Origin of the sequence: Herbaspirillum sp. SJZ106, assembly GCF_006715495.1 — a bacterium.
In the GTDB taxonomy this organism is placed as follows: Bacteria; Pseudomonadota; Gammaproteobacteria; order Burkholderiales; family Burkholderiaceae_D; genus Herbaspirillum.
The window spans coordinates 345,492-402,744 of record NZ_VFNI01000001.1 but is presented as its reverse complement, the minus strand read 5'-3'; the positions used below and the strand labels follow the sequence as shown (position 1 = coordinate 402,744).

Genomic DNA, 57,253 nt, shown 5'->3' with positions numbered 1-57,253 from the left:
CATGGTGAAGCTGTCCTGCAGGAAAATGGTATGCGCGTCGACCTTGGTCTTCCAGTTTCGTGCCGCGTTGTAGGGTGTGCCGTCTGCATACTTCAGGTAGCCGCTGGTATTGCGCAGCCAGTAATCGGAACTGTTTCCGTTGCTGTCGATGGACACGAACGGACTATATTGCTTGGAGGTGCCGCTATCGAACCACAGGCCGGCAGACAGGTTGTGATTGGCCAACTGATAGTTGACCTTGGTGGTGACGCCCCAGCGATCGGTCTGGCTGATGTTGCTGCCATAGCCGAGGATAGTGTCGAGCGTGTCGCCGTCGCCGTTGATGTCGCCAATGCCGCCATGCAGCAGGCCCGCGCCGCGCGCTTCCGACACGCTTATCAACTGGTTGCCGCCGGTGCCGTAGCCGTAGATGTAATAGGGATTGAAATCAAGACTGGCCTTGGGCGACAGTTGCCAGTGGTTGACCATCGACACCTGGTAATTCTCGAACGGGTTGTTATTGAAACCCTGGAAGTTGTTGAGAATGGCAGCGTTGGCAGTGGCTTCATTCTGTGCCGTGCCGGCCACCGGCGTCAGATGCCTGGGCGGCGTGGTGCCGTATTCGTAGTTATAGCCAAAACGCGCCAGGTCGGCCTTGCTGGCGGCGCGGTAGTTGGCGTTGTCCATCCTGTTCCACAAGAAAGCCAGCTTCGAATAGCTGCCGCCGCCGAAGTCGAACACCAGCTTGGAATCGACGTGTTCGCGCCTGGCGCTGCCGCTTCCCTTGAACTTGTCGGCGGACGCCTTGGACATCGAGATAAAGAACTTGGCGCGCCCATCGGCGAACTTGCCCGTATCGATACGCACGAACTGCTTGTTGTAGTTGTTGGCGCCCACAGCGAAATTGAACTTGCCGCCCAGCGTATCGCGCGGATCACAGGTGTTGATGCCCAGATTGCCGCCGCTGGCGCCTACGTGCGGCGCTTCCATGTCGCCACTGCCCTGGGTCAGGAACACATCGCAGGTGTTCTCGGGATCGGCGAACTCCTGGATGCTGATCGAGTAGTTGAGCGAGTCGTTGAGCGGCGCGCCATCCAGCGTCAGCCCCATCTGGTTGGCGTTATAACCGCGCACCCGCAGCGTGCCGCCGAACAGCCCTGTGCCATCCTGGTCGAAGGTCGACACCCCTGGCAGGTTCTGGATCATCTGGAACGCGGTCGAGGTCGATCCCATCTTCTCGATCGCTTCGCGGGTGACCGAGCTGCGCGCCTTGGGCGCGTCGTCCTGCTGGATCAGGCCGGCGCCAGGCGCCTGGTTCTGCCCCTGCACGGTGATCTGGCCGAGATCGCTGGTTTCCTGGGCGATGGCCAATGTGGCATCCGCCAGAAACAGGCTCGACACCAGTAGCGCGAGCTTCTTGACTTTCAATTTCATGTTGTTACTCCCCGATAGGTTTGTTCTTGGTAACCGCGCCGGATACGCGGACGTGTGGATCCGGATGCCTAAGAACCACCAACAAAACGCCGCTGGCCGCGTTGCGCCTCCTTGCCGCACCTTCGTACTGCCTGCGTCGGCGCGCCTTGCCAGCAGCGTTTTTTAGCGGCTCTAGATTCCGGCAGGTGTGAACTGCAAATCGACGACAAAACGGTGTTGCGACTGCCCCGGCCGGAACTGCTCTGGAAAGGCCGGAAAACTTCCCATGCCCATGCTCTTGCGCGCGGCCTGGTCCAGCAGCATCGAATTGGATGACTCTTCGATCCCCATCTCCACCACCGATCCATCGCGCCTGAGGACGAACCACACCTTTACCGTGCCCTGCGGCCGCTGCAGGCTGGCTTCGCGTCCGGTCGGATAGCGCTTGACCGAATTGAGGTAAGCCCGCACGCGGCCGATGAATTCGGCATCGACATCAACCTTGGGGGCGGCCGGTGCTGGCGTCGTTACTGGCGTTGGTGCTGGCGTCGGTGCGGTCGACACCGGGGCCGCCGGCGTCGGGGCGACCGGCATCGGCTTGCTTGCCGGCTGCGTGGGCGCCGGGGTGGATGTGGCTGGCTCTGGCGCCGGCGCCGGCTTGGGTGGCGCCGGCGGGCGAGCCGGCTGCACCTGCGGCTTGGGCGGCACGGGTTCAGGAGGAGACGGCGGCGCCGGCTTGGGCGGCTCCAGCTGGGCCATGTCGATGATCTCCAGCTTGACCGGCGTTTCTTCCTTGGGGGTCAACGGCTTGAGCTCGCGCAGGCCGGCCGTGGCCAGAAACAGCACCAGCCCCGCCGCCGGCAACATGGCGATCCAGTCCCGCTGGCTGTAGAGGATCTGCATCGTCGTCACTTGCGCCTGGACACGAAAGAGATGGCATCGAAGCCATTGCCCTTGAGCGTATCCATCAGGTCGATCACGCGCTGGAATTCGACCTTCTGGTCGGCATTGACGATCAGCGTGAGCTTCTTGCCAGGTTCGCCGGCCTGCAACTGCTGCAAGCCCGGCACCAGTGCGCCTGCGGCGATGTCTCGCCCCTCCAGTTGCAATTCGCCATCCAGGCCCAGCGTGATGCGGGCGATGTGCAACGTCTGCAGGTCGCTGGTGCTGGAAGACGATGGCAGCGACGTCTTCACCCCCATCGCCGGAATCACGTTCAGGCTCAACAGCACGAAGAACACCAGCAGGAACATCATCACGTCGATCATCGGAATGATCTCGATACGCGCCCTGCGTTTTTCGGTTTCGCCCCAACTTCTCATCGCCACCCCTCCATTGATCAGCTCACCCGCACCGGCCTGCGATCCGGTTTTTCCGGCGGTGAAATTGGAGTGGATTATGCGATCGCACAAAACGCGTGTCAACAACTGGTACGTACCAGATTTTTATATTTTTTAAGTTTATGAATTTAATACGCTTGTCATAAAAATTCGCTATTTGCGAATAGAACTACCTTTCATATCGGTAATGCAACTATTCTTTTCACCATATTGGTACGTTCCAATATCTGGATTATTTTTCCTTTTTTTATTACCGGAGAATGACATTTTGATGACATCGGAACATCGACGCGCGCACGGTTACCCACGGGAGAATTTTTCTTTTGCGGCGCCACTTCCCGTGGCGGCGCGTGCCCTCCTACACCCTATCGATATTTCATCATGGCCCACATCAATACCTCCTCCCCGCCCATTCGCGATATGGCCGCACTCGGCATCGCCGCCCAAGAACCCGCCGAAACGCACGAGCTGCGCGACCTCCCCGCGCCCCCGCCCGGCGGCACGCCGGCCGCGCGCGTGCGCGACAGGCGTCCGCCGAACCTGCAAGCCGAGCCTGCCCACGAGCCGTCGCTGGCGTTGACGCATCTGCACCACGACGCCCCCGCAGACCCGCACATGGAAATCGCCCCCAGCCAGACTATGATGGCCGAGTTGAGTTCGCCGCATGCTGGCCGTTCGCCGGCGCTGCGCCAGTTGCACCAGGACATGCGCGAGATCGGCGTGGAGCGCGCCGAGCTCACTGCCATCATCAAGACCCTGGGTGGACGCGAAGTGGCCTCGGCCTCGGCCGGCGTATTGCTGGCTTCGCCCAACGACCACGTCGCCATCGTCAGCTTTCCCTTCAAGTTCCGCACCTCCACCGTCACCACCCACCTGCTGGTCGTCAAGGACAGCGTGGACGACGAACACGGCAAGACCGATTTGTATTTCCTGAAGGGATATGCGGATCGTGTCGTGGGCGCACGCGACCTGTTGGCATTCGATCAGCGCCGCGCCGAACTGGTACAGGCCGAACAGGACCAGGCCAGCGTCGCCCGCAAAGGAAAGGACAAGGGAAAAGGCAAGCAAAAGGCCGATGCGCACGATCAACCCACGATGATGGAAACCTACATCTGCACCTACCTGCTCGAACTATCGAAGAAATCCTCGCTGTCCGCCCGCCGCAGCCTTGATGAGAGCAACACCATCATCATGCCGGTGCCGCTCAATGCGACGCCGTTTCCACGACAGTTCGCGTGGGCCGCGGCAGAAAACTACATGGCCGAAGGCTTCGGCCCGCGCCCCGCCGTCAACCGTGGCGACGGCCGCGAGAAAAGCGATTTCAGGCTTGGCTACAGCGACCTCAACGGCCCCGAGAACCGCAACATCATCTTTATCACCGAGCAGAAATACCATGACCGCGCGCGGCCGATGCAACATCGCGCATACGGCGATTATCCGGCCAGCCTCAATGTGGGGGGCGGCGCCATCGCCGAGGTCACCGGCTTCGACGAGCACGGGGTGGAGATCATGGGGCCGGCGGGCAAGGTGGCCGGCGTCAAGCTGGCGACCATGCGCGAGGTCGTCGACAAGTTCATGCGCGACAAACCGCGCGACCGGACCTTGATCGTGCGCACCGAAGACCAGTACCGGCACCAGTTCGTCTACACGCCGCAGGGACTGCAGATGACGCTGCTGGACCAACATGGCGAACCGGTCAAGGCGCTCGCGCCGCTGCCCGGCTCCGACGTTTCGGCCTACGGCTGGCGCGGCGCCAATACCGGTCCTTTCGGCAGCCTGCCCGGCTACGCCAACTCGATGATCGTGGTCTCGACCGGCGAGGCGATTCCGGCCGGGCCATTCCTGAAGGATCGCCACAGCTTGAAGGGGATTGCCACGGCGGCCTCGCATGCGCTGGTCGACGTCATCCTCAACGACATGAATCCGGCCATCAAGGGCACCACTGCCAACTCCGCCCTGAACACCGCCATGCGCGCCGCGGTCACGGCCGCCACCGTGTACGGCATGACCTCGCTGATCAACACCTTCCGCGACGAGAAGACCCATGCGCTGTTCGAAGGCGCGCAACCATTCAGCGGTTCCGGCGCGGGCCTGGTGGACGCCAAGACACTGGCCGGCGCCATCGCCGTCACGGTGCTGGCGCAGGACGTGGTCAGCATGGCGTATCGTTTCGCCTATAAGAATTTCGTCAAGGACACCGCCAAGGGCCGTGAGAAATTCAGTGGACAGGTCTTCAACGAGGCGATGCTGCCTTTCCTGGGTGAGTTGGGACGCCTGTTGGTCAACTACGGCATCCAGAAGGAAATGGGACTGCCGCGCGGCAACGAAAAGGACATTGCCAGCCTGGTCGGCGTGGCGACCTTGTTGACGGCGGTGAATTTCCTGCGTGGCCGCTCGGGCGACCCGGACAACCATTTGCTCCTCAGTGCGACGTACAAGACCATGGATTTCTTCGCCGCCGACCTGGTGTTTCGCACCATCGGCGCGGTGTTTGGCGCGGACGTTCCGGCGCTCGACACTGGGAGCGGGGAACATGTCCATACCGATCTTGGCAAGAACTTGCTGGAAGCGTTCGTCACGCGCATGGGGGCGCGCGGTCCTGACAAGTGGCTGCTGCCCGTGGTCGGGCTGGTATTCTCGGCAGCCGGACTGGCCGGCGCCAATGCGCGCGCCGGCGAAGACCAATTGGCGCGCGAAAATGCGCCCAACAACCTGGTGGCGCGAATACGCGACGCAATCAACGTGCTTTCGGTCGATGGCGAGCGGCTCATCGAGACCGGTCGCGACAAGCTGGAAGACGTCGAAGGACTGCGTCGTACAGCCGTGCTGCTCAAGCGCGGCGTGGAGCATATGCGGCGCGCCATCAACCATCTCAACCTGGATGAACCCCAGACCCATGCCGGCGAGCTGGCCCAGGTGCGCGACGCGGCACGCTTCCATGACATGACCGCGCCGCAACAGGCGGCACACCTGGATGCAGTGGCCAGCCGCTATCAAGGCATGATCGCGGCTTCCGACGTGTTCGCCGAGCGCAATCTCCCCGCCTCATCTGCCGTGCCGGATGAAGCGCAGGGCTCCGAAGCCGCCCCGCCGGACCTGAGCCTGGCGGTGTCCAACAGCAGCGCCAACCTGCCCCAGCGCATCCGCGAGCAGGTCGAGTTGTTGATGAAGAGCTTTCCACAGGCCTATGCCGAAAACCGTGAAATCATCTATCCCACCGCGGTGGCGCCAGACTTCATCGCCGCCACCCTGCCCCACACCGCCAAGCCCGGCGCCCCATTCGCCAAGACCGAACGCATGCCGCGCGACCATACCACGTTCACCGACGCGCAGGTGCCCTATGTCAAGGAGATCCAGCGCGCCCTGGCCGAAGCGCCGGGCATGCCGCGCCGGGTGGAAGACAGCAATGCGCTGTACCTGCAACTGAGCAACCGCATGCTCGACGAAGGCGACCATTCGGTGCACTCCTACTCACTCGAATCGCAACTGTTCCACTATCTGTTGCGCTGGGCGCAGACGGGCCAGGAAAAGTACCTGCGACTGGCGTCGGGGGTATGGTTCAAGATCGCGGCGATGAACCATCGCGGCAACGTCACCGGGGAACGCGACAAGTTCGTCACCGCCATCTCGGTGCTGATGGTCAACCTGATGGCCTTGCATGGCAAGCCGGCGGCGCACGTGGTGCACCGAGGCGTCGTAACCGACGCCCATTACATCGAGCAGTCGCGCCAGGAAGAGGCGCGCGAACGCTATGGCGATGATGCCGTGTTCATCGGCGAGGGCGCGGTGGTCGCCATGAGCGAGATCATGTCGGTCACCAGCTCGACCCAGATGACGGCCACCTTCCTGCAGGGGCTGGGCCACGGCGCCGCGCCGATCGATCGCAGCCAGCATATGGTGATCCGCCAGGAAACCGCCTTGCCGGTGCCGCGCCAGACCGAGCATATACAGGTCGAAAGCCTGTTGATGCCTGGTACGGTGGCCACCATCGATCGCATCGACCATAACCCGCCACCGCAGAGCAACCGCGACATCAAGCAAAAACGCAAGACTGGCGAATTGATGAACTCCGCAGAGAGCCAGGAATTCAATCTGGGGCAGGTGCTCTATACCAGCGTGGTCGATACCTTCCTGGCTGAGGTGCGATACATGCAGTACCTGCAGGCGCAAGCCAGCGGCAAATCGCTTGAGCCGGATATCGAAGATGGCGCACTGTGCTGCCATCCCGAGACTTCGCAACTGTACCGGTATGACAGTGCACAGCGGAAGATGGTCTTCACCGGGGGGACGCTGAATTACTTCCATGGCGGTCCGCAAGAACCGAAGGAGCACGAGCAGGCACGCTGGCGCGAGCCCTACACCTCGCCGCTGAGCCCGGCGCAGATTCGCATCGGCATCCAGGGGGCGATCCTGATCGGCCACCCCGTCGTCCCCTATCTCAACGATATGGTGCGCAACGTGTCCCACGAGATCTATCGGCGGCTGGGCGGCTACTATGATCCGGCCAGCCCCAACTATCAATACAAACTGGCCGACGACGCGCGCCGGTCTGCCATGAAACAGGCGGCAAAGCGTCCTATCCAGGAGATCCAGGCCTGGACGCCGCAAACCCTGTTCACGCTGCCCGCGTCCGGGCGCGCATTCGTCCCGGGGCAGCCGTTTCCAGGCGAACTGATGGCACGGGTGTTGAGCTCGGCGCTGCACCGGGCCATGATGATCATGGAGGTCGACGCCAGCGGCGAGCTGGTCATGCAGCAACGCTCGCGCATCGACCATAACAACCGCGCGCGCACGGAGGAGGTGCCGCTGGTGCATCGTCACTTCCTCAAGACGCACGATCATTTCGACCTGACCTACGATAGCCAGCGCGCACCGATGCTGGGCGTCGGGCCCAATGGCTACTATCTGGTGGCGCTGCACCAGGGCCAGTACCGGGCGGTGCCGGTCAACATCGCCGGCCCCGGCCTGCGCGCGGGCAACCTGATGCATGCATTCCTGGCGCAGGCCTATCCCAATCCCAACCGCAGCCGCTACACGGTCAAGGGCAACGAGATCAAGAGCGCCACCGCCACGCCGCGTGGCTTGCGCCGCCTGCTGCCGGGCCAGAGCGACCATGTGGCCAATTCAGCCACGGACATGCTCAAGCGGCTGAAGAACTTTGCCAAGAGCGACTATGACCCTGTGGATAAATGGTTGGGCGAGATTTATACAGAACTGCACGGCGGCACCGGAAAATGAGGCCGGCAACTGCGCATGCTTAAGCAAGCTCGGCGCACGGTGGAACCATGACGCCGTGCGCCGCCACTCAAACCGGCCATCGAGCTTATCTCGCCAGGCATTCCGACATCACCTCACCGGAGTTCGCCATGATCAACAAGTTCATCGCCATCGTTTCGCCGCTGCTGTTAGTGACCGCCTGCGCCAACGCCCCCGTGGCCAGCCTGATGCCATTGGAAGATGGCAGTTACCGCAGCCTGGCCTACTCGGAAAGCGAGCAGCAGGCCCTGGGAAGTTCACTCAAGCTGGCTGAAACCACCTGCCGCGAGCGCAACCTGCGCCATGCCATCGTCAATGCCGACACGCGATACCGGGGCCTGCCGCTGCGCCGGACCGAGCCGCAGGAGACAGCCGCCGAACTGGCCGCCTACGTCAATTCCCCCCGCTTTCCGGCGCTCGATGCCAACGATGACTATGAGGTCAAGGTGCTATTCAAGTGTGTCTGATGAACGCGCCGATGGAACCGGCAATAGGCTGCGCGACACCCAAGCTCAATAGCGGATTAAACGGCGCCTGGCGCCACCCGATCCGCGCCGGGCGTATTTCGTGACGCCGGGCCGCGGTAACCTCATTGTCTTGGAACACATCATGCAAGTCTCATCGAACAACACTACCGTCCCCGTCGATGGCGCTCATCCCGACGCCATCACCCCCGCACCTGCGCGCAACAAGCCTACGCTGCCGCCGCCTTCAGAGGGAATTTCAGAGCAGGCCGTACGCAGCGGCAACATCATGGAACTGAGCTTGCGCTCTGAACATGGCCGCACCGCCGGCGCCGGCGCGCTGGCCAACGAAACGCCCGAAGCACGCCTGGAACGCTTCAATGACCTGGTCACGGTGGCGCGCAAGCACATGCTGGTCGGGCGCCACGAAGACGCCGAACAATTCGAGGTACGCGTGCAACAGCGCGCGCAACGCTTGCTGGAACGCGGCGAAAACCCGCGCCAGCTGGAAGCCCTGTTCACCTTCTCCAATTTCGGCATCGACCTGCCGGCTGACGCCGTCCAGGGCGCCCTGCTGGGTGCGCCGTTCGCCTTCGCCAACCTGATCGCCAAATTCCTGCCGGCCTTGACGCCGGCCAACAGCGGTGCGCTGTCGGGTGCGATCACCATCCTGCTGGTGCACGCCGGCTCCAACGCCATCAACCAGGGCGCCTCTAACGTGCCGCGCTGGGGCAATACCACCAAGTCGCTGGAAGATATCCTGCCCGAGCAAGACCCGCGTGGACCGCTCACGGCCGTCGACGTGTTCAAGAAGATCGGCTCCACCTTCCAGCTGTTCCCGGTATCATTTGCCGCCACCGGCGGCCTGGCCTCGGGCATTGCCCTCGCCGACCTACCCACCGCGGTCAACGCGACGTACGGTATCGGCCCCGCCACCGCCGTCGTCGGCAGCAGCGTCGTCAGCGCCGCCGGCCACGCGGTGGACCGCTATTACAACCGCATCGACAGCGGCCATATCCTGTCCGAGGATGACTGGGAAGGCTCGCTCGACGAGCTCAAGCGCGCCACCTTCAAGGACGCCGCGGCCAATGGCCTGAATCATGTATTCAACAAGGATACCCTGGGCCTGGTAGGCGAAGGATTGAAGCAGGCGGTCCTGACCCTGCCCAACCTGTCGACACTGGCGCAGGGCGCAGTATGGACCGGAGGCTTGTCGCTCTACAGCGTGGTGACGGCCGAGTTGAACAAAAATCCCAATCTGTCCGATACCGACAAATTCATCAGGCAGCAGATGATGTTTGCCGCGGCCTTAGTCCCGATCACCTTCTTGTGGACCGCTGCCATCGCGGTGGGCCCGTTGCTCGACAAGAAGGCCGGCGCGGTGCTGTCGGCCGTATGGGAGAGCCTGCCCCTGCGCAGACATGAAGCGGCGCAACTGGCGCAGCTGGCACAGTTGCCGCAGCAATAAAGCCTTACTGCCGGCGCCGCCAGCGGCGCCTGATTCGATCCAGTAGCACGCCCAGCAAGCCGCCCGACGCCCCCCGCCGGTGCGGCTTGCGGTCTTTTTGACAGTCCTGGACTGCGTCGGCGCAACGCAACAGCAACTCGCCTTCGGTCGATCCCTTCATGGTCGCGCTCCCGGTGCAGGTCAATCCTGCCGTTTGTAATATCCGCAGACAAAAAACAGCTTGTCCAACTTTTCGAAGTAAGCCGACTTGAGCTGCACCTTGCGCGTCAACGGATGGACCCATTTGTAATCGGTCCAGCCCGAGTTGGCCACTTGCAGCTTCTGCGTCATCTCTTTGTTGAAGAACTTGCCATCGGCGTCGGCGATACGAGTCCAGTCCGCCCCCCAGAGACGACGATTGGCGCCGTGGGCGACGATCTCGCCGTCGAACGAATACACGATGAGGTACAGGTCGCGGTCGATGAAACTGCCCTTGGCCAGCTTGCGCACCTCATCCACGGCCGCAGCCACGCCCTGCTTCCGGGCAAAATCAATGGCCCGCCGCACCATCGCACGGGCCTCGTCGGCGTTGCCGAGTTCGCGTTCACCCAGCACGAACGCCTGAACCGCATGCGACAGCGACAATGCCTGGTCCTTGAGGCTGTCTGCCACGCGCGTGGTCTCCAGCACCATCGCGGCGTTGCGCTGGGTAGCATCATCCAGCTGCGTCAGGGCCGCACTGACTTCGGCGATGCCGATGCTTTGCTGGCCGCCGGCGGTGGCGATCTGGCCGATCAATTGGGCTACCTGGCGCACTCCCAGTGCGATCTCTTGCATGGCGTGGCCGTTGCCGCCCACCAGCACGTTACCACGCTCGACCTTGTCCACCGAATCGGCAATGAGCGCCTTGATCTGGCGCGCCGCCGCCCCGGAATGGCGCGCCAGCTCCCGCACCTCGGCCGCCACCACGGCGAAACCACGGCCCTGCTCGCCGGCCCGCGCGGCTTCGACCGCCGCATTGAGTGCGAGGATATTGGTCTGGAAGGCAATGTCATCGATCACGCCCACGATCTCCTTGATCTGCTCCGAGCTGTCCCGGATCTCACCCATGATGCGCACCAGGTCGCCGGATACGCCCTGGCCCTGCGTGGCAAGGCGGTCGGCTTCCATGGCCAGGCGATTGGCCTGGCTCGTATTGTCGGCGTTATGGCGCACATTGGCGCTCAATTGCTCCAGTGACGCCGCGGTCTGCTGCAGCGAGCTGGCCTGCGCCTCGGTGCGCCCGGACAGCGCGGTGCTGTCGGCGACGATCATGTCGGAGGTCGCCGCCAACGTCATGGTGCCCAGGCGCACGTCGGCCACGACCTTGAACAGCATCTGGTTGATCGTGTCGAGGTGCCGCGCCAACTGGCCCATGTCACCTCGTGCCTGGATCACCAGGCGCTGGCTGACGTCACCTGTCGCCAGGCGCGCGGTATGCGCCGTGATCGCATCGAAAGGCCGCGCCAGGGCCCGCAGGTTCCACCAAGCAATAACCAGGCCAAACAGCAGCATCAGCGCCGCAGCGCCAGCCTGGATATCTGCGCCCGGGGCCTGCCAGGCCAGCAAGCCAGCCATTACCCCCATCAGGCACAACAGGACAGCCTGGCTGACCACCAGACGGGTACGGAGATCGAATGCGCGCACGGCGGGGACTCCAGGCCGAAGTGGCCGAATCAATCGGCGGCGCGGGTAACGGCCAGTTGCGGCCGCTCCTCGACCACCAGCTTGAACACATCGGGCCGCGCATAGTGACCGGCGACATCGAAGTCGAACTTGCCGCGCACCACATCGTCCATATCCAGCTCGGCGCACAGGATGGTCTCGCCGGTGAAGTCGGGGCCGGCCAGGATCTGGCCCAGCGGATTGATGATCACGCTGCCGCCGCGCATCAGCACCTGGCCATTGTCGTCGCTGATCAGGTTACGCATGTTCGACGGAAAATCGGCACGGGTCAGGTATTGGCAGGCCGATAGCACGAAACAGCGGCCCTCCAGCGCCACATGGCGCATGCTGGCCGCCCAGCTGTCTCGATCGTCGGCGGTCGGGGCGCAATACAGCGATACTCCCTTGTCGTACATCGCCATGCGCAGCAGCGGCATGTAGTTTTCCCAGCAGATGACGGCGCCCATCTTGCCCCAGGGGGTGTCGATTGCGGTCAGCGTGGAACCGTCCCCAAAGCCCCAACACAAGCGCTCGGCAGCAGTCGGCATGAGCTTGCGGTGCTTGCCCAGCAAACGGCCATCGGGACCGAAGAACAGCACCGTGCAATACAGGGTGCCGCCGGCGCGCTCGATGACGCCGATGGTCAGGAAGATCCCGGCTTCGCGTACCGCCTCGCCCAACGCCTTGGTCGCCGGGCCGGGGACATCGACCGCACACTTGTAGTACTGGGCAAACTCTTCACGTCCCTCGGGCGTACGCATGCCGATGCGAATGTCGAAACTGGCGCCCTTGGGATAACCGCCGATGAAGGCCTCCGGGAACACCGCCAGTTGCGCCCCCTTCCTGGCGCACTCGGCAATCAGGCCCGCGGCCTTGGCGATGGTGGCGATGGTGTCCCCCGCCACTGGCGAAGCCTGCACTACACATGCTGTCATTTTTGTCATTGCTGTTCTCCGTCAGATTCCAAGATAAGTCCTGCGTATATCGTCATTGCTGGCCAACTCGGCCGTGGTGCCGGCCACCGCGATGCGCCCTGCTTCCAATACGTAGCCGCGACTGACGATCTTCAGCGCGGCCGCCACGTTCTGCTCGACCAGCAACACGCTGATGCCGCGCTGGTTCACCTCCGAGATCGCTGCGTGCACCTCGGCCACCATCAGCGGCGCCAGGCCATGGCTGGGCTCATCCAACAGCAGCATCGCGGGGCGCGACATCAGCGCGCGGCCAATGGCCACCATCTGCTGCTCGCCGCCCGACAAGGTGCCGGCCTTCTGCAACTGGCGCTCCTGCAGGCGCGGGAACAGCCGAAAGCAATCCTCGATATCGCGCTGTTCGATCTGGCGGCGGCGGTGATACCCCCCCAGCAGCAGGTTGTCCTGCACCGTCATGTCGGCAAACACATGGCGGCCCTCGGGCACGCAGGCCAACCCGTGCTCGACCCGTCGGTGGGCCGGTACCGAAGAAATATCCTTGCTACCGAATTCGATGCGCCCGCTACAACGCGGCAACAACCCCAGGATGGCGCGCATCAGCGAGGTCTTGCCGGCGGTGTTGGCGCCCAGGATGGCGACTGTCTCGCCGGCGCGCACCTGCAGCGAGATATCGTCGAGCACAGTGCGTCGGCCGTAGCCGCCCGTCACGTTATGCAGGCTGAGCATGTTCACTCCCCAGATAGGCTTGGATCACTTTTTCGTTGCGCGAAACCTGTTGCGGCGAACCGTCGGCGATGAGCTTGCCGAAATTGAGCACCAGGATGCGTTCGGAAAGGTTCATGATGGCGCGCATGTGATGCTCCACCACGACCATGGTCAGGCCGGTGCGGTCGCGCAGCTCGCGCAAGGTATCCATGACGCGATCCATCTCCAGCGGCGTCAGTGCCGCCATCACCTCGTCGAGCAACAGGATGCGCGGACGCGTGGCCAGGGCCCGCGCCACCTCGCCCAGCGCCTTCTGCGGAAAGGTCAGGTCGTCCACCATCAGTTGTGCGGCCTGGGCCATGCCGACCCGCTCCAGGCAATCGTGTGCCAGCTCCTGGGCTGAAGCGACGGTATTGTTGAGCAAGGCCGCCGTCATCACGTTGTCGAGCAGGGTCATTCCCGGGAACAACGCCGTGTTCTGGAAGGTCTTGGTCACGCCGGCCCGCGCCACGACATGCGGGCGTCGACCATGCAATGGCTTTCCTTCGAGATGGATTTCTCCCGCGCTCAGTCGCTGCAGGCCCACCAGCGAACTGAACAGCGTGGTCTTGCCGGCGCCGTTGGGGCCGATCAGACCGACGATCTCGCCCCGGCGCAATGAAAAACTCACATCCGACACCGCAGTGAGGCCGCCGAAGCGCACCATCAGGCCCTGCGCCTTGAGTAATTCGCTCATTTGGCCGCTCCTGCTGTGCGTGACGGCCACAACGACAGCGAGGCCAGACCTTGTGGGCGCACCAACACCACCACGATCAGCACCACGCCGAAGATGAACGGCGCCACACCCGCAGCCTGGTTGGAGAATCCGGCATTGAGCAGTTCCTCCACCAGTACCACGAACACCGCGCCGATGACCGGCCCCCACAGGCTGCCGACACCGCCGACGATGGCAATGAGCGCCGCCCGAATCGAGATGCCGGCCACGCTGAAGACGCTGTCGGGATCGAAAAAGGCTGTGAACTGGGCAAACAGCGATCCTGCCAGTGCGGTCAGCGATGCCGACACCACACCACCGATCAGCTTGACTCGCAAGGTATTGACGCCGGACATCTCGGCGGCATCCTCGTTTTCCCGGATGGCGCGCAGGTAATACCCCATGCGTCCGCTGGCCATGAACTGGTAGACCGCACATACCAATACGAAGAATGCCGCCAGCACTGGCACATAACCCCCGGCTCCACGGAACTGCAACATGCTCCATGAATTGCCGATGAAGGGAATCGATACTCCTTGCGGACCGCCCGTCAATTGCGGAAACGATACGGCCACGATATGGCAGGCTTCACCGAAGGCCAGGGTAGCCAGCGCAAAATACGGCCCCTTCAAGCGCATCGTGGGCAGCGCAATCACCCAGGCCGCGACACTGGCCAGCAACATGCCCACCGGCATCCCGAACCAAGGGCTGATGCCCCAACGGATCTGCAACAGCGTGGAAGCATAGGCGCCAATACCGAAGAATGCCGCATGGCCTAGCGAAACCTGGTTGGCCAGGCCGCCGACGATATTCCAGCACTGGCCCAGGGAGGCCGCCATCAGCACCAGGCACAGCACCCGCACGGCATAGCCAGTTGGCTGCAGCAGCGCGCCTGCGGCGACACAGGCCACGCCGCACAGGACGATAAGCAACAGGGATTTCTTCATTTTTTCGCTCCTCCGAGCAGCCCTTCCGGCTTGAACGCCAGCAGCGCGATGAAAAACACGAACAACGTAAGGTTCTGCATCTGGATCGGCATGAACAGCGCCGAGAACGCCTGCACCACCCCCACCACCAACCCTCCTGCCAACGCCCCCATCACGCTGCCCAACCCGCCCAGTACCACCACCGTGAACATGAGGGTGACGAACTGCGAGCCCGAGGTCGGATTGACCGACGAATACGACAGGATGATGCCGCCGCCGAAGGCGGTCAGCCCGGTGCCCAGGCCAAATGCGACGCCGTAGATCAGATTGGTATCGATGCCGAACAGACGTGCCGCCATGGCGTTCTGCGAAGTCGCCCGAATCGCTCTTCCGGTCCAGGTATAGCTCAGAAACAGCCACAACAGCACACACACCGCGGCCCCTAGTGCAAAGGCGATCAGGTACGGCACCGAGATGAACAGGTCGGCCACTTCAATGGCGGCAGTCTGATAAGGCGTGGTGACACTACGAAAGGTAGAACCGAACAACATCAAGGCGCCATTCTCGAGCACCGCCAGCAAACCTACCGTCAGGAATATCTGCGCCACCGGAGAGGCATTGATGACGCGCCGGATCAGCAGCCACTGGCAGACGAAACCGATGGCAAAACCGACCACCAGCGCAATGAAGGCGCCGACGATGGGATCGATACCCAGGTAGTGCGAGGCGAACCATGCCGCATACATGCCCAGCATGAGGAACTCGGCCTGGGCGAAGTTGACGATGCGCAGCACGCCGAACACCAGCGACAGACCAACCGAGATGACACCGTAGACGCCGCCGATCAGCAGGCCATCTATCAATGATTGGAGCAAGGCATTCATGTCTTCCCCGATATCGGCTTATTTGACTTCATGGCCAAGCCAGCGCGGCGCCTGGCGTGCGGCCGAGGCGGGAAACACCGTGACCAGGTCAGCTCCGCGCCATTGCACGAAGATCGGATAGGCGCTGGACGTCAGGCCGTTGGCATCGAACGCGGTACAGCCGCCCGGGATACCCGTGGCCAGCCCCTCGCAGTTACGTACCTGGGCGATGGCATCACGTATCTTGGCCGGGTCACGCGACTTGGCTCGGTCGGCGGCTGCCACCATGTGCTGCAAAGCGGCGCCGTACATGATCGATTCGTGCGCCATGAACATGCCGTACTTGGCCTTGTAGCGTGCCGCCAGTTCTGGCACGTTGTCGTAGTTGGCCGGCGCGATCGAGAACACGTCTTCGGCATAGGGGCCGAGCGCCTTCTGGAAGTCGGGGATGATGTAGCCGGCAGCGCCGCCGACGATGGGCAAATCCACCTTCTGCTGCTTCATGGTGCGGATGATCAGGATGCCGTCATTGAAATACGACACCGGAAAAACCACCTGTGCCTTGGAGCGACGCAATTTGTTAATCAGCGGCGCGACGTCGGTAATGCCCAGCGGATAGGCGTCGTCGATCACTACCTCCACTCCAGCCTTTTGCGCAGCCTTGCGGATTCCGTCTGCCTGTGCAGTGCCATAGGCCGTATCTTCATAGAAGATGGCAATGCGCTCGATCTTGGTGCCGGCTTGCTTGGCCAGGTCAACCGCATAGCCGAACTGTTTCTCACCGAAGGTGGAAGCCTTGGGCGCCACCTGGAAAATATATTTATAACCGCGGCCAGTGATCTGGTCCGCAAACGAGTGGGTAATCATCGGGATACCGAGTCGCTCGGTCGCCTCGGAGGCGGCCAGCGTGATCGAGCTGACGAACGACCCTATGATGCCGACCACGCCATCCTGGCTGACCAGCCGCTGCACCGCAGCTGCGGCGCCGTTGGGAGCCGGGACGTCGGCAAACACCAGTTGCACCTTGTCAGCCGCTGCCCGATTCTTGTTGATGTCTTCCAGCGCCAGCTCCATGCCGTTGCGCGCATTCGCGCCGAACTGCGCGTTGGCGCCCGAGAGCGGAAATACGGCGCCGATCTTCAGCACTTCGGCGTTGACGTTAGTGAAAAATGCGACAGACACGGCCATTGCGATGGCGGGTACGGCGAACAAAGTCTTCATGATCATCCCCAAAATTTAGTCGGCGATGAAAATATAGAACCAGTAAAAATTTATGTCAAAGAATTTCGACATAAATATCAATAAAATTTAAAAAATACCGCAATCATTATTTACAAAGGCAGATACCACGCGATATATTTCTGTCGAACATTATCGACATGGAGAGTGGGATGCACGAAAAACTTGCCGCAGTCGGGCTGGACGAAAAGGAACAGCGCTTCTACCTGGCGGCCCTGCAACTGGGCAGCGCACCGGTGACGGTTGTAGCGATGCGGGCGGGGGTGACGCGCACCAACGGTTACGACCTGCTGAACCGCCTCGAGCGCCGCGGGCTGCTGGCACAAGTACACGGCGAGGAAGGCATCCGCCAGGTGATACCGACCGATCCCAATGTCCTGATCAAGGAATGGGAGCAAACGCGCAGCATGCTCGACGACCTGGTGCCGGAACTACGCTCGATGTTCAACAGCACGCCGCGCAAGCCGCGCATCCGGTTTCATGAGGGAGAGGAAGGTATACAGCGCGCGCTATGGAGCACACTGGATTGCCAGTCGAAACACCTGTACGGCATCCTGTCGATGCATGAACTGCTTGAAATCCCAGGCCCGGCCTGGATGGATAGCTATATCGCCGAACGCATCCAGCGCGGCATTCAGCTTGATGTGGTGCGCTCGTACTCGCGCGAGACCGAACCGATCTGGCCAGCCGCCCGCAGCGAGTTGCGCGAACTGCGCCTGGCGCCCACGGAACTGGACCTGGGCATGACCGCCTATATCAGCGACGACACGGTGGTCTACATTTCATCGAAGAATGAAAACTACGCACTGACCATCGAAAGTCGCGAACTGGCCTCCTTGCAGAAAAGCCTGTTCCAGTCGCTATGGAAGCTATCCAAACGACATAAATAAAGTCCTTGGCGCCAGAACCCGGAACAAAAAAGGAGAGGCCCGGAAAATCAAGCCCCTCCAAACCAGAGTCATTCACCCGCCTGCACGCGTAACGCACGCGCGTAAGGCAGGATGCCCGTCATCGGATGGCAATTGATATATTCGAAGACGTTGCCCAACTGCGGCACGAACAGCTCATGCCAGGTCACCACTTCGCGCTTTTCCTTGTGCAGGCGATTCATGGCAATGGCGTGCCGATAGATATCAAGGTGCGTCTCGTGCGATGCCGCCCAAGTCTCGAGCTGCGCCATTGACATGAAACCGGCATACACCGAAGTCTCGGAGCGCGGACTGCCGTCCTCATTTACATTAGTCATGATACGCAGCGACAGGCACCCGGTTTCACTACGGGTGGACATCAGGTGCTGCATGCCGCGCATCAGCTTGGGCTGCAGGCGCTCAAGGTAATCCTCGAGCTGCTCCTGCCCCGCCCCCTCCCAATACTGCCCCGAGCGCAGCAGGGTGGCGTTGTGCGGCAGCTCCGCAATCCAATGACCGCGCGCCGAGGCACGCGTGGCCGCCGGAGGCAGGACACCATGCACGGGACTGTCCAGCACATCCACCGCCGATAGCGGCAGCCGATCACGGGCCGCACCAAAGAAACCATTGGTGGTAATAGACACGATCTCGGCGCCAACCGTGCGCGCAAAACCCACCCTGTAGTTGGGTGCCGAATAAATGGTTTCGTGACGATCGTAAGGCACCACTACCGGCTCCAGCCAATAGCCCGGCGCCCCATTCGCAGCCGCATGCGCCTCGAACCAGGAACGGAACCCGGACGTTGCCAGCCACCGCGCATAGAGGGTGGGATCAGTCCAATAAGCAACCACGATGGCATTATCAAGACCAGCCTCATCGATGCACTGCATCACCTCGTCAGCCTGAGGCCCATCGGCCTGCGCCAGAAAGCCCCTGATCTGCGCAAAGAACGCCAGCTTGTCCGCTCGCGACAATACGCCCTGCTGCATGCCGAAATACACACTGACCAATGTCAGGTGCGGCGTTGGCCAGCGCAATGAGAAACGGGGCGCCGCAGGCTGATGCCCCTCAGGCCGGCGCTCGGGCACCGATCGCGGATACGACACTTCAAACATGAACTCTCCTCTCTTATCAAAGACCGATCACCGATCGCATGCAACACACCCCGGCCGACCCGCCAAATACCCAAAACAATGCACCGCACAATAAAATTGCACCATCATGTGTCGAAATGGCTCGACGAAAATGAAAACACCCCGTCAGCACCATGAAAATCGCACCATAAACGCTCAAGCCTGCATTTCCTGCACCGCCGCAAATACAGCGAAACACTGGAATTATCAGACAAAATAAAAACCAGAAAAAATAAATCAGTCCATAACAACAGACATAAATATATCAAAAAATATTCTTAAATATCAATAATTTAAACCAATATATATAATTTATTGATTTATATTGTCGATCTTTATTGACAATATAAATGGCCGAATTTATGATGCGCTCATTACGCAGACGAACAGACCGAAAATAAGCACCCCAACCGATCTGCCGCAATACAAAAACAAAAGATTACCGCCCCGGAGTTGCAGCAAGACAAGCATAATTGTCGATTATTTTCGACGTTAAGTTTGACGACCAGCACGCGTCGTTCCGCAGGCCGCCGGGCCACTGACATTTCTTCTTCAGGAGAGTAGCCATGCCAGTACCAACACCGAACCAGGAGCAGATCGTCCAGATCGCCAGCGAGTTCGGCATCACACTGTCCGAATCGCAACTGCAAGCCTACCGGCAGCAATTTGAATCCGTCGCGCATACCTACGAGGTACTGGACCAGTTGCAGGTCGAGCTGCCGCCGGTCAAATATGCGCGCAGCGCATGGACCTTTCCGAGCGCCGAAGAAAATCCCTTCAATGCCTGGTACGTCAAGACCGATATCAAGGGCGCCGCCGGCGGCAAACTCAAGGGCAAGCGCTTCGCCGTCAAGGACAACATCGCCGTGGCCGACGTACCGATGATGAACGGCTCCGCGGTACTGGAAGGTTATGTCCCTGAAGTCGACGCCACCGTCATCACGCGCCTGCTCGATGCCGGCGCCACCGTTGCCGGCAAGGCGCACTGTGAATACTACTGCCTGTCGGGCGGCTCTCATACCGGCGCCAAGGGCGCGGTACACAACCCGCTCAAGCATGGATACTCGGCCGGCGGATCGTCGTCCGGCTCGGCCGCACTGGTAGCGGCTGGTGAAGTTGATTTTGCGCTGGGCGCCGACCAGGGCGGTTCGATTCGCACTCCCTCTTCCTTCTGCGGCCTGGTCGGACTCAAGCCAACCTGGGGCCTTGTACCCTACACCGGCATCATGCCCATCGAGTCGAGCGTGGATCACGTCGGACCGATGACCCGTACCGTCGCCGACAATGCGCTGGTGCTGGAAGTCATCGCCGGCCCGGACGGTCTCGATCCCCGCCAGAGCGCCCTGGCACAGGCCAAGTCCTATACCGAAGCGCTCGGTCGCGGCGCCCGCGGCATGCGCGTGGCAGTCATCACCGAAGGCTTCGGCTGGGACAACTCCGAACCGGAGGTCGACAACAAGGTGCGTGAAGCAGCGACGACTTTGCGTCGCCTCGGCGCCACCGTGGATGAAGTCTCGATCCCGATGCACAGAGTAGGCACCCATATCTGGGCCGCACTGATCACCGAAGGCTCGACCCAGCAGATGATGAAAGGCAACGGCTTCGGTTTCAACTGGAAGGGGCTATACCTGCCGTCGATGATGCAGGCGCATGCCCGATGGCGCGAGCGCGCCGATGATCTTTCCGAGACGCTCAAGTTCTCGATGGTGGCGGGCGAATTCATGACCCGCGCCGGTGGCGGCACCTACTACGCCAAGGCCCAGAATCTGGTGCGCCCATTGCGTGCAGCCTACGACCAGGTGCTGGCTGATTACGATGTGCTGCTGATGCCGACGCTGCCGATGAAGGCGACGCCGCTTCCGCCTGAAGATGCGCCATTGCCGCTGGTATTCCAGCGCGCCTGGGAAATGATGGCCAACACGTCGCCGTTTGACATCACCGGGCATCCGGCCCTGCAAGTGCCCTGCGCATCGGTCGATGGCCTGCCGATCGGCATGATGTTGATCGGCGCGCATTTCGAAGAGAGTCGTTTGTACCAACTGGCCGCGGCATTCGAACGGGAAGCCGACTGGCGCCGGGCCTGATCGCAGCACCGCAGTAAGATCAACAATAAATCGTCGCAGTCCCACCACTCATCTTTCAGGAGATCCAACGTGAGCTTCACCCGCAGAAACGCGCTGAAAACCCTGGCCGGCGCTGCCGCCCTTGCCGCCGCCCCGCTGACCTCGCTGGCCAAATCAGATGACATCGTCATCGGCAGCCTGCACGACCTCTCCGGCGGACTCGACATCCTGGGAAAACCCATGCAGGACGCCATGCTGCTGGCCGTGCAGGAAATCAACGACGCCGGCGGCCTGTTGGGCAAGAAGGTCAGTATCGCGACCATGGACCCACAGTCGAACATGCAACTGTATGCCCAGTATGCCCAGCAGATGGCCTTGAAAGACAAGGTCACGGCGCTGTTCGGCGGGATCACATCGGCTTCGCGCGAAGTGATCCGTCCGGTGATGAAGCGCTTCAATACCCTGTACTTCTACAACACCCAGTACGAGGGTGGCGTGTGCGACCGCAATACCTTCTGTACCGGACAAACCCCGGCACAGAACGTCGACAAGCTGATCCCTTACGTCACCAAACGCTGGGGCAAGAAGATCTATGTGGTCGCGGCCGACTACAACTATGGCCAGATCACCAATGACTGGATCAAGAAATATGCCGCGCAGTCGGGCGCAACCGTGGTCGCCAGCGACTTCTTCCCGCTCGACGTCAACCAGTTCGGCCCCACCATCCAGAAAATCCAGGCGGCCCAGCCGGACATGGTGATCTCGGTGCTGGTGGGCGGCGCGCACATGGCCTTCTATCGCCAGTGGGCCGCCGCCGGCATGAACAAGAAGATCCCGATGGCGTCGACTACCTTCAACAACGGCAACGAGCATATTGTGCTGTCGCCGGCCGAGGCCGACGGCATCGTCACCGCTTTCAGCTACTTCGAGTCGATCGACACGCCGACCAACAAGGCTTTCGTGGAACGTTGGCACAAGAAGTTCGGCGCCAACTATCCCTATATCGGCGAACTGGCAGCCGCCACCTATCAGGGCGTGCACCTGTGGGCGCTGGGAGTGAAGAAAGCCGGCTCGGTGGATCGCCTCAAGACCATCCAGGCACTCGAAACCGGGATCTCGTTCGATGGTCCCAGCGGCAAGGTCACCATCGACCCGGCCACCCATCATTGTACGCTCGACATCCAGATCGCCGAATGCCAGAACAAGAAATGGAAGATCCTGGAAAGCTTCAAGCAACAGAAACCAGTCGATACTGCCGCGGTATGCGACCTGATCAAACACCCTAACGAAAACAAGCAATTCGTGATCAAGGTTTAAGCGCAGATCATCGCCCCAGAGGAGGAGTTCGTGGATTACATAGCCGTTGTAAGTCTTGAGGTGTTGAATGCGATTGCCGCGCTGCTACTGGCCAGTGTCGGCCTGGCGATCGTGTTCGGCATGATGAAGGTCATCAATCTCGCGCATGGCGAGTTCATCATGATGGGCGGGTACGCCGCCATTACCGCGTCCGGTCTTGGCATCAATATCTGGATCGCCACGCTGGTGGTGGCGCCCTTGGTGGTGGGCCTGATCGGGTTGGTGGTCGAGCGCATCGTCATGCGCCACCTGTATGGCCGCATGGTCGATACCATGCTGGCCACCTGGGGGCTCTCGCTATTGTTCATCGGCCTGGTGACCTCCATCTACGGCAATACCACGATAGGCTTGTCTTCTCCTCTGGGTTCGATGACCGTCGGCGCCTACCAGGTCAGTCTGTACACATTGTTCATCCTGGCAGTGGCGGCGGCTGTCATGATTGGCCTGTTCCTGCTGCTGACCCGCACCAGCTTCGGACTGGTCGCACGCGGGGTCATGCAGAATCCCGGCATGGCTGCCGCACTCGGGGTCAACCCGGCCCATGTGTATTCAGCCACATTCTCGCTGGGCGCGGCGCTGGCCGGCCTGGCCGGCGGCGTGCTGGCGCCGATCACCGGCGTGGTTCCCACCATCGGCGTGGCCTATGTGGCAAAGTCGTTCATCACCGTGATCGGCGGCGGCGCCTCCATCATTACCGGCACCCTGGCGGCATCGGGCCTGTTCGGCGCGGTCAACCAGCTCACTACCTTCGCCACCACGCCTGTCATCGGCGAGGTCGGCCTGCTGCTGGTAGCCATCGTTCTGGTCAGGTTGCTTCCGCAGGGCATTACCGGCCGCTTCTTCCGAGGACGTATCTGACATGAATAACCGTATTCCCATCATTGCCTGCCTGCTGCTGGGCGTAGCAGCCATCGCTGCCCTGCCCTTGCTGCTGGAAACATTCACCCTCATGGAACTGTCGGTCTACGTGATCATGTCGATCCTGGCACTGTCGCTCGGTTTCGTGTGGGGCTATGGCGGCATCCTGTGCTTTGGCCAGGCTGCATTCTTCGGGCTTGGCGCCTATGCCTATGCCATCGCAGCGATCAATTTCGGCGAGTCGACCGGCGCCTTCCTGGTCGCCATCGCAGTGCCGACGCTGTTCGCCCTGGCGCTGGGTTACTTCATCTTCTTCGGCCGCATCAGCGACGTCTACCTGGGCGTGATCACGTTGACCGCGACCCTGATCCTGTTCAACCTGGTCAACTCGACCTCGGGCGAACAGTACAAGATCGGCCAGGCGGCTATCGGCGGCTTCAACGGCATTCCATCCATTCCGACCCTGAACATCCCGTTCCAGCCTGACCAGGTACTGTCGCCGGAAGTCTTCTTCATGGTATGCGTGGCGTTCCTGATGGCCTCCTACATCGGCTTGCGCCTGCTGTTGGCCAGCCACTTTGGCCGGGTCGTGGTGGCGCTGCGCGAGAACGAACTCCGCGTCGACCTGCTGGGCTACGACTCGCGCAAATACAAGCTGGCCGCATTTGCCATCAGCGGCGCGCTGGCGGGTGTAGCCGGCTGCCTGTTCGCCAACTGGGGCGCCTTCACCAGCCCGACCGTGTTCAGCCTGACGCAATCGGCGCTGGTCATCATCTGGGTGCTGGTGGGTGGCGTCGGTACCTTGCTGGGGCCCATCATCGGTTGCTTCTTCGTGCAATGGCTGACCAGCTATATCGGCGGCCTGGGGTTCATCAACCCCAACCTGATGCTGGGAGCGGTACTGATCGGATTCGTGCTGCTGCTGCCCAAGGGCATCGTGTCACTGTTCGGCGACCTGGGTAAATTATTCAACGGCGGCCGCCGCGCCGCGCCAGCCGAGGTCCGCCCGGCCAGCCAAGGAGGCAAGCCATGAGCGCATTGGTTCAGGCCCAGGGACTGGGCGTCAGTTTCGGCGGCGTACATGCCGTCAACAGCGTCGACTTCACCTTGCAGCCAGGCGAACTGCGCTGCCTGATCGGCCCCAACGGCGCCGGCAAGAGCAGTTTCTTTCGCCTGCTGTGCGGCCAGTACAAACCCACGCGCGGCAGCGTCTCCATCAAGGGGCAATCTATCGCGGGCATGCAGTCCTACCAGATCGCCCGGCTCGGACTGGGCATCAAGACCCAGGTGCCAAGCGTGTTCGATGGACTGTCGGTGGAAGAAAACATCTGGCTCTCGGCACGCCGCGTGCACAGCGCCCGCGAGGCCCGCACGGCCGTCAACGAAACCATGGACATGGTGCGCCTGTCATCGATCGCCGGCAAGCAGGTCGGCACCCTCTCGCACGGCCAGCGGCAGTGGGTGGAGCTGGGAGTGGTCAGCGCCGCCCGTCCTGATCTGATCCTGCTGGATGAACCAGCCGCCGGCATGAGCGACGAAGAAGTGGTGCGTACGGCCGAGCTGATCAAGGCTGCCAACCAGCGCAGCGCACTGATCGTGGTGGAGCATGACATGGAGTTCATCCGCATGATTGCCAAGACAGTTACCGTCTTCAACCGCGGCAGCGTGCTGATGGAAGACTCGCTGGACAACGTCCTGGCGGATCAGCGGGTCAGGGATGTTTACCTGGGCAAAGAACTGGAAATGAGGGGATAAGCGATGTTGCAGATCAAGGACGTGCAATCCGGCTACGGCGACATCCGCGTACTGCGGGGAATCAACCTGCAACTGCGCCAGGGCGAATTCGTAGGCCTGTGGGGACATAACGGCATGGGCAAGTCGACTCTCATGCGCACCATCCTGGGCTACCTGCAGGCAAAGTCGGGCAGTATCAGTTTTGAGGGCAAGGACATCACCGGCCTGCCCATCCATCGCCGTGCGCGCCTGGGCATCGGCCTGGTGCCGCAGGGCCGCGCGATCTTTCCGCACCTGTCGGTGATGGACAACCTGCGCATGGGGGCCGTTGCTACCGGCGGCGAACGTGAACAGATCGTCATGTCGGTGTTGAAGCACTTCCCGCGGCTCAACAATTACCTGGACCGCGCCGGAGGCTTGCTGTCGGGCGGCGAGCAGCAATTGCTGACGCTGGCGCGGTGCCTCTGCGCACGTCCCAAGCTGATGCTGCTGGATGAACCGACCGAAGGTATCCAGCCGTCAATCATCTCCGAGATGGTCGACACGCTGCACCAGATTCGCAAGGAAACCGGACTCACCCTGCTGCTGGTCGAACAGAACCAGGCCTTCATCGGCAGCCTGGCCGATCGGGTCATGACGATGCAAAAAGGCGTGCTGACCAATGAAAGCAGCACCAGTGACTTCCTGAAGAACACGCACGCGTTTTCATAAGTCGATCTGCGCGCAAACCCGCGCGGCATCGTCCGACACCATCCACGTCACCATTTGAGCGGACGCCTCGCGCGTCCGCAAGGGAGGGTATTGCCTGAACATTAACCAGACGCCGCCTTTTCAGTAATCCGCGCACGCCATCCTGGCGCAGCGTCCATCCGACAAGCAGCCATCAAAACGGGACAGACCCCCGGGGGACTTTTTTTGCTCAAAAAAAGCCCCTGACAAGAAGAAGGCTGTTGCAGCACGGCGAAAGCCGCCAGAGAACGGTCGCTTTGTGCATTCCGGTGCACGGCGATCTTTGAGGTCCATCATTGATTCACAACAGGGAGAGGGTAATGAAACAGCAGTTCAAGCATCTTGCAGCACTCGCAGTACTGGCCGCGACCGCCGGCGCAGTCCACGCACAAAGCTCGGTTACCATTTCCGGCTTGCTCAACGTCGGTATCGCACGCGGCAACAACGGACAGACCCAGCTTGACGGCACCAGCGCCAATGGCAAGTTCGCCATGAATGACTTGTTGTCCAACTTCGCGTTGTCCGGCAAGGAAGATCTGGGCGATGGCATGTGGGCAGGTTTCCAGCTGGTGTCGTTCTTCCAGGTCGACAATGGCGCACTGTTCCAGAACGACAGCTTCTTCAGCTCGCGTTCGGTATTGCGCCTGGGCGGCCGCTTCGGTGAAGTCTATATGGGCCGCTCGCTGACTCCGGCCAATTTCCAGATCCTGTTCTACGATCCATGGGGATGGAACGCCAGTTCGGCCCAGGTCGGGTGGCAGATACAGACCGCGAACTACAAGAGCACCTCTTATCTGCGGACTAACAATACGGTGGGTTACGTCTCGCCCGAACTGCATGGCTTCACGCTTTCGCTGGCGCACTCCACCGGCGAGAACGTGGTCTCCAACGACGATGGCGCAGCGCTCGACTACAAGAACGGCGCGCTGTCGCTGGGTATCGGCTATGACCAGAGCCACGGCATGAACAATAGCCCCACCAAGGACCACATGGCCGACGTGGTGGCCGCCTACGACTTCGGTTTCATCAAGCCGATGGCGACCTACACCACATCCAAGGTCAACAATGTCAGCTATCGCGCCTACTCGCTGGCCGCCACCGCACCGGTCGGCGTCCAGGGCACCCTCAAGGCTGCCTATGGCCGGCTCAACGACTGTGCCTGCGTAGCCGGGGAGCGCGCTGCACTGTCGAAGGTCTCGTTGGGTTACCAGCATGACCTGTCCAAGCGCACTGCATTGTTTGCCAACCTGAGTCGCGCCAAGGCGCGCACGCTATCGGCTACCAATACGGTGGAACTGGGCATCCAGCACGGCTTCTGAAAAAAGCAGGGGATCGGCGAGCGCAACTCGCCGATCCCCTGCGCCAGCGCCTTACTTTTTTCGGGTTGGGGTCATCTCCGAGATGGCCCACAATCCCTCGAACATGGCCCGATTCAACGCAGACAGCTCCTGGCTTTCAATCACCAATCCATAATTTTCACGTTTCGAGGACAGGTACGTCACCTTGTCATCATGGATGTACATGGTCATGCCCAGGTCGATCGACGGCGGCGCGTAACGCAGTTCGCGCATATCTTCTGGCGAACTCGGCCAGACCGTCTCGACGTCGCGCGACTGCGAGCGCAAGACCCGCAATACGATGCCACGGCGTACCCGTTCATCGATGATCGCGGCCATGGCGTCACGCCCTGGGACTTCGTTCAGTTCGTGCATCGACAGGATGCCCAGCAACGGCCCGGAATGGCATTCGAGGGTGCCTTGCAGCGCCTTGACGATCCCTTCCCTGCCCTCGTAGAAATGAATGCGAGGCTTGAGCTCGGATGCATTGAACATCGACTTCAGCTGCGGCACCACATCGTCGAGCAAAGCGCGACTGCGCTGCCATTGGGCGATCAACACCTCCGGATCCTCGGCGACCACATGCATGACCCCGTTATCCTTGGCCAGTTGCGAGACCAGCCCCCGGCTCTCCAGCTTGGCCAGCAAGGCATAACCGTTAGTGCGTGAGACGCCGGCCCGCTCCGCGATCACCGTTACCGGAGCCGAGCCGCATTGCAGTACTGCCAGGTAGAAACGCATCTCTTTCTGGTCCAGGCCCAATTCTTCCAACTGCGATTCGATCTTGGACATGACATTGGTGACAACAAAAATGTAAGGACTCGTATTATGCCAACTAACTCGCCACCCCATAAGTACCAATGACGCATCCTGGCAATCCGGGTGTACGGCTGCGCGAACCGACGGAATCGCCCGCCGGCGACGCGGGCGGCCATAATGTTATTCGTTTTGCGTCAAATTAAAATGGCTTGGCGAATTTGATGAGTATAAGCAAGCGATTTAGTCTACTATATCCGTTCCCGAAATTCGGGCGGCGTACGTAGCTTGCAATCGCCTTTCAAGCCCAACGCACCATCACCGGCGCAGCGGCAAAGTGGCCATAACAACGACCGATTGTCAGCAAATGAACATCGCATGTTATATCCGCAATTCCAACATATATGACCAGGTCAAGAATGCCTTGGTCAGGGTCGGCTATCTGCCGACCCAATTCGATTCCGAAACCACCCTGCTGCGCACCCTCAAACGCAAGACCTTCGAGTTCGTCATCATCGACCTGTCCAGCGCCGAAAGCGAAGACAGCATCTTTTCGTGGCTGAGCTTGCGCAGCGGCGACCCGATTCCGACCCTGATTCTGTCTTCGGGCCGGTCTGCCGACATGGTCGCGCAGGCACTCGACAATGGCGCCGACGACTTCTTGCAGCGTCCCTTCGAAGCGGTCGAGCTGGTTGCTCGCATCAATGCGGTAATGCGCCGCTGTGCCCCCAAGAATAATCGTCGCGTCATCGAGTACGCAGGTTTTCAGCTACAACGCGATGCTGCCAAACTCAGTTACCTGGGATCCCCCATTTCGCTTACCCCGCGCGAATTCAGCATGGCCTGGCTGTTCTTTTCTTCGCCTGGCGTCTATATCTCACGCGAAACGCTGGGTTCGGTCATCTGGAGTACCGATAGCGAAATAGCCGGCCGCACCATCGAACAACACGTCTACAAGCTGCGCAAGAAGTTACAGATCGACAACCGCAATATCGTCGTCATCCGCACCGCCTACAGCCAGGGTTACCGCCTGGATCCGGTCGATACCGGGCAGGACCAGACGATTCCATCCCCCTCCTATCGCGAAGCGTAAGCAATTCGTCATTTATTTCCGACAAATAAAACTCCGAAAAAATGGCATAAATAAGCCAATCAAAGCTTGTTACGAATTACATTGCAACAAAATGTTTTTAATTGTCGAAATTTATTGACACAAAAAACAGGCTCCATCTATAGTGACCGTGAAGGCAGGCGCAAGCTGCGGGATTTTTTTACCGGCACCACCGATGCGCTGATCTGTCCGCCTTCCTTGTTAGGGCTTTGCCTCGCATAACCAATCATGGCCACTGCCCGCCGGTTGCCATCGCGGCTCGCATGCCGCAGTCCTGTTTCGCGCATTGGACAAGCACTCCATGGCGCCGGATCGGGCTGCAATGGCAAGCAGGCTCCCGCGCACCCAGCAGATGCAATTCTTTGCCAACCGATGGAAATCACGATGACTGCACGTGTCAATTCTCCCTGCATCGATATCGAAATGAAAAACCACGGCCTGTCGCGGGTCGGCTGGATCTGGATCAATCGTCCCATCGATGGCAACGCCATTGATCGCAGTATGGTGCAGGAGATCATCCGTGCTGTCGCATCGCTCAACAAGAATCCGGAAGTGCGCGTGATCGTGTTGGCCGCGCGCGGCGAAAGCTTCTCATGCGGCATCGAATCGGGATGGCTGCACGCGCAGGCCAGCGCGTCGATGAACGATGCGCTGGATGATGCCCGCAAGCTGGCGCAGCTGTTGCAGGTCCTGGCCGAATGCGAAAAACCGACCATCGCCCGCGTACAGGGCAACGCCGTCGGCATCGGCGCAGGGATGATTGCGGCCTGCGATATATGTATCGCTGCCGACCATGTGCGCTTCACGATGGTCGACGACAATCTAGGCATGGCGCCTGCTGTCATCACGCCGCACCTGGTGCGCGCCATTGGTGCCCGCCAGTGCCAGCGCTATTTTCAAACCAACGAACAACTTACCGCGGCGCGGGCGGCCGAACTCGGCCTGGTCCATGAAGTCGTTGCGCCTGAAGCGCTCGATAAACATATTACGGCCCTGATCGCTTCACTGCTGCTGGGCGATGCCCAGGCACAGCAAGCATCCAGCAAGCTCATTCGCGCCATTGCGGTGGCGCCCGGCGCGGCCGACATGACCGCCGACGCGGTGCGCGTGGGCGCCCGCCTGCGCGCCGGCCCGTCACTGCGCGCCCGCGCGCTGCCGGCTGAACGACCGCTGCTGTCCGTGCATCGCATCGTACTCGACGGCTGGATGCAGGAAGCGGACTGAGACACCCTGCTGGCGTCATCGACCGGCACTGCCCCAAACAGCCCCAACGAACCCAAACGGAAAACGGAAAATGGCGTGAAGATCTTATCTTCACGCCATTTTCACTGTTTAACCGGTTCAGGGCGCCGGATTGCTGCCAGCCTGCCTCTCCGTGCGGCTAATGCTACCGACGCGGGGTGGTGTGGCGCAGGGTCTTTGCCGGAGTCTCTTCGGCGAACGCCTTGGCCCTAGCGTAGACCGCTTGATGGATGTGCAGCGGATAATCCACGAAACGGGCGAACAGCTTTTCCTGGCTGGCCGGATTGAATTTCGGCAGAGAGCCCTTCTTGCCATCGTATTCAACCCCGGCGGCAACGAAAGCACGCATGCGCTCGTCGTCCGCCACACCGAACTTGTCGGGGTCGGCAGCCATGTGCTTGGCCACTACGGCGGCGGCGTCGACACCCAGCTTGCTGGTGGCAAACAGGTGGGCCAGCCCGGCGAAGGTATCGCCCTTCTTCAATGCTGCCGGATCCTCCTTCACCGCTTTTTCCACCGACTTGACGAACGCGGTCTTTTTCTGGCCCGACTCGAACGCGTCGGCGAACTTGCTGACTTCGGCGCGGAATGCATCGGCGTCGATTTCAGCCTCCTCGTCATACATGCCTTCGACCACATTGAACGCTCCGGTCAAGCCGGCAGCGAACAGATGTTCCTGGGCCATCCGGCGCAGTGTCAGGCCTGGACTCACATCGTAGGCCGAATCACGGTTGTTGACGTCGTACGACACCAGCCCGACCTTGTTGCGGCCCAGCATTGCACCCGCACCGTTGTAGCCAAAGTCCTGGATCGGCAGGCGGCCTTCCTGGCTGTTGACCGAATCCGGGCGCAACATCAGGCGGTTGCCGGTCAATTCAGGCAGGTCAGCCACGTCCTTATGGACAGACTTGACCTGGCCTGCCAGCGATGTCAATGCAGGTTCAGCCTTGCGATCAAAGGTAGGCGACACGACGAACGCATCGAACTTGGCCGGCGCATCCATTTCACGGCCCTTGAATTCAAGCTGGTTGTCGCCGGGCTTGGCCTTGAAGTCGTTATAGCTGCCTGGTTCGTACTTGACGATACCTGCCTGCTGCAGCATTACCGCGAAGTAATGCACACGGAACGGCGAAGCGGTGATGTCGTTGGTCAATGTGGTCAGCACATTCATCTCTTCCCGGTTGCCTCGGCCTGTGGCCACCTCGGCCGTGGTGACACCTGCAGGCTGGGCACGCTCCATCAGGTAGCCGGCACGCCCCTTGAAGGTCAGCGGCGCCAGTTCATTCATGCGGGCGATGGTGGCCTCGGGATTCTCGGTGGCGCCGTAACCCAGGATCATCGGCAGGTAAGCCTGACGACGGGCGCCTTCCAGCGTCCAGGTAGCTTCCTTCAATGCCTGTTCGCGGGCCGGGCCGGTCAGCGTGGTGGCTTGTGCCAACTTTTCCATGTGCTTCAGGGTCGAATCGCCCTGCTCCTTGAGCAAGGCCTCGGTGGTCAGGCCGTTCTGGTGCACCTGCTCCGGTGTCAAGCCCAGTGTGGCCGCCACCGACGCGATCGCCAGGTCGGCAAAGGTCTTATACACTTCCTGGCCATCTTCGTGCAGGAACATCGAGTGCAGCTCTTCGGCGGTGCCCAGCGGTTTTTTCTCCTGGGTCCATTCGGCGCTGTTGGTATGGCGTGGCGAGATCCACTTGCCGGGGGTGAAGCTGACCACGGTCAGTGCGCCCTGGTATTTCTCCTTGGCGGCCTCGGTCAGCTTGTAGCCGAACGGCGCCGTTTCGTCGACTTCCATCAGCTTCATCGAGCCATGCAGTGCGATCAGTTGATCGTACAGCGACAAGCCGGTACCGCCGACCAGCAGCTTGGCGCCCTGCTTGAGTTCACCGTTGGCATCGAGCAGGCCCTTGGCATCAAGGAAGCTGGCCAGACGCTCCTGGTTCATCGGTTCGGCGAAGGTATGCTTCTGCACTTCAGGATCCGAAATCGGATTCTTGACCGTGGTGCCGGTATTGAGAACCACACCACGGGCGGCCAGCGCGACCAGCGGCGAGCTCTTGCCGTTGGCACGTACCAGGACCCTCGGGTTTTCCGGATCCGAGACGTCGATCTTGTCCACCGAGGTTTCGGTGATCACGTTGATCTTCAGGAACGGGAAGGTCTGGTGTGCCAGTTCGCACAGTGCCGTGAAATATTCCTGCTCTTCCTTGCCCTGGTCTGTGCGTGTCAGCGAGGCGCGGCCGGTGGTGGGATTTTCATCAGTGCCTTCTGGGGCCTGAAAGGCGGTCTGCAGTGCGGCGTGGGCGATCGGGTTCTGCTCGGCGTACTTGGCGCCGAGGATGTCGCGATTCTTCTTGAGCAATTCGCTGATGCGTTCCTTGTGGAACTGGGCCTTTTCCGGCGATGTGTTGACGGTACCCACGCCCTGGTCTGGGCCCCAGCCGTTACCGCGTGCGACCCAGTCCTTGCCCTTGCGTTCGATCAGCGTGGTTTCCATGCGGTAGCCAGGCTTCTGGCCCAGTTTGTCGAAGTCTTCCTTGTGTTCCAGCATGAACAGCAGGTCTTCGGTGACCTGGGCCGTGCCGCGTGGGCCGGCGCCGACGATGATGCGGTGGTTGACCCGTGAACTGGGCTGATGGGCGACAAATTCGTCCAGCGTGACGTGCAGCTTCCTGGAACCTTCGGAGGCAGCGGAACTGGAAGCGGCGGCCGAAGAAGAGTTGCTGTCGTAGGACTGCAGTGATTGCAGCGACGCGGCGCTATGCAGGGTCGGGTTGGTATTGAAATGAGCCATGATGTTGAATTCTTTCGTATGCGTTGATAAAGGCGCAGTGTGGCGCCGATGGTCGCATCAGGCATGGGTGCCGACGATGCGAAAAATTGTTCGGGGACAGGGCCGCGAAACCGGATTTGCGATTTTCAAGCTGCCTGTCTGAGCATAGGTAACGACGACCGGCATCACAGTTCCACCAAAAACGACCCCACGCGCAATCACGACAAGACAAAAAGCACATAGGCGCCCAAAGGCGCCCATGTGCATCAGTACAATCAGTGATCTGGATGACAATAATCAGTGCTCCGCGAGCGCCCCGTCCTGTCCGGGCATCTCGCTTTCGACCTGGTACTCCCAGGGCCAACGCAGGTAATGGCGAGGATCTGCATCCATGCTGAAATCGGGCGCGAACATGCCGGGCGCGTCGCAGCGAAACACACTGAAAGTGCCGACCTGGTTGCCCAGCCTTTCGCAGTAGCGCCGGCAGCGTTCAAAGGTCCAGCCACTGCCGCAGACATCGTCCACCAGCAGGATCCGACGCCCGTGCGGCGCCCGCGCCGGACCATCCAGGAACTGCGGCTGGGGATTGCGCCGGCTGCAGACCAGATAGTCGATGGGCAAACCGGTACTGCGGGAAATCAGGGCTGCGACCGGGCTGCCGGCGCGCAAGATCGCCACCAGCAGGTCATAGCGCGCCGCGATCTCGGCCTGGTGCCGCTGCACCATGGCCTCGATCTCGTGCCACCGCACGTGGCGGGTGTGTTCAAAGGCCATCCACGATGGCGGTTGCGATTGGCTCAGGTCAAGCATGATGGTCCTCAAGCTTCTTCGTCATCGCGCGGCGTGGGCCGCGACTGCCACGGCAGGTCATCATGCACCCTATCCTGGGTCGGGAACGATCTGTCCAACATTTCTCTCATCTCTGGTTTTGCCAGGGTCTCGATCAACGTTCCCTGCAGCAAGGAACGGCGCGCCACATACTTGTGGCCAGCTTTGTCATAGGCAGTGGCACTCTGCTCCATCTTTCGCATGGAAGCGGCATTCTGTTCATCGCTGTTGATCCCATTGAGCTTGACCGCAGCCAATAACATATCCCCGCCGGCCTTGTGCACGGCGCGCTTGTTGCGAAGATTGCTTGTGGCCAGGGCAAAACGCGCCAGGCGTCCAGGCTTGCGTGGCACCCCCTGTTCGGCATCAGGCTGCTGGCGGAGCTGATTGATACGGCGCTCCCAGGAGCGCGTCTGCGGAGGCGCCTTGCCATCCTCCGCAGACGCGCGAACCACATAACGGGGTTGATCCGGGTTGTCGCTGGGCGCGAACCTGGCACGGGCCGACCTGGCCTGCTCCTCCACTACATCACGATAGGCCTGCTTGAGCACTTCATTTCCCTTCAGGGAAGCCTGCAACATGGTGCGCTTCTGCTCGCTACGCGCCGCCCGCACATCCATGCGCGCCCGCCCACCGGCGTCCAGGTACTTGCTCTCGGCCAGGCTGCCCGCCACCGCCCCTTTGACGGACAAGGCCGCCCCCTGGATCCCTACCAGCGCATGCTGCAGCGTGCTGAGAGTGCGGCTGGCGACGCCGCTTGCGCCGCGATCATAAGCGGCGCTAACCCGATTGGCGACATAGCTGGCCAACTGGGGGGGGCCATCGGAATGCACCTTGATGCGATGGTTGTCGTTAATCTCGTTCAGATACCGGCTCCGAACGCTCTCGGGCTTGGCATCGCTCAAGCCCGACAAGGGAACATAGTCTTTCCCTTTCAGATGCGATTGCTGGGCCTCATTGAGCTCACTGACAGTTTGATGGTCCAGGCGGCCGGCCTTGGCATCCTGGCCGATGAGCTGCTTTCCGTTCAGGCGACGAATGTTGTGCTCGCGCTGTTCCACCTGCTGTTCCGCGGCGCGCTGGCGTTGCAAGTCAAAGGCGCCAGGCTTTTCTTCCGCTCCGGTCATTTTTCCAAGCTTGCTCCGGGCGCTGTCGAGCCGTCGCTGGTTCCAGGACTTGCGGATCGATAGGTCCAGGTCGCGCACCGCGTTGACCATGCCGGCCGCACGCGGCATGTGGTGGCGCGCCAGCATGTTGGTGATCTTGTTGTTGGGACTTGGATTAAAAGTCGAGCGCAGCGCAGTGGTGGTCTTGCTGGCGTCGTCACTGCGATGAAAGTAGCCCGGTGAATTGACTGGCTTGTTGTCGATGGGACCCATGATGGCTCCTGGTTGAATACGGTTGTCTTGGGGGCGCCGACGATATGCTCAGGCGTCCAGGAAATGGTCGGTGCGCCAATCCCTGGCCTGTTCGGCCAGGTTGAGCAGGATGGTCATCAGTTCCGGAGCGCGCAGTTCGTTGAGGCGGCACTGGTAGCCGAAGGTCACGCGCTGGTCCGGACCCAGCATGAAGGCGGGCGAATTGGCCGCGTAGATCAGCATGTTGGTTTCGAGCAGGGCCTGGTAGGCGTCCAGCAGGCGCTCCTGGGGAGGCATGCCAAAATCGCAATAGACGATGAGATGATCGGGAGCGAATTCCTCATCGTACTGGACGAAAAAATCGATGCCATCGACTTCGATGGCGTTACCTTGCACCATCAGTTCTGGCTGATCGATATTGGCGATCGCGCAGAAGTCATTGGTCAATTCAATAAAGCGGCTTCTGGACATGGGTTCCTCTTGTTGTGGTTTCACCCATGGGTGCCCGGTGCGACAAGTGTGGTTCCTGACATTGAGGATCATTGAAAGAAAATTCTTTCTCCAGGACACAGGAACAGGTGGCCGTGCGCCCATCCTGTCCCGGTTAGCCCCTCGATATGCGAAAGGCATAAAAAAAAAGCGACCTTCATTCGAAGGTCGCTTCCGGGCATGACGCCGTGTACGCTGGCTAGCGCTTGGCGCTGTTGAGCATTTCGTGCAGTTCCAGGCGGTTGTAGGCTACCCGCAGCGCATCGCGCGCCGATACGCTCTTCTTGTGCACCAGTTGCAACAGCACTTCATTGAGGCTGCGCGACATGTTGTCTTCCTTGCGCTTCATGAAGTCATTGATCATGTGCAGCTTGGCCGGGTCATTGATGTAGGCGGCAATCTGCTGGTTATTGTTGAACACCATTTCACTGGCCATCACATGATGTTCACCGTCTTCGGACGGCAACAGGCTCTGGAAGATCACTCCTACCAGGCTCTCGGCCAGCGTGGCAGCCCGCTGGGCGCGCTGGTCTTGCGGGAAGAATCCCAGCAGCTTGGTAATGGCGCGCACGGCGCTGCTGGTATGCAGCGTAGCCAGCACCAGGTGGCCCGATTCCCCGGCGTGCAATACGGTGTCGGCGGTATCGAAATCACGGATCTCGCCGACCATCAGCACGTCCGGCTTTTGCCGCAACGCCTCGCGCAAACCTGACGAAAAGCTTTCAGTGTCGGTCGGGACCTCTTTTTGCGAAATCATCGACTGCTTGCGTTGCAGCTCGTATTCGATCGGCTCTTCGATGGTGATGATGTGGCCATGCCGGGTCGAATTAATGTAATCGAGCATCGACGCGATGGTGGTCGTCTTGCCGGCCCCCGTGGGCCCGGTCACCAGGATGATGCCCTTGGTCGCTTCGAGCACCGTCTTTACGTAACTTGGCAAACCGGTGCGCTCCAGCGCCAGCGGCTCAAGCGGAAAACGCCGGATCGAGACGGCGACCTTGCTGCCGCGGCCCATGCGGTAGATATTGCAGCGCAAGCGCCATTCCCCCAGCACGAACGGGCAGTCCAGCGCGCCATCGATGATCTTGTCTTCCCAGTCTTCGTCAATGGCCGCCAGCAACGGCGCCAGGTTTTGGATCGATACAGGCATATCGTGCACCTGCTGCCAGCCGCGTGGCGTCTTGAGCATCAGCGGTTGGTCTTGCTCGATATGAATGTCCGAGAAAGTCTGCGTAGAGTTGACAAGCGCGAGCAATTCCCGTTGGAGATCGCGTGCGTGGAAATGGTCATTTGACATTCGGCCACCTGATTTTTGTAAAGCGCTTTTTAGTCTTGATGGAAGAGCGACGGACTGCTGCCTGCTGCTTTCCCCGACATGTTTGACCGCCGCGAACCCGGGCTGTGCAAGGATTTGACCGCCCACCAAAGATGCTTTCCATGATCGGTCCGACAACTGACATGATGAGAGGGGAGTCTACTATACCTGCTCGCGCCGTCGCAATTGTTCGCAAAAACTAATATTTTATGCACACACAACGGTATTCCACCTGCGGAGTCTCAACTTGCCAATTGAGCGAAATATCGTAGGCCGAGCGAAAATTCAATCGAAGGATGCATGCCCTCTCCCTTTCACGTTTAAATCATTTTCACATTGCATTCAAGCTCGGGGCCGGATCCCATTATCGTTATCTGGACGCCTGCACCAGTATCTCCTGGGGTATGTTTTTGTATACCTTCTGGGCATATTTGATACGCAGTTGCGGATTACGCGCGTTGTAAGCGCCTACCGCCTCCCAGGTCAAGCCCATGCGCGCCATGTTCTGGGCCAGGATCCAGGCCCCTACCTGCAGATTCACGCAGGGATCCTTCAATTGTTCTTCGGTAACACCGTACTTGCGCAGTGTTGGCAGCCAGCTGCTGTTGATCTGCATCATGCCGATGTCGTAACTGCCATTCTTGTTCTTGTTCATGGCCTTGGGGTTCAGGTTGGACTCGGTCTTGGCGATCGCGTACAGCAGGTGCACGTTGACGCCGTACCACGAAGCCACCTCATTCCAGCAAGCCAGCGCCGGCGCGCACGCCAGGCAGGCCAGGATCAGGGCGGCGGTCTGCAGCAGCAGGCACGCCAGCCAGCGATTGGGTTCACGGGGAATAGGTTCCATTTGCGTATCTCATTGTCTTGTCTGCGCCGCAAATCAGCGGTCGGTAATTACTGTCCATGACGATCGTTCCCACGGGGAACGTGATATGGGTCGTGTTTTCCCAGGGGTCATATTCCGAATAGTGGCAAGCCGCGCCGGCGACAAAGTAATTGATACCGACCGAAAAGGCCGGAGACGATGTCCAGCGGTTGACCTGCAACCCCTCGGTAACCACGTTGTGGGCGACATAGACGTCCTTTGCATTGACCGCACGGGCGGCGTTGACATCCAGATCTGCCGAAACGGAGTTACTAGTACTAATGTCTCCAGTGGCATGGATAGTTCCACCAGCCACCATATTTCCCGAGGCGTTGACGTTGCCGGTACTGACGTTGCCGGCGGTCAGGGTGCCTGGAACGCCCATGTTGCCGTTCTGGTCCACCGCCAGTGCGACCCAGTTCGCGCCGTTATAGGTGAAGGCGCGCGACAGGCCCCTGACCATGCGCACGTCGCCCGCCGTATTGCCGGCGCCGGGAAGGTCGGCGTAGTTCTGTACCGGCTCTTTCCACTGCGAGGGCGAACTCCATACGTTGTTCGTGCCGCATACCAGCAAGCCGCGCGTGGCGGAATCGATGGCCACGGCGGCCCGGTTGACGCCATCCGAGTCAAGGCAACTGGCCCCGGAGCTCACCAGAGCAATGTCCGCCATGCGGATCGGTGTGTTCATACGATTCAGCTCGGGACGCCCTGGAACCGCATTGCGATAGAGATAATCGGCGGAAGACTGCCCCGGCCCATCAAAAAAGAGATTGGATGCCAGGTGGCCGCCGTCGCTGGCGCTGCCGCTCAGGTTGGTTCCCCCGCTGCAAGTGGTCGAGCGATAAGAGGCGGTGCTGCTGCTCCAGTTGCTTCCCTTGGCATTGTTGAAGTCGGAGGTGCTGATATACCCCCCATTGGGACCGGCATTGGCGGCAATCACCGGCAGCACTTTCTCGGGAATCTGGTCGCCACCGCTGGTGACCACCAGCGCATCGAACTTGCCCGGATTGCCGCTGGGATCAGGCTGGCGAATCAGCACGCACGCGGTCTGGCCATAGATATTCTTGGCAGCCGTCCCGGCGGACAGGAATTTCCCGGTCTTCAGTTGCGCCACGCCTATTGCCACCAACGATCCCGCTGCCGGCAGCGAAGTCGTCAGCGTGGCGGCATTCGCGGCGATGTATTTTTGCCCGGCCGCCGCGATCTGCGACTGGTAATAGGCCGCCTGCTGGCCCTTGGTGTCTTCCAGCGAGGTATCCATCATGCTGGCCAAACTCATCACGAGGATGGCGCCGATGGCGAGCGCGCCGAGGATTTCGAGCATCGCGACACCGCTCTGGCGACGCATGGCAGAAGGAGGATGGATCGGCATCATGTTCATTTGATCATTGCGATCCACACCGGCGCACCGTTGGGAATCGACATGGCGGAAATGGCGGAGGTCGGGATATTGGTATTGCCGGCGACCGGCGACTGCAATTTGTTGGTAGTGCCGTCATAGACGCCGAACAGGACCGAGTTCTGCGCCAGGCTGGCCAGTTCGGCCACCAGGTTGCGGTCCGGCAGCGCCGTAGCGTAGATGTAGATGATGCCGGCGGCATCGCGGTAATTGCTCCATGCCAGCGGCGTGCTCTGCTGGTACAGGCGGCTCCACGACGGCAGGTAGCCGCCGCTCTTGAGGGCGGCCGTGGTGACCACGCCTGGGCTCGTATCGTGCGCGGTGAAATAGTTGATGACGGCGTTGCGATAGATACCCATCTCGGCCGCCGTGCTGGCGGCCAGGCCAGCCTGAACGCCGTCGAGCGTCCGGGCGTTTCTGGTCGCATATACTCCGGCCACCGCGATCAGGATGGCCACTACTGCAGCGTTCCACATGAGGAGCCCTCCGTTAGGTCGGGCTGGCGAGCGCAATTGCGCCCGCCAGCGCATTCGTCACCGCGTCGGCAATCAGCTCGATGTATAGACGATGGAGTTGTCGGCCGCCGAACACTGGGTCGTGGCAATTTGGGCCGTGACCGGGAAGGTGGTCACGGTGGTTCCGCCGTTGGTCTGCACCGAGGTCCAGCCATTGGCGCCCGACAACATGCTCACGCAAACGTCTTTCGGCACCGACGGATAGGTGATCTGGAAGCCGGTTCCGGATCCGGCGATGTCTACCGTGCCGCCCCAGCTGTTCTTGAGCGTGGTGCCGTCGGAGGCCAGCGTGCCGGGCGCGGCCTTGGCGGTTTGCAGCAGGCCCGGGATGCCGGTGGTTGGATACGTCTGTCCCATATACAGCTTACGCACCGCGGTACGCAGACCGATCACTTCTTCATTGGCCTGGTTCGACTTGGCGCTGCTGAAGGCGCCGGTCAGCAGAGAGATCGCGCCCATCACCACGATGGCGGCGATGCCCAGATAGGCGATGCCTTCCAGCAGCGATGCGCCTTGCTGGCGGGCGACCTTGCTGTTGGAGCGAATTTCCCTGGCGTGTGAACCACTCATTTTTTCGACGTGCATGATTGACCCCTGTTGTGAGAAAGAACTGCGTTAAGACCATCAATGAGCGCGGGCAAGTGCCGCAATTTCCTGCTGAATCCCGAAGAACCCGATCACCAGCCAACCGATGACTACCGCCATGGTGACCACCGCCAGTCCGTTGACCAGCTTCATGCGCAGGGAAATGATTTCTACCCCCTGCTCCATCCATTCATCCGCCAACAGCTGCAAGGCATCGGCGAACCCCTTGTATTCCGCATAGACGCAAAGATCGTCGATGACCTCCTTCGACGGAAACTGATACCCCGTATTGCGCAACGCCTCGCCACAGTTCAGGCCCGAACGCACCCCCAGCAAAGCGCCGTCCAGGCGTTCGCGCAACCAGGGCTGGGCGCCGCTGGACAAGCGCATCAGCGCCTTTTCCACTGTCACGCCGGCGCCTTGCAGGGCCGAGAACGCCATCAGGAAACCGCTGCCCACCATCAGGCGATAGATCGAATAAGGCGGCGCACGGTCGGCCCAGATGCGCAGGCTGCCGCGCCAGCGGGGCAGCGACGCGAACAGGATCACCAGCGCCACGGCGATGCCCAACAGCGTCCATCCCATCCAGTTCTGTACCCACAGCGACATCAGGTACAACGAGCGCGCCGCCCCTTGCCACTTGTTGGGATCCATCATGGTCGTGAATTGCGGGATGACCTTGGCCCCGAACAGGTAGATGTACGACAGCACCAGGCCCAGGATCGCCAGCGGATAAGCCATGCCGCCCACGATCACCGCGTTGATCTTCTTGCGCGCCTGGACCACGTTGACCACCGAGATCAGGGTCGGCTCCAGCTTGCCGGACTGCTCGCCGGCCATCAGGATCATCTGTTCCGACTTCGGCACCCAGCCGTCCAGCGCTTCCGACAGCAGCCGGCCGTTCTGCACGCTGCGGCGGCAATCGTCGAGGATGATCGCCAGCGGCTCCTTGGGTTTCTTGCCGTGATGCGATTCGCGGTCGCGCAGTTCTTCCAGCACCTTCAACAGCGGCAAGCCGTTGCTGAGCATCTTGGACATCTTGCGATACAGCCGCAGCCGCGCCGTATCGGTGAATTGCGTCTTGGCCCACAGGCGGTTGATATCAGGTAGCACTGCGCCCCTCCACCACAGTCAGAAAGGGCAACACCGGTGCGTGCTCATAGACCAGGTGGCCCACTACCCGCTCGGCCATGCGCGGATCGAGCTCGCCCCGCGCCACTTTCTCGATGGCGTGCTCCAGCATGGTCCTGCCGCCCAGTTCGTTGACCCAGTACTTCAGCGCCTCGGTCTTCTCTCCCTGGCGCACCAGCCGGAAGAAATGGTCGTCCGGGATGATGATCTCGGCCACCACCGAACGCCCCACCGTTCCCTGCCCCTTGCATTCGTCGCAACCAGGACCGGTCACGCAAACGCCTTCCAGGTTGGCCGACACCGCCTGGCGCACCCGCGCCAGCATGGCCGGCGGCAACGCTTCGGGATGCTTCGCCAGCGGCTGCCGGCAGCACTGGCACAGCTTCTTGACCAGGCGCTGGCTGATCAGGCCGGTGACCACGTGGTGGTCGGCCACCAGGCTGGCCGGCAAACCCAGGTCCAGCAGGCGGTCGACGATGGCCAGGGCGCTGTTGGCATGCACCGTGGTCCACACCTGGTGGCCGGTCATCGAAGCGCGCAGCGCATTCTGTGCGGTAGCCCGGTCGCGCACTTCGCCGATCATGATGGTGTCGGGATCCAGCCGCATGGCGTTGGAAATGGCGGCGGCAAAGGCGCGCGATCGCTCTTCTTCGCTGCCGGCATTGGTCACGGCCGTCTGCACCGCGCCTTCGATCGGGTATTCGACCGGATCCTCGATGGTCAGCACGTGCAGCTTGCCTTCGGCTTCGATGATCTCGCCGGTCAGCACCCGCTGCAGCGTGGTCGACTTGCCCGAGCCGGTAGGGCCGCTGATGATGTTCAGGCCGACCGGTTGCTCCTTCAGCTTTTGCAGCGCGGCGGCATGGGCTTCGGAAAAGCCCAGCGGACGCAAATCGATGTTGTCGCCGGCATCGTTATAGAGCAGGCGCATCACCATCACCGATCCTTCGCTGGTGGGTACGGTGGCAATGCGCACGCCGTACAGCGCCGGCGGCAGCTTGTCGCGGTCCGCGATGGCGGCATCCTGGCGCTCGGTGGGCTTGTAGGAGCTGTCCGAGACCGAGGTCATGGCGCCATACAGGGTCGCCAGCAGGCGCTCGCCGTATTCGCGGGTCTGGCCGCCGACCGGCACCAGGTCGTTGTGGATGCGAAAGTAGATTTCGGTGCAGTTCTTGCGTACCCGGAGATGGATATCCGAGGCGCGCGAACGGCAAGCCTTGTTGAGCAGGTCCTTGGCGGTGACCTGCATCATGGTGTGTTCCTGGTGGCGCTCTTCGGGCAATACGCCGCCGATGCGGTTGATGCGGTAGATCACCTCGACCCCGCTCGACTCCACCTGATACGGCTGCCCCAGCCGCTCCAGCCGTCCCTGGTAGGACATGACATGGGGATTGAGCTCTTGCCCGGCCACGACCAGCAGACGGCCGTCACCCAACAGGCACAGCAGCTTGCGCTCTTCCTGGCTGGCCTCGAACAGACCGCTGTGGCTCAGCACCTGCAGGCCGTCGAAACGCGGCACGTCGTCATGGGCGCCGACGGGCGTGCCTTGCGGCTGCTCGCGGCGTCGTGGCAGGCGCAGTTTCATCTTGCTGCTCCTCGGGCAACCGGGGATACGCCCGGGCCGGGGAAATTCGGATTGAATCCGGTCAGCGCCGGCGCATAGGTGCCCAGGCGGAACTGGCGTCCCTTGCTGGATGCCAGTACCTCGCGCGGATGCACCGCGACGATCTTCATGCCGCCGGGCAGCGTGTCGCCCTGCTGCACATCGACCAGGCTGCCATCGCTCAATTGCAAGGTGGCGTACATGCGGCTGCCGATGCCTTCGATGGCGCGCACCACCGGATCGCCCACCACCTCGGGCTGGTTCAGCGCCGCCGTCACGCTTTGCCGGGCGGCGATCTCGTTTTGCTTGGTGACGATGCTGGCCTGCACTTCGAGCTGCTTTTCGCGCGCCTTCAAGACCATGGTCTCGGCTTCGATCCGGGTCAGGCTCTCGGAGGTGCTCTCGGCGTGGGCGGGAGACGCCGTCCAAGCGGCCACGGCCAGCATTGCGGTAGCGGTCCTGCGTGCAATAACGGTCTTATTTTGCATATATCGTTCCCTCCATGATCCACTGGGATCCTTGATAAACCACCTTGTCGACCCGCACACCCGGCCGGTTGAGAATCTCGGCGATCTCCAGCGGCTCCATGCCGCCGGCGACGAGTTTGAAAAGGTAACTGCGCCAATTGGGCTGCCACTGCTGGTCGCCCGCATTCAATTGCGGCGGCGGCGCGGTCGTGACCTTGATCGGCACCCCCATCATCTGCAGCCGCGACAACAGCGGCTCGAGCGTCTTGCGGCTGTCCTGCAATTCTTCGTTCTGCGGCGCCTGCAATTTCAGCGGACGCACGTAGCTGGCACGCTCTCCCGTCGCTTCCACGGTGGCATCCGGCATCTGCTCGCGCAGCATGGCCACGGTCGACATGCCTCGGCCCCAGGCATAGGTCTGCGCCTCCTGGGTGCAGGTATAGGACTCCAGCACCCAGCCGCCTGCCGTGGGATGGGTGAACTGTTTCTGGCAGCTCTGCATCAGGCTCACCGGCGAAGCCTTCTTGGCCCAGGGGCGCGCAGCCACCGAGGCTTCGCGCGCCAATCTTTCGCGCACCTGCTGCATGGCGATCTCGCGTTCACGCTCTTCCTTCTTCTGCTGGTAGATCTTCCACCCGTAGGCGCCGCCCAGCGCCACGGCGCCAATCACGGCAGCCGCAGCGGCCATCGGCACCCAGCTGGGACGGCCGCCGATCTGGCGCATGCCCCACCACTTGTGGATGCGGATGCTGCCGTCCTGCCGTTGCGGGATGAAGCTCTTGATGTCGCGCGGCTGGAAGTTGTGGAAACCGAACGAGCGCAACTCATCCTCGCCCAGCACCACGTTCCAGCCGCCCAGCGCGTAATCGTTGTGCAGGCGGTCGAGCACCTCTTCCTTGGTGCCGGCGAAGTCGCCATTGGGCAAGAAGTTGGCGTCGCGCACCGCGAAGTAGACCCAGTGGTCGTCAGGCAGCTTGAAAGCGCCCAGCCAGTTGTGCACCGGTTGCTGCTCGCCGTCGTAGAACGCGCCTTCGATGGCCAGCGTCTTCGACACCACCGCGGCCAGCGAATACATGCCGCGCTTGACGCCGTCCCTGGTCTGGGCAAAACCGGCCTGGGCCGTGGTGTGATCCATCCGGACCACCATCAGGTCGGAATCAATCCGGCGTCCCAGCTCGGCGGCTTCACGGTTGAGTTCGCGCGGCTTGGACAGCGATTGCCAGAACAGGCCGCAGACGAACTTGTGCTTCTCTAGTGTGGTGATATAGCCGGCCATGTCATCTTCCTCAGGACGCTGAACCCATGGTCACCGGGGTAATCAGCACCACGATCACCTCCTTGTTGGTGGATGCCGAGAAACCGCCGCCCAGCACCATGTTCCTGGCCTCGCCGACACCCGAGCGGCCCAGGTCGTCGTCGGTCTGCTCGAAGCCGCTGATGATCAGGGTTTCGTTGGACTTCATCGCCACGCGCTGCAGGAAGTTGCGGGTATCCAGCTCGGGCGACTCGATCTGCGAGGTGACCCTGCCGTCGGAGTCGCTGGTGCCGACGATGGTGCGGATGCGCCGCAGCGTCGAGATGTCGGTGGAGAACTGCAGCATCACGGTGCCATTGGTCAGCATATGCGGCAGGATGCTCATGTTGAAGCCGGCCGTCACCACGCCAGGCGTGAGCGAGGTGGTCGAGCCGACCTGCGCCACCAGCGAGGTTTGCAGCGATTGCAGGTAGGTGGTCTGGCGCGCCACCTGCACCGGCACCGGCTGGTTGTTCAGCGTCACCACCGAGGCGGTGGTCTGGCGTCGCACCCGGCCCTGCTCGGACAGCGCCTGCATCACCGCCTGGCTACCCGCGAACTTGGAGGTCCCGGTGGCCGGAACGCCGGCGGTGAACGACACCAGGCCGGTGGTCGCGGCGCCTGCATAGGAATTGGAGATGCCGAAGTTGCTGTTGAGACTGCGGTAGACGGCGTTCCAGTTGATGCCGTACTGGTCCGAATCGCTCAGGGTGACCGACAGCACGGTCACGTTGATGGCGATCTGGCGCGACAGCGACTTGTTCTCGCCATCGATGTAGGACGCGATGCGTTCCAATGAATCGGGCGTATCCACCACCGTGATGGAACCGGTAGCAGGCGAAGCCAGCACCTTGCCATACGGCGACAGCATGACCTTGATTGCCGACTCCAGTCCGGTATAGACCGACAGCTTGGAGGCGACCTGGGTATTCTGGGTATTGTTGGCGTTGACGCCCGAGGACGAGCTACCGCCGCCACCGCCATTGGAACCGCCACCACCGCCGCCGTTGCCGCCGCCGGTGCCGCCAGTGGAGGTTGCGCCACTGGTGACGGTGGCCGAGAAGGTCGAATCCCCCGGAATGGCGCTGATCTGGAAATTGCGCGATTCGGTGTGGAAGAACTGGATCACGCCATCGCTGAACTTCCATGACACCCCGAAACGGGCGGCGGCGGTATCGAGCAAGCCCTTGAGCGAACCGCTGTTATAGGCAATGCGCACGCCATTGGGCAGGTCGGTGAAGGTCGGCTGCGCCTGGCCGGTATTGGCGGCCGGGCCGCGGCCGGGCTGCACCGGGCTGCTCTGGCCTTCGCCGGGCGTGCCTGCGGGCAACGGCAACATCGGACCATTGGCTTGCGCCATCATGCCCGGGGCTGCCCGCAACGCCGGGATAGGCAGGCCGGGGGCGCCGCGTGAACGGAATGCGCCTGCGGACACTTCCAGCGCGTCCGGGCTGACCTTGCTCGGTATGCCGGAGCGCAGGGTGATCCGTTCGGCCAGTTCGGTCAGCGAATTGATGGTGCGATCGAAGGTTGTCGGTTCATAGAAGATCGGCGGCAGCGAAGGCTGGCCCAGCTTGATCGCCGTCTTGCCCAGCCAGATGCCGGATTCGTGCTTGACCAGCGGTGTCGACGGCATGACGCTGCCGGGTGCGGTGCGGCCGACGTCACGGCTCAGGCGGCTGGCGCGTTCGCCTTCCTGGTCGACCTGGCCTTCGAGCTTGTTGGCCAGTCCGCTGCAGCCGGCGATCAGGATCGCCAGTGGCAGCAGCAGCGGTAATTTGCTGGAATACGCCTTCATCATTCACTCCCCTTGGCCATGATGCGCAACACCTTGTTGCCTTGATAGAAGACCGCCTTCATCGGGATCTCCGCGCTTTCCATGCTGCTGGCGACGATCGACACCGCTTCTTCGAACGTGCCGCGCACGCGGGTACGTGCTTCCACGGCGTAGTCCACCGGCAGTTCCCACAACAGTTGCCAGCCGGCCGATGCCGCCCAGCGCGCCATGGTGGCGTTGAGGGTCTTGTCGGAGACGATAATTTCCCATTCGCGGCTGCCATCGGCGGCCAATCCCAGCGCGGCCGGCGCAGCGGGCGCGGCGGCGGCCATCGGCACGGCATCGATCAGGGTGGCCGGCTGTTCGACTTCCTTCCGGGCGCGCTTGCCGTTGCGGGGCTTCTTTTCGTCATCCGCCTTGGCCAGCACGATGGTGTCGGCGGAGCGCGCGGAAGCGGCCAGCGGCAGCGGGTTGCAATCGTCGCCCAGCTCGATTTCGCCGGCCAGCAACTGGAACCGCTGGTCCTCGGCGGCGGCGAAGGTCGGCGTCGGGGCATACTTCATCACCGCCGCCGGCTCGGCAGCGGCAGCCGCCTGCAAGCCCCCCTGTCCCAGGCATAGCACAACCAGGCCGGTGAGCATCCGGATCTGCCGCAAGGGGCGCTTGACTTCAAGGTGTGAGCGATACATAAATGCTTCCCATCGTGAACATCGTCAATAAAAAGGCGAACACCGTCCCCTTGCGCCTCCCGCAACGAGAGGCGCATCGCTGTGAAACGCACGGTTGCCCAAAGCACCCGGCCTCACCTGGAATCACCTGACTAATCTGTTACCGAACTGCGGATGCTGCGTGAACCATTTTCATTTTTTCTCACCGCCTCGCACACCATTGCAGTGTGCGGCGACCCCGGCGCTGCGCGCCTAGCGGTGAGTGACAACCCAATAACGGAGCGCCTTTCGCGGCGTTTCCGTTCAAGATTGGAATAGATAGTAACGAAAAGCTGACAGGGAAATTCTCAACAAATATGACCACCGCGAAACTGGACGAAACGACAATCCTGGCGATCTTGCATGGCTGATATTTCCTCCCCGGCCATTGCGCCGCGCCTTACGGCCCGGTGCGATCCCGTGGTACTGATGATGAGTGAAAAAGGCTTGCGCTCCGGTTCCACAAAGGCGCAAAAAAACGCTACCCGGCCAACGAAAAAAGGAGCACCCCCGGTGCTCCTTCCGACTGCCCGCCGCCTTTCGGAGACGACCTCGACAGTGCCCTACATTATCCCCACCGCTCCCGGCCGCAGGCATCGGTTCTTGGTCTTGCGCAGCGGCAAATGCACTCCCATCAGCGATCCTTCGTGCGGCATGTTGCTGGCCTGCTGCGGGTCGGACGACGGTGGCCTGGGTGTAGCGCCAGGGGCATTGGCCGGTAGCGGCAGCAGGGCCGGCGGCGTTCCCGACGAGGTGGCCGCGTCGGCCGGCGCCGGCAATACCTGGGAATTAGGCATGGGCCCTGGCACCGGCACGCTGGGCATGCCTGGCGCCGGCATGCCTGGCTGGCTCGGCGCCGGCGCTGCTGGCGTTGCATTGCCGCGCGCCTTGTTGAGCGCCAGCCGGGTGCCGTCGAACCCGGTGATGCGCGGCGTGATCAGGAACAAGCGTTCACGGGTGCTGTTGGAGCGCGATTCGCTGCGAAACAATCCGCCCACGACCGGCAGGTCGCCCAACACCGGCACTTTCTGCTTGTTGCGGATCAACGATTCGGCGCGATAGCCGCCGATCATCAGCGTCTGCTGCGCATCGATGATGGCCTGGGTATTGATGGTCGAGCGCGTCACGTTGGCGGCGATGGTGCCGCTGCCGTTGTTATTGGTCGAGCGCGATGAATCGGACTCGGTATTGTTGAGCGAACCGTCCTCGATATCCACCTCCAGCCGAACCCGGGTCTCACCGGCATCGTTGATGATGCGCGGGATCACGCGCAGCATGGTGCCGGCGGTGATGTCGGACATGTCGGCCACCCGCTCCCCCACCAGCGACACATAGGCGCTCTGGCTCAGGTCTAGCACTGCCGCCACGTTGTCCAGCGTCAGCACGGTCGGCGTGGCCAGCACGCGCGCCTCGCCATTCGACTCCATGGCCTTCAGGCGGGCATAGAAGCGTGCCGCATCGCTGATGAGCAGGGTTGCGCCCGGCAACGGCAGGTCGGTACCGCTGGACTGGGTGGTGGTGCCGTTGACGGTGGTATTGACCACACCGGCGCGAGCGCCCCACTCCACGCCCATCTCGGCCAGCCGGCTGCGGTCGATGTCGACGATCAGGGCTTCGATCTCGATCTGCTGCGGCTTGATGTCGAGCTGGGCAATCAGCGACTCGTAGACGCTCTTCTTGGCGATATCGTCATAGATCATGATTGCGTTGAGGGTGGAATCGGCCTCGATGCGCGGCCCCTGCTGCTTGCCTTCGCCGTCCTGCGCGCCACCGGCGCCGCTGGTATTGTCGTAGCCGCCCGGCGACGCCGCCTGGCCGGCGCCCGGCGCCATCAGGTTGTTGCGTCCGTTGGCGCCGGGCGCGGAAAACAGCGGCGAAAAACGCTCGCCGGACTCCTGGCCGTCGCCCGGTTCGGCGCGGTTGATCTTGCCGCTGCGCGAGCGCTTGCGGCTGTCGACATCGAACCGGTTGTTGCCGGTGACCTTCTCGCCGCCGCTACCATGCCCGCCCATCAGCAGATTGGTCAGGATGGTCTTGATGCCGGGGATGGTCTCGGGCTTGCCGCGGGTATTGATCACCCGATCGTTGGCGCTGGCATACTTGAGACGAAACAGCATGACCTGGCGGCCGCGCAGTTTTTCCTTCTTGGCGCCGGCCGGCATCAGCACCTCGCGCGCCAGGTCCACATAGGCGCGCGGGCCGCTGACGATGACCACCCCCTCATCGGGCAGCTCGCCCCAGCCGAAACGCTCGTCGAACAGGCCCAGACCCACCAGCGCGGTCTTGGCGTCCATCACGGCGTCCTCGCCCACCTGCATGCGTTGCGAGGTATTGTCGGTGGCCGAGACCACGTACAGCGTATCGTTGTAGACGAACCAGCGCATCTTGTTGGCGCTGGTCAGCCGGTTGAGGAATTCGACGCCGTTCTCGGCCTTGAGCCGGCCCTTGACGATCTGGCCGCCCTCGGCGCTCAATTGCAGCCGCACTCCATAGGTGCGGCTGAATTCGTCGAGCACGCCGCGCACGGTCATGCCGTTGGCGTTGATCGAGAAACCGCCTTCCTTCCATGCCGAAGGCACGGCGGCCTGCAAGGTGCTGCTCCACAACAGCAACATTACCAGGAGCATGCCAAGGCCCCATGACTGGATGGTTTCACGTACATTCATGCTGCTCCCCCGTTGAGGGCCGTGCGCAGACGCTGCTCGGCCCGACTGCTGTCTTCGGCCTGACGGCCATTGGACGGTTTCATCGCGGCTCGCCACAAGCCGGCCTGATTCAAAATGTTTTCCAGCGCATCGGCCGCGTCGGCCCAGGTTTCGGCGTCCGGCAACCAGCGGTTGAGCACCAGCGCATCGCCATCGTCGGGAATCGCCAACCCGGCCTCGAATTCGAGCGCACATTGGAACCCGCATCGCATCGACTCGGTGATCTGGGCGTCGGTCGGCTCGCGCACCAGGATCACGCCCAGTTCGGCGCCGCCGTCGCCGACCTGCAGGTAGACGCTCTCGCCGCCAATATCAAAGGGTTCGCCCAGCGGCAGGCCTTGCAGCCATTGTTCGAGGTCTTCGGACAACATCGCGTCAACGCGTTTCATTCAGGACGGTCTTGAGCGGCTTTTGCATCAATCCGAACTGCGCGCTCATGGCAGTGCGCGTGACCGATTGCTTGCTCAGCAGGTCCATGAATTCGGAGGGATCCGGATGTTCGCCATCGGCCTGGCGACGGTTGAAGTCGCTGATCTGCTCAGCGGTGGATTCGAAGCGGTTATTGAGTTGACGCAGGTTCTGCAGGTAAGGATTCTGATTGTCCGACATGATCTTGCTCCTTTGGCATGAACGGTCCGGGCCGTATGCACCCGGCTCCGGATTGACTGATGGGAATCACTTCGATATGTGACCCCGGCTGCCGCCCGGTTCGCTCAATGCCCGCGGAAAAGTCTCAACTTTCATCTCCATCGATGGCATCGGTATCCGCTTCCAACGCCCCGGCCTGCCCGAAGTCCTCGCCAACGGCAACAAGGTCGTTGGCATCGGGCGCCGGCGCGGCCGGGATGAATTGCGCCAACGACGCCCGCAGGGCCTCGCTGGCCAATCCGAATTCGGCGCGCCATTCGCCGTTTGACGCCTCCAGCCGGCAGGTGCCTGGCTGCAGGCGCTTGTCACCCTTGATTTCCCAGGGCAGGCCGGCCGTACCGTCGATACCGGCGGCGTCGTCCGGGTGCATCCAGGCCACCGCAGCGTTGAGCTTCGGCGGGGCCTCTTCCAGCACCCGCCGGCAGGCCGCTTCCAGCCGCTCCTGCGGCGTGGTGTCGAGCACCAGCCGGTCGAAGATCCGGCGCGCCAGTTCAATGGCCAGGCCCGCCGCCTCATCGAGCACGCCGTCCTGCATCTGCTGCAACAACGCCAGCATGCGGCCGGCCTCTTCGGCTACCCGTTCCTGTTCGCGCCGCACGGCGCTGTCGGCCTCGGCGCGCGCATGCGCCAGGATGCCGTCGGCTTGCGCGCGCGCCGTGGCCAGCAGGTGCTGCGCCGCCAGGCCTGCGTCGTCGGTAATGAAGAAGGCATCGCTGCGCACTACTCCCTGGCGGGCGCGCAATCCCGGCGGCATGTGCAGCGCCGCCACGCAAAATGAGTTCATCGATTGCTCCACGTTATTGCTCGCTTCGGCCAATGGGATCATGCGCCTGCCCCGCGCGCCTGCGCCAGGCACAACTGCCAGCAATTGCGTTCACGCTCGCGCAGGCGGGCCGACTCGGGCGTGCCCAGCGCCAGGCGCCGGCCCAACTGGCCGGCCTCGTCGTCCGGCAACAGCAGGCGCAGACGCGACCACATGCCGGGCAACGCATGCTCCAGGCGCATCGCCGCTTCCAGCAGGCCGCGCGCGCGGGCGGTGGCCAACGCCTGCGGCAATTCGCCGGTCCAGGCCAGCAACGGCTGCGTCAGCGCCACGCTGAGGCACCATCGGCGGCGCGCCGGCGATAGCGCGGCCAGTTCGTCGTGGTTGCGGGCGCGGGCCGCGAACAGGCCGCCGAACAGCTCGGCAGCGCGGCCGAACTCGTCGCCATCGCGCACCGTCATCTGCCAGCGCAGGTCGCCGGCGACCGGCAAGACCGGATCGACGGCCGCCTGCCGGCACCAGTCGCGGTAGGCATCGCGCGCGCCCAGCGTACCGGCACATGGCGGCGCGGCATGCCGGCGGGCATACGACCAGGGCGCAAACCACCAGTCCAGGAAATCGGCGCTGGGCGGCAAGTCCATCATGTGCCCTGCCCACCGGCGACTTGCGCCTGGGCTGCGGCCTTGGCCTTCTCCTGCGCTTTTTCCTGCGCCTTCTTGATCCGCCGGGCGGCGAAGTTGGCCAGCATATGTGCGACCTTGGGATGGCGCAGCACACGCTGCAGGCCGATATAGCCGAGGCTCGACAGCGCAATCAGGAACAAGCTGCCCATCGTCAGCGCCAGGCCGGTGGCAGAGGCCGCCGCCACCGTGAACGGCCCGAACATGGTCCATTCGATGCCGGGAGTGGGCGGCTCACCCGGCATCATCACCACCGACACCTTGTTGCGGCCGTCGTCTCCGGATAGCCCGGGAATGCTGGACGCCACCAGCCGGCGGATGCGCGGCATCACCGCGTCCTCGTCCAGCGGCGGGCGATACTTGACGAACACGGCCGCCGACGAGGGCTGGATCGGCTCGCCCGGGGCGATGCGTTCGGGCAGCACCACGTGCACGCGGGCCGACACCACATTGTCGAACTGCAGCATCGTCGACTCGAGTTCCTCGGACAGGCCATGGATGTAGCGAATGCGCTCCTCCATGGGCGAGGAGATCATGCCCTGCTTCTTGAACACTTCGCCCAGGTTGGACAGGCTGCGTCGCGGCAGCCCGGCGGCATTCATGGTCTCGGTGGCGCGCGAGAGTTCGACATCCTTGACCAGCAGGGTCACGCCCTCCTTGCCTTTCTGCTTGTCGACCTCGATGCCCTTGCGATTGAGCACCAGGATGATCTCGTTGGCGTCGGCATCGTTGAGCGCGGCCTGCAGGATGACCATCTTGGAGCAGGCGGCCAGCATTGCCAGCAGCAGGAACACGCAGGTCACCCGCAACAGATGCCATGGCCTGCCTGCGCGCGGCGCCGGGCCGCGCAGCGGCGGATTGAAGAGTATTGGCATCACGATGCCTTGATCACTGGAGTTTGGTCAGGGAGTCGACCGAGGTGGAAGCCTTGGCCACGCATTTCGAGATGGTCTGGACGCGGATCTGATAGTCGCTCAGCGCCATCATCGCCTTCATCAATTGCATCGAGTCGCCGGTGCGGCTGGCCTGCTCCAGCAGCTTGGACACATACAGCTGGTCCTGCTTGACCTCCGAGGCCAGCGACGAGGTACGCTGCGCCAGCACGCTGCCCAGCGAATTGGTATTGGGCTTGTGGCGCATCGCGTCCTTGTTCATGTATTGCTCGAACATGGCCTTGAAGTGCTCGCCGTCTGCATTGCCGGAGCGGATGTCCATGTGCAGTCCCGGTCCGGTCGCATTGCCGCCGGCGGGGTCGTTCAGGGTGATACTTTGCTGCAATGATGCCTGTTGCATGTTTCGGCTCCCTCGAATATCTGGACTGAACAGGCATAGGTGGGGGTTCGATGGCAGGCGGTTCCCCCTCCACGCGCTCAGAGCGCCTCGCGCATGATCGGGTTGCCGCAATGGACGCCGCCGCAGCCAAGGTCCGAAGACGGATCGCAAAAGCCGTTCCTGCCGCAACGGCGCCGGCAATCGGCGCGCGACTTCGGCGCCGCTCGCGCGATCAACGGTTCGCGCGCGGGGCGCAGCGGCTGCGGCGCCGGCGCCGACGTGCCTGCGATCAACGCCAGGTGATGGGCGCGGTCGCCGCTGCCGATGATGCGTTCGTCGTCGGCAGCGCGCTGTTCGCTGTCTTGCTCGCCGATGGCCAGCACCGCCATGAACCGCTGCAACAGCGACGGCGCCTCCCTGTCGGCGGTGCCGGTGCCGGCCTGGCCGATCACCACCTGCGGCTGGCTGCCCGCCGATTCGATCACCGGCTCGGCCACCGGCGGCGCCGTCACGTCGCCCAGCGGCAATTCGCACTCCGGCCTGGATTGCAGCACCTGCGCGCGTAAGGCCACGCTGCGCACTTCGCAATCCTGGCGCAAGCGCCGCTGCCGGTTGTCCAGCGCCGGGGACGGCACTGGCGCCGGGCAGTTGGGAGACGCGCCGTTCAGTTCGACGATCTCACGGTTTTTCGCCATGGCCCGGCCCCTCCAATGGTTCGGGTTGCGGCGGTTCGCCGAAAGACTCCAGCTCGACTTCCCGCTGCACGTCGCCACTGGCGACCAGCTCATGCACCACCGCATAGACCTGGGCCACGGCCTGGTAGCTGGAACGAGGCACCACCATGTCGTCGCGGCAGGTGGCATACAGGGTGCGCGCCAGCCATACATGCCGCACTACCGGGATGCCGCATTCGTGGGCGCGCTGGATCATCGCCTGCGCCACCTCGTCGCGTCCCTTGGCCAGCACCACCGGCACCTGCGTATCGACCGCGTCGTAGAACATGGCCACCGCGAAGTGGGTCGGGTTAACCACCACCGCATTGGCTTTCTCTGTCTTGGCGGCCGGAGCTTCGTTGGCCCACTGGCGCGCCAACTGCTTGCGCTGGCCCTTGACCATCGGATCGCCCTCGGATTCCTTGAACTCGCGCTTGATCTCTTCGTGATCCATCATGAGATCCTTCTTGTGGAAATACTTCTGTATCGCAAAGTCGATCACGCCCAGGATCAGGCAAACCACGATGATCCCGTGGAAGATATTGCGCAACAGGGTCATGAAGGCGTCGTAGACGTCCTTCGGCTCGCCTCCCGCCAGCGTCAGGATGGTGCCCAGCTGGCCGTGGATGGCGCCATACATCATGAAGGCGATCAGCGCTGCCTTGCCCACCGTGATCAGCAGCTCGAACAACTTCTTCTTGGAAAATATCTGCTTGATGCCGTTGACCGGATTGAGCTTGTCGAGCTTCGGCTCGAGCGCCTCGGTCGCCACCAGGATGCCGAACTGGCCCCAATGCCCGATCACCGCCGTCACCGGGCAAATGATGAAGGCGGCGAAGAACACGATCGCCAGGAAGATCACGGCCGACATCAGCTGGTTGTTCATGGCGGTCGAAAAATCCTGGCCCACGCCCGCGATCCCGCCTTCCATCAGGTTCAAGATGGCCCCGCGCCATAGCGATTCGGTGGCGAGAACGACCTCCATCACCACCACCAGCGTGACCAGCCGGGCCAGGTCGCGACTGACCGCGATCTGGCCCTTCTTCTTGGCGTCTTCTATCTTCTTGTCGGTGGGTTCTTCGTTTTTTTCGTCGCTCATGACCGCTCCTGAAGCCTCAGCGCGCCGCCGGCACTTCCATCATGCTCTTCAACAGGTCGAGCACATGGGTAAAGTCGCCCGCGACGTAATGCGAGAAGGTGGACCAGTACAGCAACATGATCAGCAAGCCGGCCAGGCTCTTGACCGGCGCCGATGCGAACGACACCTGCAGGTTCGAAGCGAATACGCCGACGATGGCAAAACCGAACTCGATCAGCACCAGCGGGATCAGCACCGGCGCGCCGTAGACCACGATATACCAGAGCAATTCGCCGAAGCGCTTGATGAGAATGTCGAAGTGGCCCGGCTCGAACGGCGGCAGCAGCGAAAAGGCCGGCCAGATCGCATAGCTCTCGATGAGTATGCGGGCCATCGCCACGAACATCCCCGCCTGCACCATCACCAGCACCACCGCCTGCAGCAGCATGGCGCCGATGGCGCTGGCGTCACGGTCGACCGAGGCATTATTGGCCTGGATCTGGATCGGCGAGCGCTGGCTGTCGAAAATGGAGCCGATCGACTGCACCACCCATAGCGGGATCGCCATGATGACGCCGAACATCAGCCCGATGATGGCTTCCTTGAAGATGATCACGCCGGAGGTCAGCATGTCGGGCGCATTGGCCTGCACGAAATAAAAGGTCGGCAGCGCTGCCGGCAGCGCAATGGCCATGGCGGCGGTGTTCTTGGCCATGCCGGTCAGCACGTTCAGGCCGAAACCGGGCAGGATCACCAGGCACACCAGCACCCGCGGCGTGATCAGCGCCATCGTCACCAGCACCGCCTGGATATCGAGTAATAGCGACGCAGGCATCGGATCAGCGCCCGATGTCCGGCACCATCGTGAAGGCCAGGTCGGCCAGGCGCAGCAATTCGACGCCAATCCAGCGCCCCATGCCGGCCAGCGTGACAGCCACCGCGACCAGCTTGACCACATACGGCAGGGTCTGGTCCTGGATCTGGGTGACGGCCTGGATCAGCGACACGCCCAGCCCGCACAGCGTGGCGATGAGCAACGGCGGCGCGGACATCATGATGCATATCCACAGGCCCTGCTGGAAATAATTGATGGTATCGGCCATGGCCGTCTCCTCGGTTTGGACTGGATCAAAGTGCGCCCATTGCGGCGCAGGCAGGTCAGACGTAGGACATCGCCAGCGCGTTAAGCAACTTGGCCCAGCCGCCCACCAGCGTAAACAACAGCAGCTTGAGTGGAATCGTGATGGTCTGCGGGCTCACCTGCTGCATGCCCAGCGCCATCAGTAAATTGGAAATGAGCAGGTCGATCACCACGAACGGAATGTAGATCAGGAACCCGATCTCGTAACCGGTCTGCAGTTCGGACACCACGAAGGCCGGAATCAGGATCAACGCATCGGTGGGCTGGGCATCGCGCGCGGCTTCCTTGGGCCACAACTTCTTGGCCGACGCCAGGAACATCTCGCGCTGCTCGGCGTGGCTCATCTTGAGCATGAACTTGCGCAACGGCTCGAACGAATCCTGGGCGCGCTGCAGGATCGGGGTAGTGCGCGAGGCGGCCGGGTTGGTGGTGTCGATGAGCATGGCGCGCTTGCCGACTTCCTGCACCGTGGGCGCCATGATGAACACCGACAGTGCCAGCGAAATTCCGTAGATCGCCAGCGTCGGCGGCACCTGCTGCACGCCGATGGCATTGCGCAGCACCAGCAGCACCAGCGAAATCTTGAGGAAGGATGTCGTCGTTACCACCATCAACGGCACCAGCGCCATGAGCGCCAGCAGCACCGAGAACGAAACGACATCGAACTGCCCGCTCAGCACGCCGGGCCCCAGCGGGTGATGCGCACGCCCAGCCGACCATCTACCGACACCACTTCGCCGCGGCCGACCTCGGCGCCCGAACTGGTGATGGCGATCGACTGCGCCGACGCATCGTGCAGCGTCAGCACGGTCTGCTCGCCGAGCGCGCGCAACTGGTCCAGCGACAGCTTGAGGCGGCCCAGTTCGAAGCGCAGCGTCAGGCAGATCTCGCCCGGCGCTAC

53 protein-coding genes (2 of these 53 only partly in view) are annotated in these 57,253 nt (G+C 62.0%); 13 read left to right on the top strand and 40 right to left on the bottom strand.

Annotation, left to right across the window (positions count from 1 at the left end; genetic code table 11):
* The 3 genes from FB598_RS01770 to FB598_RS01760 all read right to left on the bottom strand — a co-directional run.
* Positions 1-1,413: the 5' portion of a TonB-dependent receptor gene (locus FB598_RS01770; RefSeq protein WP_141912100.1), read on the bottom strand. Its footprint begins 1,059 nt before the window's first position; only the first 1,413 of its 2,472 coding nucleotides appear in the window; it begins with the start codon at positions 1,411-1,413; the stop codon falls past the left edge of the window.
* 171 nt (positions 1,414-1,584) lie between these two features.
* Positions 1,585-2,295 carry a TonB family protein gene (locus tag FB598_RS01765; RefSeq protein ID WP_141912097.1) on the bottom strand — a complete coding sequence of 237 codons (711 nt, stop codon included), beginning with the start codon at positions 2,293-2,295 and terminating at the stop codon, positions 1,585-1,587.
* Between the two features lie 5 nt (positions 2,296-2,300).
* Positions 2,301-2,714 (bottom strand): biopolymer transporter ExbD, encoded by a 414-nt coding sequence (locus tag FB598_RS01760; RefSeq protein WP_141912095.1) that lies wholly within the window; start codon positions 2,712-2,714, stop codon positions 2,301-2,303.
* Positions 2,715-3,113: 399 nt separating this feature from the next.
* On the opposite strand from FB598_RS01760, the gene FB598_RS01755 reads away from it, so the two are divergent.
* From FB598_RS01755 to FB598_RS01745, 3 genes are all read left to right on the top strand, one after another.
* Positions 3,114-7,970 (top strand): hypothetical protein, encoded by a 4,857-nt coding sequence (locus tag FB598_RS01755; protein ID WP_141912092.1) that lies wholly within the window; start codon positions 3,114-3,116, stop codon positions 7,968-7,970.
* Positions 7,971-8,098: 128 nt separating this feature from the next.
* Positions 8,099-8,455, top strand: coding sequence for a hypothetical protein (locus FB598_RS01750; protein ID WP_183405765.1), 357 nt, complete (start codon positions 8,099-8,101; stop codon positions 8,453-8,455).
* A gap of 142 nt (positions 8,456-8,597) precedes the next feature.
* Positions 8,598-9,920, top strand: a complete 1,323-nt coding sequence (locus tag FB598_RS01745; protein WP_141912089.1) for a hypothetical protein — start codon at positions 8,598-8,600, stop codon at positions 9,918-9,920.
* Positions 9,921-10,100: 180 nt separating this feature from the next.
* Here FB598_RS01745 and FB598_RS01740 read toward each other — a convergent pair whose 3' ends face one another.
* The 7 genes from FB598_RS01740 to FB598_RS01710 are packed head-to-tail and all read right to left on the bottom strand — an operon-like array spanning position 10,101 to position 17,004.
* Positions 10,101-11,585, bottom strand: coding sequence for a methyl-accepting chemotaxis protein (locus FB598_RS01740; RefSeq protein ID WP_141912086.1), 1,485 nt, complete (start codon positions 11,583-11,585; stop codon positions 10,101-10,103).
* Positions 11,586-11,614: 29 nt separating this feature from the next.
* Positions 11,615-12,547, bottom strand: a complete 933-nt coding sequence (locus FB598_RS01735) for a nitrilase-related carbon-nitrogen hydrolase (RefSeq protein ID WP_141912084.1) — start codon at positions 12,545-12,547, stop codon at positions 11,615-11,617.
* A gap of 12 nt (positions 12,548-12,559) precedes the next feature.
* Positions 12,560-13,261: an ABC transporter ATP-binding protein gene (locus tag FB598_RS01730; RefSeq protein WP_141912081.1), complete on the bottom strand. Its 702-nt coding sequence runs from the start codon at positions 13,259-13,261 to the stop codon at positions 12,560-12,562.
* Positions 13,245-13,976, bottom strand: a complete 732-nt coding sequence (locus FB598_RS01725; protein WP_141912079.1) for an ABC transporter ATP-binding protein — start codon at positions 13,974-13,976, stop codon at positions 13,245-13,247. The genes FB598_RS01730 and FB598_RS01725 overlap by 17 nt, the downstream gene beginning before the upstream one ends.
* Positions 13,973-14,941 carry a branched-chain amino acid ABC transporter permease gene (locus FB598_RS01720; RefSeq protein ID WP_141912077.1) on the bottom strand — a complete coding sequence of 323 codons (969 nt, stop codon included), beginning with the start codon at positions 14,939-14,941 and terminating at the stop codon, positions 13,973-13,975. The genes FB598_RS01725 and FB598_RS01720 overlap by 4 nt, the downstream gene beginning before the upstream one ends.
* Positions 14,938-15,804 carry a branched-chain amino acid ABC transporter permease gene (locus FB598_RS01715; protein WP_141912075.1) on the bottom strand — a complete coding sequence of 289 codons (867 nt, stop codon included), beginning with the start codon at positions 15,802-15,804 and terminating at the stop codon, positions 14,938-14,940. The genes FB598_RS01720 and FB598_RS01715 overlap by 4 nt, the downstream gene beginning before the upstream one ends.
* A gap of 18 nt (positions 15,805-15,822) precedes the next feature.
* On the bottom strand, positions 15,823-17,004 hold the full coding sequence (locus tag FB598_RS01710) for an ABC transporter substrate-binding protein (RefSeq protein ID WP_141912073.1): 1,182 nt from the start codon (positions 17,002-17,004) through the stop codon (positions 15,823-15,825).
* Positions 17,005-17,174: 170 nt separating this feature from the next.
* On the opposite strand from FB598_RS01710, the gene FB598_RS01705 reads away from it, so the two are divergent.
* Positions 17,175-17,912 carry a TrmB family transcriptional regulator gene (locus tag FB598_RS01705; protein ID WP_183405766.1) on the top strand — a complete coding sequence of 246 codons (738 nt, stop codon included), beginning with the start codon at positions 17,175-17,177 and terminating at the stop codon, positions 17,910-17,912.
* A 68-nt stretch (positions 17,913-17,980) separates the two neighbouring features.
* Here FB598_RS01705 and FB598_RS01700 read toward each other — a convergent pair whose 3' ends face one another.
* The gene (locus tag FB598_RS01700; RefSeq protein WP_141912068.1) at positions 17,981-19,045 is read right to left on the bottom strand and encodes a phenylacetaldoxime dehydratase family protein; all 1,065 of its coding nucleotides are present in this window, start codon (positions 19,043-19,045) and stop codon (positions 17,981-17,983) included.
* Between the two features lie 584 nt (positions 19,046-19,629).
* Between FB598_RS01700 and FB598_RS01695 the strand changes: the two genes are divergently transcribed.
* From FB598_RS01695 to FB598_RS01665, 7 genes are all read left to right on the top strand, one after another.
* A complete protein-coding gene (locus FB598_RS01695) occupies positions 19,630-21,147 on the top strand; it encodes an amidase (RefSeq protein WP_141912065.1) in 1,518 nt (505 codons plus the stop codon).
* Positions 21,148-21,216: 69 nt separating this feature from the next.
* Positions 21,217-22,443, top strand: a complete 1,227-nt coding sequence (locus FB598_RS01690) for a transporter substrate-binding protein (protein ID WP_141912062.1) — start codon at positions 21,217-21,219, stop codon at positions 22,441-22,443.
* A 30-nt stretch (positions 22,444-22,473) separates the two neighbouring features.
* The gene (locus tag FB598_RS01685) at positions 22,474-23,340 is read left to right on the top strand and encodes a branched-chain amino acid ABC transporter permease (RefSeq protein ID WP_141912059.1); all 867 of its coding nucleotides are present in this window, start codon (positions 22,474-22,476) and stop codon (positions 23,338-23,340) included.
* Between the two features lies 1 nt (position 23,341).
* Positions 23,342-24,373: a branched-chain amino acid ABC transporter permease gene (locus FB598_RS01680; protein ID WP_141912056.1), complete on the top strand. Its 1,032-nt coding sequence runs from the start codon at positions 23,342-23,344 to the stop codon at positions 24,371-24,373.
* Positions 24,370-25,095: an ATP-binding cassette domain-containing protein gene (locus FB598_RS01675; protein ID WP_141912053.1), complete on the top strand. Its 726-nt coding sequence runs from the start codon at positions 24,370-24,372 to the stop codon at positions 25,093-25,095. Before FB598_RS01680 ends, FB598_RS01675 begins: the two co-directional genes overlap by 4 nt.
* Before the next feature lie 3 nt (positions 25,096-25,098).
* Positions 25,099-25,785: an ABC transporter ATP-binding protein gene (locus tag FB598_RS01670; RefSeq protein ID WP_141912050.1), complete on the top strand. Its 687-nt coding sequence runs from the start codon at positions 25,099-25,101 to the stop codon at positions 25,783-25,785.
* A gap of 338 nt (positions 25,786-26,123) precedes the next feature.
* Positions 26,124-27,122, top strand: a complete 999-nt coding sequence (locus tag FB598_RS01665) for a porin (protein ID WP_141912047.1) — start codon at positions 26,124-26,126, stop codon at positions 27,120-27,122.
* A gap of 51 nt (positions 27,123-27,173) precedes the next feature.
* Here FB598_RS01665 and FB598_RS01660 read toward each other — a convergent pair whose 3' ends face one another.
* Positions 27,174-27,932, bottom strand: coding sequence for a TrmB family transcriptional regulator (locus FB598_RS01660; RefSeq protein ID WP_183405767.1), 759 nt, complete (start codon positions 27,930-27,932; stop codon positions 27,174-27,176).
* Positions 27,933-28,263: 331 nt separating this feature from the next.
* Between FB598_RS01660 and FB598_RS01655 the strand changes: the two genes are divergently transcribed.
* Complete coding sequence (locus FB598_RS01655) at positions 28,264-28,989, top strand: response regulator transcription factor (RefSeq protein WP_141912042.1); 726 nt, start codon at positions 28,264-28,266, stop codon at positions 28,987-28,989.
* A 246-nt stretch (positions 28,990-29,235) separates the two neighbouring features.
* Positions 29,236-30,231 (top strand): enoyl-CoA hydratase-related protein, encoded by a 996-nt coding sequence (locus FB598_RS01650; RefSeq protein ID WP_141912039.1) that lies wholly within the window; start codon positions 29,236-29,238, stop codon positions 30,229-30,231.
* 163 nt (positions 30,232-30,394) lie between these two features.
* On the opposite strand, the gene FB598_RS01645 is transcribed toward FB598_RS01650, so the two are convergent.
* The 28 genes from FB598_RS01645 to FB598_RS01510 form a co-directional block, all read right to left on the bottom strand.
* A complete protein-coding gene (locus FB598_RS01645) occupies positions 30,395-33,040 on the bottom strand; it encodes a hypothetical protein (protein WP_141912036.1) in 2,646 nt (881 codons plus the stop codon).
* Between the two features lie 276 nt (positions 33,041-33,316).
* Positions 33,317-33,829 (bottom strand): phosphoribosyltransferase, encoded by a 513-nt coding sequence (locus FB598_RS01640; protein ID WP_141912033.1) that lies wholly within the window; start codon positions 33,827-33,829, stop codon positions 33,317-33,319.
* Positions 33,830-33,837: 8 nt separating this feature from the next.
* Positions 33,838-35,226, bottom strand: coding sequence for a hypothetical protein (locus FB598_RS01635; RefSeq protein WP_141912030.1), 1,389 nt, complete (start codon positions 35,224-35,226; stop codon positions 33,838-33,840).
* 48 nt (positions 35,227-35,274) lie between these two features.
* A complete protein-coding gene (locus tag FB598_RS01630; RefSeq protein ID WP_141912027.1) occupies positions 35,275-35,676 on the bottom strand; it encodes a CesT family type III secretion system chaperone in 402 nt (133 codons plus the stop codon).
* A 217-nt stretch (positions 35,677-35,893) separates the two neighbouring features.
* On the bottom strand, positions 35,894-36,991 hold the full coding sequence (locus FB598_RS01625; protein ID WP_141912024.1) for a type IV pilus twitching motility protein PilT: 1,098 nt from the start codon (positions 36,989-36,991) through the stop codon (positions 35,894-35,896).
* A 388-nt stretch (positions 36,992-37,379) separates the two neighbouring features.
* The gene (locus FB598_RS01620; RefSeq protein ID WP_141912021.1) at positions 37,380-37,856 is read right to left on the bottom strand and encodes a lytic transglycosylase domain-containing protein; all 477 of its coding nucleotides are present in this window, start codon (positions 37,854-37,856) and stop codon (positions 37,380-37,382) included.
* Positions 37,837-39,249, bottom strand: coding sequence for a shufflon system plasmid conjugative transfer pilus tip adhesin PilV (gene pilV / locus FB598_RS01615; protein WP_255463918.1), 1,413 nt, complete (start codon positions 39,247-39,249; stop codon positions 37,837-37,839). The genes FB598_RS01620 and pilV overlap by 20 nt, the downstream gene beginning before the upstream one ends.
* A 2-nt stretch (positions 39,250-39,251) precedes the next feature.
* Positions 39,252-39,749: a type IV pilus biogenesis protein PilM gene (gene pilM / locus FB598_RS01610; RefSeq protein WP_141912016.1), complete on the bottom strand. Its 498-nt coding sequence runs from the start codon at positions 39,747-39,749 to the stop codon at positions 39,252-39,254.
* A 72-nt stretch (positions 39,750-39,821) separates the two neighbouring features.
* Positions 39,822-40,358, bottom strand: coding sequence for a type 4 pilus major pilin (locus FB598_RS01605; protein WP_255463919.1), 537 nt, complete (start codon positions 40,356-40,358; stop codon positions 39,822-39,824).
* Positions 40,359-40,412: 54 nt separating this feature from the next.
* Positions 40,413-41,486: a type II secretion system F family protein gene (locus FB598_RS01600; protein WP_141912011.1), complete on the bottom strand. Its 1,074-nt coding sequence runs from the start codon at positions 41,484-41,486 to the stop codon at positions 40,413-40,415.
* Positions 41,476-43,089: a GspE/PulE family protein gene (locus FB598_RS01595; RefSeq protein WP_141912008.1), complete on the bottom strand. Its 1,614-nt coding sequence runs from the start codon at positions 43,087-43,089 to the stop codon at positions 41,476-41,478. Before FB598_RS01595 ends, FB598_RS01600 begins: the two co-directional genes overlap by 11 nt.
* Positions 43,086-43,595: a type IV pilus biogenesis protein PilP gene (gene pilP, locus FB598_RS01590; RefSeq protein ID WP_141912006.1), complete on the bottom strand. Its 510-nt coding sequence runs from the start codon at positions 43,593-43,595 to the stop codon at positions 43,086-43,088. Before pilP ends, FB598_RS01595 begins: the two co-directional genes overlap by 4 nt.
* A complete protein-coding gene (gene pilO2 / locus FB598_RS01585; RefSeq protein ID WP_141912003.1) occupies positions 43,585-44,850 on the bottom strand; it encodes a type 4b pilus protein PilO2 in 1,266 nt (421 codons plus the stop codon). Before pilO2 ends, pilP begins: the two co-directional genes overlap by 11 nt.
* Before the next feature lie 10 nt (positions 44,851-44,860).
* The gene (locus FB598_RS01580; RefSeq protein ID WP_141913320.1) at positions 44,861-46,666 is read right to left on the bottom strand and encodes a PilN family type IVB pilus formation outer membrane protein; all 1,806 of its coding nucleotides are present in this window, start codon (positions 46,664-46,666) and stop codon (positions 44,861-44,863) included.
* Positions 46,666-47,334: a toxin co-regulated pilus biosynthesis Q family protein gene (locus tag FB598_RS01575; protein ID WP_141912000.1), complete on the bottom strand. Its 669-nt coding sequence runs from the start codon at positions 47,332-47,334 to the stop codon at positions 46,666-46,668. The genes FB598_RS01580 and FB598_RS01575 overlap by 1 nt, the downstream gene beginning before the upstream one ends.
* Before the next feature lie 581 nt (positions 47,335-47,915).
* Positions 47,916-50,018, bottom strand: a complete 2,103-nt coding sequence (gene sctC, locus FB598_RS01570; protein WP_141911997.1) for a type III secretion system outer membrane ring subunit SctC — start codon at positions 50,016-50,018, stop codon at positions 47,916-47,918.
* Complete coding sequence (locus FB598_RS01565; RefSeq protein WP_255463920.1) at positions 50,015-50,446, bottom strand: hypothetical protein; 432 nt, start codon at positions 50,444-50,446, stop codon at positions 50,015-50,017. The genes sctC and FB598_RS01565 overlap by 4 nt, the downstream gene beginning before the upstream one ends.
* Entirely contained in the window at positions 50,433-50,666 is a 234-nt protein-coding gene (locus tag FB598_RS01560) for a hypothetical protein (protein WP_141911994.1), read from the bottom strand. Before FB598_RS01560 ends, FB598_RS01565 begins: the two co-directional genes overlap by 14 nt.
* A 124-nt stretch (positions 50,667-50,790) precedes the next feature.
* On the bottom strand, positions 50,791-51,489 hold the full coding sequence (locus FB598_RS01555; RefSeq protein WP_183405768.1) for a FliH/SctL family protein: 699 nt from the start codon (positions 51,487-51,489) through the stop codon (positions 50,791-50,793).
* Between the two features lie 38 nt (positions 51,490-51,527).
* Positions 51,528-52,112: a hypothetical protein gene (locus tag FB598_RS01550; RefSeq protein ID WP_141911989.1), complete on the bottom strand. Its 585-nt coding sequence runs from the start codon at positions 52,110-52,112 to the stop codon at positions 51,528-51,530.
* Positions 52,109-53,023 (bottom strand): type III secretion system inner membrane ring lipoprotein SctJ, encoded by a 915-nt coding sequence (gene sctJ / locus FB598_RS01545; RefSeq protein WP_141911986.1) that lies wholly within the window; start codon positions 53,021-53,023, stop codon positions 52,109-52,111. The genes FB598_RS01550 and sctJ overlap by 4 nt, the downstream gene beginning before the upstream one ends.
* A gap of 13 nt (positions 53,024-53,036) precedes the next feature.
* On the bottom strand, positions 53,037-53,441 hold the full coding sequence (locus tag FB598_RS01540; RefSeq protein WP_141911983.1) for an EscI/YscI/HrpB family type III secretion system inner rod protein: 405 nt from the start codon (positions 53,439-53,441) through the stop codon (positions 53,037-53,039).
* Between the two features lie 77 nt (positions 53,442-53,518).
* Positions 53,519-54,115 carry a hypothetical protein gene (locus tag FB598_RS01535; protein WP_141911981.1) on the bottom strand — a complete coding sequence of 199 codons (597 nt, stop codon included), beginning with the start codon at positions 54,113-54,115 and terminating at the stop codon, positions 53,519-53,521.
* Positions 54,099-55,232 carry a type III secretion system export apparatus subunit SctU gene (gene sctU / locus FB598_RS01530; protein ID WP_141911978.1) on the bottom strand — a complete coding sequence of 378 codons (1,134 nt, stop codon included), beginning with the start codon at positions 55,230-55,232 and terminating at the stop codon, positions 54,099-54,101. Before sctU ends, FB598_RS01535 begins: the two co-directional genes overlap by 17 nt.
* A 16-nt stretch (positions 55,233-55,248) precedes the next feature.
* Positions 55,249-56,046: an EscT/YscT/HrcT family type III secretion system export apparatus protein gene (locus tag FB598_RS01525; RefSeq protein ID WP_141911964.1), complete on the bottom strand. Its 798-nt coding sequence runs from the start codon at positions 56,044-56,046 to the stop codon at positions 55,249-55,251.
* A 4-nt stretch (positions 56,047-56,050) separates the two neighbouring features.
* The gene (sctS, locus tag FB598_RS01520) at positions 56,051-56,314 is read right to left on the bottom strand and encodes a type III secretion system export apparatus subunit SctS (protein WP_141911961.1); all 264 of its coding nucleotides are present in this window, start codon (positions 56,312-56,314) and stop codon (positions 56,051-56,053) included.
* Positions 56,315-56,369: 55 nt separating this feature from the next.
* Entirely contained in the window at positions 56,370-57,032 is a 663-nt protein-coding gene (sctR, locus tag FB598_RS01515) for a type III secretion system export apparatus subunit SctR (RefSeq protein WP_141911959.1), read from the bottom strand.
* Positions 57,026-57,253: the end of a FliM/FliN family flagellar motor switch protein gene (locus tag FB598_RS01510; RefSeq protein WP_141911956.1), read on the bottom strand. It continues 915 nt past the right edge of the window; only the last 228 of its 1,143 coding nucleotides appear in the window; its start codon lies beyond the right edge, outside the window; its stop codon occupies positions 57,026-57,028. Before FB598_RS01510 ends, sctR begins: the two co-directional genes overlap by 7 nt.

What these genes read in the sequence shown, in the direction of transcription:
- FB598_RS01765 (WP_141912097.1), bottom strand. Translation starts at nt 2,295, where the DNA reads ATGCAGATCCTCTACAGCCAGCGGGACTGGATCGCCATGTTGCCGGCG.
- FB598_RS01760 (WP_141912095.1), bottom strand. Translation starts at nt 2,714, where the DNA reads ATGAGAAGTTGGGGCGAAACCGAAAAACGCAGGGCGCGTATCGAGATC.
- FB598_RS01755 (WP_141912092.1), top strand. Translation starts at nt 3,114, where the DNA reads ATGGCCCACATCAATACCTCCTCCCCGCCCATTCGCGATATGGCCGCA.
- FB598_RS01750 (WP_183405765.1), top strand. Translation starts at nt 8,099, where the DNA reads ATGATCAACAAGTTCATCGCCATCGTTTCGCCGCTGCTGTTAGTGACC.
- FB598_RS01745 (WP_141912089.1), top strand. Translation starts at nt 8,598, where the DNA reads ATGCAAGTCTCATCGAACAACACTACCGTCCCCGTCGATGGCGCTCAT.
- FB598_RS01735 (WP_141912084.1), bottom strand. Translation starts at nt 12,547, where the DNA reads ATGACAAAAATGACAGCATGTGTAGTGCAGGCTTCGCCAGTGGCGGGG.
- FB598_RS01730 (WP_141912081.1), bottom strand. Translation starts at nt 13,261, where the DNA reads ATGCTCAGCCTGCATAACGTGACGGGCGGCTACGGCCGACGCACTGTG.
- FB598_RS01725 (WP_141912079.1), bottom strand. Translation starts at nt 13,976, where the DNA reads ATGAGCGAATTACTCAAGGCGCAGGGCCTGATGGTGCGCTTCGGCGGC.
- FB598_RS01720 (WP_141912077.1), bottom strand. Translation starts at nt 14,941, where the DNA reads ATGAAGAAATCCCTGTTGCTTATCGTCCTGTGCGGCGTGGCCTGTGTC.
- FB598_RS01715 (WP_141912075.1), bottom strand. Translation starts at nt 15,804, where the DNA reads ATGAATGCCTTGCTCCAATCATTGATAGATGGCCTGCTGATCGGCGGC.
- FB598_RS01710 (WP_141912073.1), bottom strand. Translation starts at nt 17,004, where the DNA reads ATGAAGACTTTGTTCGCCGTACCCGCCATCGCAATGGCCGTGTCTGTC.
- FB598_RS01705 (WP_183405766.1), top strand. Translation starts at nt 17,175, where the DNA reads ATGCACGAAAAACTTGCCGCAGTCGGGCTGGACGAAAAGGAACAGCGC.
- FB598_RS01700 (WP_141912068.1), bottom strand. Translation starts at nt 19,045, where the DNA reads ATGTTTGAAGTGTCGTATCCGCGATCGGTGCCCGAGCGCCGGCCTGAG.
- FB598_RS01695 (WP_141912065.1), top strand. Translation starts at nt 19,630, where the DNA reads ATGCCAGTACCAACACCGAACCAGGAGCAGATCGTCCAGATCGCCAGC.
- FB598_RS01680 (WP_141912056.1), top strand. Translation starts at nt 23,342, where the DNA reads ATGAATAACCGTATTCCCATCATTGCCTGCCTGCTGCTGGGCGTAGCA.
- FB598_RS01675 (WP_141912053.1), top strand. Translation starts at nt 24,370, where the DNA reads ATGAGCGCATTGGTTCAGGCCCAGGGACTGGGCGTCAGTTTCGGCGGC.
- FB598_RS01670 (WP_141912050.1), top strand. Translation starts at nt 25,099, where the DNA reads ATGTTGCAGATCAAGGACGTGCAATCCGGCTACGGCGACATCCGCGTA.
- FB598_RS01665 (WP_141912047.1), top strand. Translation starts at nt 26,124, where the DNA reads ATGAAACAGCAGTTCAAGCATCTTGCAGCACTCGCAGTACTGGCCGCG.
- FB598_RS01660 (WP_183405767.1), bottom strand. Translation starts at nt 27,932, where the DNA reads ATGTCCAAGATCGAATCGCAGTTGGAAGAATTGGGCCTGGACCAGAAA.
- FB598_RS01655 (WP_141912042.1), top strand. Translation starts at nt 28,264, where the DNA reads ATGAACATCGCATGTTATATCCGCAATTCCAACATATATGACCAGGTC.
- FB598_RS01650 (WP_141912039.1), top strand. Translation starts at nt 29,236, where the DNA reads ATGGCCACTGCCCGCCGGTTGCCATCGCGGCTCGCATGCCGCAGTCCT.
- FB598_RS01645 (WP_141912036.1), bottom strand. Translation starts at nt 33,040, where the DNA reads ATGGCTCATTTCAATACCAACCCGACCCTGCATAGCGCCGCGTCGCTG.
- FB598_RS01640 (WP_141912033.1), bottom strand. Translation starts at nt 33,829, where the DNA reads ATGCTTGACCTGAGCCAATCGCAACCGCCATCGTGGATGGCCTTTGAA.
- FB598_RS01635 (WP_141912030.1), bottom strand. Translation starts at nt 35,226, where the DNA reads ATGGGTCCCATCGACAACAAGCCAGTCAATTCACCGGGCTACTTTCAT.
- FB598_RS01630 (WP_141912027.1), bottom strand. Translation starts at nt 35,676, where the DNA reads ATGTCCAGAAGCCGCTTTATTGAATTGACCAATGACTTCTGCGCGATC.
- FB598_RS01625 (WP_141912024.1), bottom strand. Translation starts at nt 36,991, where the DNA reads ATGTCAAATGACCATTTCCACGCACGCGATCTCCAACGGGAATTGCTC.
- FB598_RS01620 (WP_141912021.1), bottom strand. Translation starts at nt 37,856, where the DNA reads ATGGAACCTATTCCCCGTGAACCCAATCGCTGGCTGGCGTGCCTGCTG.
- pilV (WP_255463918.1), bottom strand. Translation starts at nt 39,249, where the DNA reads ATGATGCCGATCCATCCTCCTTCTGCCATGCGTCGCCAGAGCGGTGTC.
- pilM (WP_141912016.1), bottom strand. Translation starts at nt 39,749, where the DNA reads ATGTGGAACGCTGCAGTAGTGGCCATCCTGATCGCGGTGGCCGGAGTA.
- FB598_RS01605 (WP_255463919.1), bottom strand. Translation starts at nt 40,358, where the DNA reads ATGAGTGGTTCACACGCCAGGGAAATTCGCTCCAACAGCAAGGTCGCC.
- FB598_RS01595 (WP_141912008.1), bottom strand. Translation starts at nt 43,089, where the DNA reads ATGAAACTGCGCCTGCCACGACGCCGCGAGCAGCCGCAAGGCACGCCC.
- pilP (WP_141912006.1), bottom strand. Translation starts at nt 43,595, where the DNA reads ATGCAAAATAAGACCGTTATTGCACGCAGGACCGCTACCGCAATGCTG.
- pilO2 (WP_141912003.1), bottom strand. Translation starts at nt 44,850, where the DNA reads ATGGCCGGCTATATCACCACACTAGAGAAGCACAAGTTCGTCTGCGGC.
- FB598_RS01580 (WP_141913320.1), bottom strand. Translation starts at nt 46,666, where the DNA reads ATGAAGGCGTATTCCAGCAAATTACCGCTGCTGCTGCCACTGGCGATC.
- FB598_RS01575 (WP_141912000.1), bottom strand. Translation starts at nt 47,334, where the DNA reads ATGTATCGCTCACACCTTGAAGTCAAGCGCCCCTTGCGGCAGATCCGG.
- sctC (WP_141911997.1), bottom strand. Translation starts at nt 50,018, where the DNA reads ATGAATGTACGTGAAACCATCCAGTCATGGGGCCTTGGCATGCTCCTG.
- FB598_RS01565 (WP_255463920.1), bottom strand. Translation starts at nt 50,446, where the DNA reads ATGAAACGCGTTGACGCGATGTTGTCCGAAGACCTCGAACAATGGCTG.
- FB598_RS01560 (WP_141911994.1), bottom strand. Translation starts at nt 50,666, where the DNA reads ATGTCGGACAATCAGAATCCTTACCTGCAGAACCTGCGTCAACTCAAT.
- FB598_RS01555 (WP_183405768.1), bottom strand. Translation starts at nt 51,489, where the DNA reads ATGAACTCATTTTGCGTGGCGGCGCTGCACATGCCGCCGGGATTGCGC.
- FB598_RS01550 (WP_141911989.1), bottom strand. Translation starts at nt 52,112, where the DNA reads ATGATGGACTTGCCGCCCAGCGCCGATTTCCTGGACTGGTGGTTTGCG.
- sctJ (WP_141911986.1), bottom strand. Translation starts at nt 53,023, where the DNA reads ATGCCAATACTCTTCAATCCGCCGCTGCGCGGCCCGGCGCCGCGCGCA.
- FB598_RS01540 (WP_141911983.1), bottom strand. Translation starts at nt 53,441, where the DNA reads ATGCAACAGGCATCATTGCAGCAAAGTATCACCCTGAACGACCCCGCC.
- FB598_RS01535 (WP_141911981.1), bottom strand. Translation starts at nt 54,115, where the DNA reads ATGGCGAAAAACCGTGAGATCGTCGAACTGAACGGCGCGTCTCCCAAC.
- sctU (WP_141911978.1), bottom strand. Translation starts at nt 55,232, where the DNA reads ATGAGCGACGAAAAAAACGAAGAACCCACCGACAAGAAGATAGAAGAC.
- FB598_RS01525 (WP_141911964.1), bottom strand. Translation starts at nt 56,046, where the DNA reads ATGCCTGCGTCGCTATTACTCGATATCCAGGCGGTGCTGGTGACGATG.
- sctS (WP_141911961.1), bottom strand. Translation starts at nt 56,314, where the DNA reads ATGGCCGATACCATCAATTATTTCCAGCAGGGCCTGTGGATATGCATC.